A 56,585-nucleotide genomic window follows, 5' to 3' on the forward strand; every position below is an offset into this window, starting at 1 on the left:
TTCGCCAATCACTCGGGCGCGCATAGAGAGGCGTGGACGGCACGTCTGTGAACGCCGCAAAGCGTTTTTGCCGTAACAATGTGGCCTGGCCAATCAGTCGGGCGCGCATAGAGAAGCGTAGACGGCACGTCTGTGAACGCCGCAAAGCGTTTTTGCCGTAACAATGTGGCCTGGCCAATCAGTCGGGCGCGCATAGAAAAACGTGGACGGCACGTCTGTGGACGCAACACAGCGTTTTTGCTATAGCAATGTGGCCTGGCCAATCACTCGGGCGCGCATAGAGAGGCGTGGACGGCACGTCTGTGAACGCAACACAGCGTTTCTGCCGTAACAGTGTGGCCCGGTTAATCGGTTGGGCGCGCATAGAAAAGCGTGGACGGCACGTCCCTCGGAAAAAGGAATGACAAAGAAGCCCATTTGGGGTATAATGAGATTATGAAAACATCCCGTTTACTGATTCCCGCACTTGTTTCGTTTTGTTTTTTCGCCTGCACGCCGCCGGAAGAGGACGTGCACCCCAAGCGCCGTTCTTCCCGCGCGGATAATTTACAGCGTTATATGACAAAAGCGCAGGAGGTCCGCGCGCTCGCGCAGGCGCGTTCCAAGCCGCTGGTCAGCGGGCCGCTTATCCCGTCAGACAGCCTGAAAGAATACCTGCCCAAAACGCCGGATCACCGTGTTTCGCAGCAAATTGTCACCCAGAAAAATACGCTTCAGGCCGCCGTGCGCGAAGCCGCCTCCCGCCGCGCCGGGGAGAAGGCTTCCGTCCTGTTGACCCAATTTAGGGACGACGCCGTCCAGGCCGCTCTTGCCTCCCAGTCGCCGCAGGAATTATCGGCCAAACTGCAGGATTTAACCGCGCAGTATTCCCAAAAACTTTCCGACTTTACGCAGGAAGAGGAAGCGCAAACCTGGTCCCGCCCCGATGCGGAGCAAAGCCGTTTTTCGCGTCAGGTGCTGCGGGACGGCTCCCGCCGCCTGCGTGAAGGTATCGCGCGCGATTACGGTTCTTTATGCGCCCAAAAGGCCGAGCCTGTTTTGCAAAAAGCGGCGGACGATTACTGGCTGGCCCTTTCCTCCGTGCCCACCCCCGAAGACGCCGAGCGGGAACTGACCCGCGTGGGGGACGAGGCCGACGCGGCCTTTGCCGCCGTGGTGGAAGAATACGGCGACCCGCTGACCTCTTTTTCGGAAGCGGACGCGGCCGCCCTGCGCGCGCGTTTGATTGCGGCGCATCAGGAAATTGAAGCGCAGTTTGAAAAATTATACGGTAAAGAAGCCGTCCTGCAAACGCGTGATATTTTTGAGAAATACAAAAACGGGGCGGACGCGCTGGTGCGCCAGCCGGGCCGCCTGAGCCACAAACTGGAACAGTTGGATGCGCTGGGCGCGGCCTACCGCGAACAGATGACCGCTCTTCAGGTGCGCTTAAACGGCGAGCTGGAACGCAAAGCCGCCGCTGCGCGCGGGATGCCGCTGGCCGCCGCCAAATAAAATTTTATGGAAAAAAACAGACAGCTTTTTCAATTGGGATTGTTAATCGTGGTGCTGCTGGCCCTGGGGCTGGCTTTGCTGCGCACCACTTCCTATTCGCCCGCTGCGGATGCTTCCGGCCGGTCGGCCCGGGAACGTGCCGCGGAGGCGGAACGCCTCTCTATGGAAGCGCTTAAAAACGAAGAAATTTTAGGCGTACCGGCCGGCCGGGACGGCACGCTTACCAAGGAGCAAAAGCGCGCGCTGGCCGTCCAGCGTTACGTGCGCCGCCCGGATTTGTCTTTAAACGCCAATGATTATACGCTGGATACGCAGGCCGTCGGCCGCAATCCGTACGCTTCTCTGCCGGGCACCTCGGTGGGGGATTCTTCTTCCGGTTCGTACCGCGTCAAAGGGCTTTCCGCCGCCGACTACGGCAAATACCGTGGCGCAGCCGGTTCATCCGCAGGCGCGGCGACGGGGGCTTCTTCGCAGGCGCCCGGCGTTTACCGCCCGGGCGTGCAGGAGCAGATGCTGGCCGAGCGGGAACGCGCTTTTTCGCCGTTTATGGCGGCTATGAATAAAGAACAGCACAAGAAGCTGGAAAGCCAGTTAAAGGGCCTTTCTTCCGGGATTGACCGCGCCGTGGCCAGGGCGCTGCTGCCGAAAAGCAAGAAGGACGCGAATATTGAAAAATATCTCCAGCGCAACGCCTCGCCCGAAGCGGCCGCCGCCGGGCCGTTTGCGCCCGTGCTGGAACAGGTGGCCGCCCAAAAAGCCGGCGTGGTAAACAGCATGGGGCAGGCGTTTGGCCCGCAGGCCGCCAAAGAGGCCGGCCAGGTGATGAATTCGTTTCAACAAGAAATGAGCGCCGCCGTTACCGCGCCGGGGCAGACGCCCCAGCAGATTGCGGACAAAGTGAAAGCCGTTACCCAAAAATATGAGCAGAAACTTCAAAAAATGACGGAAGACAACGGCTTTAGACAGTTTGAACAGGAACGTCTGGCCAAAGACAATCTGTTAAAACAGGCATTGGCCAAACAATATGGCGCGGATTTTGCGGCCCTGGCGGGCGAAAAGATTGACGCCGCCCGCGAAAAAGATATGCTGCTTGCGCGCCAGGGGCTTCCGGCCGAGGAGTATTACAAACAGCAGCTGGCTAACCAGCGCGAACGCAGAAAAGCGATTGAAGATTTGCTGGCGCAAAGCGGCAAGTCCACCAAAGGGCTGTTTGCGGCGGAAGACGAAGTGGAACGCCGTGATGTGGAGCAGAAACTCAAAGACGAAGAAGAGGGCAAAACGCTGGGCAGAAGCTACAGAGCCGGTGAAAAAGAACTGGCGGCGATTGACCAGTCCCTTACCCAGGAACGCGATGAAAAGCTCCGTACCGCCGGGGAAGTGTACGGCGAAGAGGGGGCGCGCCGCGTGGACGGAATTTATCAAAAGTATTACGACGAATATATGAAAATCTGGACGGACCCGGATTCTTCCAAAACGGCTAAACAGCAGGCTTCCATGAAGCTGCGCCAGGACGTAAACCGCCAGCTGGAACAAGTGCAGAACGAACCGCAGATGCGTCAGGCGCGCTTGGAGCGGCAGGTGGAAAGCTCGCTCTCCCAGCTGATGCAGGACCCGGGTGTCTCACGCGCGTCGGCCGCGCAGAAAGCCGCGCTGGAAGAAAAAGCGCGCCCCATACTGCGCGAAATGTACGAGCGCGTAAACGATATTTTGGCCTCGGACCTGCCGGACGCCGAAAAGCAAAGACGCATTGAAACCGTCCAGGCGCAGGCCCAGCGTAAGCTTTCGGGCCAGTAAATGATAATTTGTTTTTAGATATAAGAATCCCCGGGTTAAAAACGGCCCGGGGTTTTTTATAAACGGGTTTTAAAAGCGCCCGGCGAATCGGCAGGTGTAGTTTGCGAGGGCCGCAGACGGCTTATTTTACAGCGGCCTTGGGTGCGGCGGGAGACTTAAAATCCGCCAGCGGGAAGTAATGGTTCAAAATCGTTTTATAATCCTGCCCCGCGTCGGCGCGTCCGGCGGCGCCCGTCTGGCAGAAACCCACGCCGTGGCCCCAGCCGCCGCCGTAGAACACAAAGTATTTCAGTTCCCGGTTTTCGTAATTGGGCTCCACGATAAAATAACTGCTGCGCAGCATGCCCAGGCTTAAATTGTTGCGGATGACGTTTTCTTTATTAAGCGTAACACTGCCTTTGGTCCCTTTCACCAGCAGGCGGCTGACATAGCCGGAGCGTCCGCGCCTGAGAGGAATGAGGGCGGTGATTTTGCCGATGTCTTTTTTCTGGCGTTTGATGACCTGCCTTAAATCTTCTTCATCCACCACGCGCGTCCAGCGGTAGGCCGCCAGGCTGACGTGCTTGTCGTAGCGGCTGTAGGCGTCGTGCGGATATTGCAAAAGTTCTTTAAAGTGGTAGGGCTGTAAGCCGTTAAAATCAAAATCTTTGTAATCGGATACCGGGTTTAAATACGGCGTTTCCGTCCAGCCCGCTTCTTTCGCGCTTTGCGTTACGCCGCCGCAATTGGCCGAAAAAACGCTTTCAATGGGTTTATTTTTGTATTCCAGGGTTTCGCCCATGGTGGATTCCACCGCCGCGTTCCCGCGTTCGCTTTCCGAATTTACGCCGCCGTACACCTGGCAGTTTTGCGTATCGCACACGTCGTAGCCGTAGGCTTTGTGCTTGCCTAGGTGTTTCAGTGCGTATGTGCGCGCCAGCACCGCCTGCGCACGCAGGGCGTTCATCGGGAATTTGGTGGGCATTTCGGAGGCGATCACGCCTTGCAGGTATTCTTCTATATTAACGATATTGACGGGGATGAGCGTATTGCGCTTGGCGTCGTGCGTGATTTGCAGTTTGCCGCGGTATTCTTTATCATCCACGCTGGCCCAGGTCATCCCCGCGCCGCTCATAACGTTTTTAACAATAATGGTATGTCCTTCTCCTTCGGTTTGCGAGGAGGGGGTAACGATAACGGATTTGGTAAAAGCGATTTTTTTGCCCGCCGGGCTGAGTAAATGCGCCCTGCCGTTTTGCAGGACGGCCACCCAGCTTTCTTTGGCTTTGCCCCGGGCCAGCACCGCGCCGGACTGCCCGTCGGTAATTTTAAAAGCGTGAGACGGAATAAAATGCACGGTGGAGCGCGCGGACGGGCGGCCGTTTTGGCGCATGCCGATGCCCACTTTTATTTCGCGCGTTTTAACGTCCGCCGGCGGAACCAGCGGTTTTACAAACGTATGTTTGATAATTTCTTTGCCGCCCGTGATTTCTTTTTCCGGGCGCGAAAGGCGCGGGCGCAGGCGTTCCAGCGCCTGGTTGACTTCTTTACTGCTCTTGTCGGAGGAATAAATCATACGGTACTGGCGGTAGGCTTCGTTGTAATTGCCCAATTTTTCCAGTGCATGGGCGTAGTGCTTCTTGGCTTCAATAAACTGGTGGTCGTAAACGGTGGCTTTTTGAAATACGTCCGCGGCGTTTTTATAGTCTTTCTCTTCTTCGTACAAAAGCCCCAGCAGGTAGTTGGCCAGCGCCGGATGCGTGCCCGCGCGGGCGGCCATTTTTAAATTGTATTTAGCCAGCTTTTTTTCTTTCAGGCCCATCTGCGCGCGCGCCAGGTTGATGTGGAAAAATCCCGCGCGGTCCGGGTCTTCCGGCAGCAGGGAGAGGAACTTTTCCGCGCTTCTGTACTGTCCGTCGGCCAGGTAGGCTTCGGCGGTCATTTCAATAATTTCGCGGTCCTGCGGGTAAATGCGGTAGGCCGCGGCGGCGATGTCCACCGCCTGCTTGGGGTTGTTCCGCTCCATCGCGATAAACGCCGCGTTTAAAAAAGCCTGGCGGTTTTTCGTATCTTTGGAGAGTTCAATATACGCTTCCAGCGCTTCTTCGGGTTTATAGGAAAAATACAGCTCGCCCGCTTCTTCCAGCCGCTGCTGTTCGGTTTTGGCGGGTGCGTCTTTGGCGTGCGCGCGGCATACGGGCGCGGCCAGCACAAGGCAACATAAAAAAGCGGATAGCAAACGTTTCACGCGGTCTCCCCGGACGGATTTAACTTTATTATATTATATCGTTTTCGGCGGCCCGGGCGGCGGTTTTTGTATAATATGCATAATGAATACCGTACCCATGCCCCAGTGGCTTAAAGATTTGGTGGGCCGCAACAAAGCGGCCCTGCGTTCGTCCGCCGCTTTGCGCGCGCAGGATTCTATTGACCGGCACGCGCTTCACACCGTCTGCCACGCCGCCCGCTGCCCCAACCGGGGGGAATGTTTTAACTGCGGGGACGCCACTTTTATGGTGCTGGGGGATATCTGCACGCGCGGCTGCCGCTTTTGCGCGGTAAGCAAAGCCCGCCCGCTTCCGCCCGATGACAACGAACCCGCCCGGGTGGCGCAGGCCGTAAAGGAATGGTCCATCCGCTACGCGGTGCTGACCATGCCCACGCGCGACGATTTGCCGGACGGCGGCGCGGCGCATTTTGCGCGCGTCATCACCGCCGTTAAAACCTTAACGCCCGAGGTAAAGGTGGAGCCGCTGATTTCCGATTTGCGCGGGGACGAAACCGCTTTAAAAACCGTTTTGGAGGCCGTCCCGGACGTGCTGGCCCATAATGTGGAAACGGTGCCCGAATTATATTCCGCCGTGCGCGTGGGGGCCGATTACCGCCGCACGCTGGGACTGCTTGAGAACTCCAAAAAACTTGCGCCGCATATTTTAACCAAAACGGGCTTTATGGTGGGGCTGGGAGAGACGGACGAACAGGTCAAACGCCTGATGAACGATTTGCGTTCGTGCGGAGTGGATTTGCTGACGATTGGGCAGTATCTCGCCCCGTCCGCCGCGCATTATCCCGTGGCGCGCTACCCGGAGCCGCAGGAATACCGCGCGTGGGAAGAATATGCGCTTTCCGTCGGTTTTAAAGGCGTGGCCAGCGGCCCGCTGGTGCGCAGCAGCTACCGCGCAGGCGCGCTCTACCGCCGCGCCGCGCAAACGGATTTAGCCAAATAAATGTGATATTGGTATAATAAAATTATGAAGAAAAACATCCTTTTCCTGGCCGCTTCGTGTTTGTTTGCGGGAGCCTGCGCGGGCAATCCGCCCGCCTGGTGGAACCCCGGCAACGCCTATTCTTCCGAGGCTCCGGCCCGGCCTTCTTCCGGCGCCGTCTCGTCCGTCCGTCCGTCCGCGCCCGCCGCACAGGAAGAAGAGTTTGTCCCGCGCGAAGAAGCCATCACCCCTTTGCCGGACGAAAGCTACGAAGAAATGATTTTAACGCCTTTGCAGGATGAAGAAACGGAAAACGTTTCCGGCGAATCTTCCGCGCAGAGCGTGCCGTCTTCTTCCTCTGTGTTACCGCCTCCGAGCGTGCTGGAATAAAGCCGTGCGCGTGCATCACATCAGATTTCCGGGCTCTTTTAGGGCCCGGTTTTTTATGGGGGAAAAGCTTACCGCCGGCGGGGAAAAACAATTTGGCGGGACAAAAAAGAGCCCCCCGGTTATCTAAACCGAGGGGTTCATCTGGACGTCTGCATTATTACTCCTCACTGCATTATTTACTGCTCAGGACAGGCCCACTGCAACAACTGCCGGGACTTATGCCGCTTACCGTTTCCACCCGGCCGAAGCAGTTACATCAACCGGAAAGAAACACACCGTTACTCACGACTCATACGACTCCGTTTCACCTTTGCCGCACTTCACCGCTTTACGACGTTGCGTCAGCGCCCTAACTTCCAGACGAAACAGCACTTAACGCCCTGCCTCATCCGCGGCCGGATACGTCCTGCAATACGCCTTTACCGGCTCCCGGACAGTTACGTTACCCAACCGTCCTGGCCTTGACGAGCGCGTACGCCAACTTCTCCCGGCACGACGCCTTTACAACAACAGCAACTTTACCTCGTGTTACCGCTTTGTCCGCTTACAGCAGCCCCCGGCGGGCCTGCGGGACGAACTTCCTGTATGAATAGTATAGGCGGGTTTGGAAATTTGTCAAGGGGTGAAATATTTTGTGGAACCCGGCGCAGGCCGTGCAGACTTTGCGGTGCTTGGCAACATTGTTTAAACGGTGTGGCTCAATTAGTCGGATGGCACCGTCAGGGAAAGGGAGGAGCGGACCCTGCGGGCAGCGGTATACCAGACGGGCGCATACCCCCTTTGTTGTTCCCATCTAACTAATAGCACCGTTTATTGCTTGAGCCCTGGCCAGGCCAGAGAAGGGAGCCCAGCCTCTGGGCCCTGCCCCCGGCAAGGGGGTTGATTTGTTTTTTTTTTTTGATAAATTGGGGATATCAACTTATATAAATAGGGGGGGATATATCCCATGCAGAAAAGCCTCGGATTCACGTTAATAGAGCTGTTGGTGGTCGTTTTAATCATCGGTATTTTGTCGGCGGTTGCGCTGCCGCAGTATGAAAAAGCGGTGGAAAAAAGCCGCGCGGCGGAAGCGCTCAGCCTGCTCAAAAGCATTCAAAATGCTGCTGCCGTGTGCGAATTGGAAAAAGGAGAAAGCGATACCTGCACATTGGAAGACTTATCTATTGGATTGAATAATTTGGAATGTGAGGATTTAGAATGCAACGGAAAATATTACACTTATAATTTTGACGAAGGAATCCGTAATCCGTATGTATGTCCTATCCGGGAAGGATGCAGTTCGTATGTTATTCAGCTGGTCGGCCCCAGTTATGGCGGGCCGCAAGCCCATTTAAATAAGCGTATTTGTTCAGGGCGGGATAAAAAGGGGCTGGCGTTGTGTGCTTCGTTGGGAGGAACAAAGCTTAGTTCCGGTTCTTCAGAAACAGTATGGGAATTTTAATAAACAAACCCGGCTGCTGATAAGCCGGGTTTGTTTTTGCGTACGGTTAAACTTACAGGTTGGTAATGTCGGCCACCGTTTGGGTCAGGTAGCGGCGTACGCGGGCCAGGAGCGCCAGGCGGTTTTGCCGCACGGCGGGGTCGTCCGCGTTTACCATTACGTCTTTAAAGAAGTTTTCAAGCGGTTCCTTAAACGCGCCGTACGTTTTTAATACGCGCAGGTATTCTTCTTTGGTTTTGGCGGTATTTACCGCACAGCCTAAAGAGGAGTCCACTTCGTGGATTTTATCGTACAACGCTTTTTCGGCCGGGAGTTCAAACAGTTTTTCATCTACGTTTTCGCTTACGTCCCCGGCTTTTTTAAGGATGTTGCTCACGCGTTTGGCGGCTTCTAAAACGGAGGCGAATTCTTCGCCCGTTTTAACGGCTTCCAGCGCGCTTACCAGCGCTTCTACTTGCCCAAGCGGCAGTTCATACCAGTTGGATACGGCGTTTAGCGTGGCGGCGTTATGCCTGCGCTGTTCCAGCACGAGCGCAAGCCGCTGGAATAAAAAGCCCGGCAGTTCTTTCAGCCCTTTGTCCGCCGTTTGCGCGGGATACAGAGAAGCCGATTTTTCCGCCAGTTCTTTAAGCGACGCGTTCATCCCTTTTTCCAGCAGAATGCGCACCACGGCAAAAGCCTGGCGGCGCAGGGCGAAGGGGTCTTCGCTCCCGGTCGGGATTTGGCCGATTAGAAAATTGCCGACGAGCGTGTCCATCTTGCCGGCCAGCGAAACGATGCACCCTTCTTCGGTGGACGGCAGGGCGGAAGCGGACGTGAGGGGGAAGTAAAATTCTTCCATCGCTTTGGCGGCGTCCTTACGGCCTTCCAGCGCGGCGTATTGGCCGCCCATATAGCCCTGGAGTTCCGGGAACTCGTACACGACGTGGCTCGCCAAGTCGGCATACGCGTGCGAAGCCGCGTAATCCACCGCGGGCTTTAAAGCGGTTTGGCCCAGTTTGTCGCACAGCCAGCCGGCCAGCTTTTGCGTCCGTTCGGACTTGTCAAACATAGAGCCCAGTCCTTCCAAAAACAAAATGTTTTTGAGTTTTTCTTTGAATTTTTCCAGGCCTTCTTTTTTGTCGTTTTCAAAGAAGAACACGGCGTCTGAAAGGCGGGCGGACATTACTTTTTTAAATCCGTCGCGCACTTCGTTCTGGTTGACGGAAATCCCGTCGCGCACCGCGATAAAATACGGCTGCAGCCGGCCCTGTTCGTCGGTAACCGGGAACATTTTGATTTGTTTTTTAAGCACCGTGGTGATGAGGTCTTTGGGGAGCGTTAAAAACTTCAGTTCAAAATCGCCGCCCACGGCCACGGGGTGTTCGGTGAACCAGACGGTTTCTTCCACCAGTTCCGGGTCCAGATCCGCGCGGTAGCCGCGTATTTTCGCTTCGTTGGAGACGGTTTTTACCAGCGCTTCTTTGCGCTCTTCCGGGCTGGCCAGCACGGGCTGCGGCTGGGAGCGCAGGAGTTCGGTGTAATAGGCTTTGTCGGCCTTTTCCACTTTAATCGGCTTGCGGCCGAAGGAAGAGAGCGGATAGGTATTGCGGCCCGATTCCACGCCCGCCACGGAGAATTTGATAATTTTCCCGCCGTACAGGCCGATTAAGGAGCGTATCGGGCGGCCGTAGCGCAGGCCGGATTCTTCCCACACCATATTTTTGGCAAATTCCAGGCCGGTTACGATGCGGGTGAAAATTTCGGGCAGCAGTTTGGCGGTTTTTTCGCCTTTGATTTTAACGACGGCGTAAATGAAAGGCCCTTTGTCCGTTTCCACCACGGTCAGCTTTTCGGGCGCGATGCCGTTTTTCTGCGCGAAACCCGCGCTTTGGGGGGTAAAGTTGCCGGCGGCGTCTTTTAACAGCTTGGCGGGCGGCCCTTTCACTTCTTTTTGCACGTCGGCCGATTTGTCGGCGATGTCTTCCACCACCACCACCAGGCGGCGGTAGGTGCCGAAAGCGTGTACGGCCTGATAGGTGATTCTTTTTTCGTCCAACAGCCGGGCGGTTAAGGTTTCAAGCTGCTTTAAGGCGGGCGCCATAAAGCGCGCGGGCAAATGCTCCACGCCGATTTCTAATAAAGCGTTCATTGGGCGGCCTCCTCGGTTGCGGCTTCTTGTTTTTCCACGCTTTGCACATAGGCTTTGGCGCAGGCTTTGGCCAGATTGCGGATTTTGGTGATGTTGTTGGTGCGGTCCGACACCGAAATCGCGCCGCGCGCTTCCAGCATATTAAAATAGTGCGAAAGTTTCATCGCGTCGTCGTACGCCGGCAGGTACAGGCCTTTTTTGCACAGGGCCAGGCATTCTTCTTCGCATTCCTGGATGTAGCGGCGCAGATGGTCCACGTTGGATTCTTCAAAATAATAATGCGAAAACTGGCGTTCGCCTTCGTGATGTACGTCGCGGTAGGTTACCGTGTCGTTCCAGCGCAGGTCAAACACGTTGTCCACTTTCTGGCAGTACATGGCAATGCGTTCCAGCCCGTAGGTGATTTCCACCGTAATCGGGTTTAACGCGTAGCCCGCCATATTCTGGAAGTAGGTGAACTGGGTGATTTCCATCCCGTCCAGCCAAATTTCCCAGCCGACGCCGGACGCGCCCAAAGTCGGGGACTGCCAGTCGTCCTCAATCCAGCGCACGTCGTGCTGTTTGGGGTCAAGGCCGATGGCTTTTAAAGAATTTAAGTAAATTTCCTGAATGTTGGCCGGGGCGGGCTTCATAATAACCTGATACTGGTAGTATTTGCCCAGGCGGTTGGGGTTTTCGCCGTAGCGGCCGTCCGCCGGGCGGCGGCAGGGTTCCACGTAGGCGCGGTTGACGGGCTTTTTGGTTAAGGAGCCGAAAAAGGTTTCGGGATTATAGGTGCCGGCGCCTTTTTCAACGTCGTAGGGCTGAACGAGGATGCAGCCTTGTTTAGTCCAATAGGTGTTTAGAGCGGATATCATATCCTGAAAATTCATACCGTATTTCATAGGTAATAACATTATATAAAATACGGAGGGCGCGCGCAGGGAAACGCCGGCGCAAAAACTGCTATAATGAGGCTATATGATTACGACCGTTATTTTTGATATGGACGGCCTGTTGTTTAACACCGAACCCATTTACTTTGAATGTTACAAGAAGGCCGCGGCCGAGGACGGATTGGATTTTACGTTTGAGCTGTTTGAATCCTGCGTAGGCATGAGCCGGGAAGACGCCTCCCATTTTATCACCCACCATTTCGGGCGCGACACGGACGTGCAGAAAATGCACGACCGCACCTATACGCTTTTTGAAGAATACCTGGCCGCCGACGGGGAGGTTCACTTCCGCCCCGGCGCGAAAAAGGCGGTGGAGTTTTTCTATAACCGGGGGCTAAAAGTGGCGCTGGCCTCTTCTAACATTACGCGCTGGGTGATGTTTTTGCTGGAGAAAAAGGGTATTAAAAAGTATTTTTCTTCCGTTACCACTTCCGACGATGTTTCCACCCCCAAGCCGGACCCGGAGGTCTATTTAAAAACGGCGCAAAAATTGGGGGCGGACGTATCCCAATGCCTGGTGTTTGAAGATTCCGTGGCCGGGGCGACGGCGGCTATTGCCGCGCAAATGCGCACCTGCGTGGTGCCGCAAATCAAAAAGCCCACCCAGTTCATCCGCGAAAATGCGTTTAAAATCTATCACTCGCTGGAAGACATTTACCCGGATATGGACGAACTGCTGTCGTAAACCTTTGTCGGTATGAAAAAGAACCCCGGCTTGTTATAGGCCGGGGTTCTTTTTGGTATAGAACGGCAGGTCAGCGGACGGATAAAGGCGTCCACGCGGTTTGTAAAATATCCAGGGTGTCAATATCTATCGGGTCGTTGTAGTTAAACGTCAGCATTTTATCCTGCGGATTAACGACAAACCACAAGACGGAAGAGCGATTTTCCAGCCGCAGCAGAACGGCTTTTTTGTACTGGCGCGCTTCGGCCGCGGCCGCTTGTCCGGCAAAAAAGCGTTTGGCATAGGCCAGGTCTTCGGGCGCGAGGTTGCAGAAATCAACGGGTACTAAGGCCGTCAGGGCGTAATGGGAAAACAAGGGGTTTTTGGCGGCGGCTTGTTGCAGGGCCTGGTAATTGGCCCGGCATTGACGGATAAAACGTTCCGTCACGCGTTTGTCTTTACGCAGGCGGGCGTAAAAATTTTCCAGTTTTTTGGCTTCCTGGGCGTGTAAGGCGATGCGGCGCACGCTGGCGCCTACGTCGTCGCCCAATACGGATGCGGCGCCCCGGTTGTTTACGCGGGTATTTTCTTTTTTAACGGCGGCCTGCCAGGAAACGGGTTCTTTTTTCGGGGCCGGTTTTGCTTGTACGGCGCAAAGGGGCGCGGCCAGAAGCGCCAGCGTCAAAAATGCGCCCATATATTTCGTATAATTCATATTTCCTCCAAAAAGTTGATAGTTTAATTATGGCAGAATACGGGCCGGGGAACAAGGGCCGTTGGACCTATTTTAAGCGGGCCAAAGGGCCCATAAAAGATTTTTATCGGGGTAATTTAGTGTGCGGGCGCCGGTTCCAGCGCCGCGTCTTCCAGCGGGGCTTCTTCGTCCGCCGTCCAGGCGGAGGCGGGGTCGGTTTCGTCCAGCCCGAAACTTTTTAGCGTGTTGAGCGGATAGGTTAAATACTGGTTTAAAAAGCGGCGGCAGACGCTGTTGCATTTGGAGAGGGAAAGCAGGTCCTCCGGGGCCGAAAAGTCCAGCGAGGAAAGTTCGTCCTCGTGCATACGCCGCCAGAACTCCGGCGAAATTTTAAGCACCGGGCGGTCCAGCCCAAAGCCGGCCAGCATCATCAGCCTAAGCGTAAACGCCGCCGAAAAAGCGGGGTTGGGCTCGCCGAATTCCAGTTCGGTCAGCGCGGAAAGGAGCAGTTCAAATTTCTCTTCGCTCGGCTGGTGGAGGGGGGTCAGCCTCTGCACCAGTTCGCAGAAGTGCAGGGCCAGCGCGGTGTGTTTTAAATTCCGCCGGACCGCCGGAAAAATGGAATTTAATTTGCCGCCCGTAATGGTGCCCACCGTTCCGCCGCGGCGCACGTAAATGCGGTAGTCCGCATAGGCGAAGGGCTCGCTTAACGCTTTTAATTTGCCCGCCGGGCGCGCTACGCCGGGCAGACGCACGTTGATGCGGCCGTGTTCCCGGGTGTACAGGGACACGATGCGGTCTGCCTCGCGGAATTCCTGGCGCAGTAAAATAATGCCCGAATCGGAAAATATCATAATACCCAAAAAGGATAGCAAATTTAGGCGCCGATGGGCAGACCCAGACGGAAGACCCATTCCTCCGTGGGTCTTTCGGCCCTTGCGGCGCGGGCGTGTATTTGAAATAATATCATAAAGTCGTTATTAACAGGAGAGGTATATGGAGCGGTTGGGCATTCGTTTTTTTCTTATTTCACTGGCGTGCGTTATCTGCGCGCCGGCTGTTTTTGCACAGAACGGCAAGCTTATAAAAGGAGTGGCGAAAGGCCTGGGGCGTACTTCCGCGGCGGAAGGAATCGTTAAAACCGGAGCGCGCAATTTGCCCGGCGCGGCGGCGTATTCCGCCGCACGGGGCGTGCAAACGCAATTACAGTTTCCCGGGGAGCCCGTACAGCTGACCATTCCGTTTCCCGAGGAAATCCCCGCGGCCGGATCCGCCCTTCTGCCGATGGTGCCGCCCGCGCCGCTGGACCTGGTGCACGGCGCCAAACTGACCCAACTTTTGGAAAAACAGGCGCAAGAACCCGCCGTTCTTACGCTTCCTTCCGGCGAAAGAGCCCGTATCGTGAAGCTGGAAGCGCGTCATTTTAAAAAGACCCACAAATTAAACAGCACCATCGGGCATTATGCCGGGGTGGAAAAAAATCCCGTCGTGCTTATCGGCCGCCGCAGCGGAGAGAAAATAACTGTTTTTAAAAACGACCGCCTGCGTTATTTTTCCGACGTAAAGCGGGTCTGCCCCAAAGGCAGCTATCTCCTGCGTTACGAAAGCGGCAAAACGGCGTTTGTCACGCCGGAGCAGGCCCCCGAATCCTTGGTTAAAGCCTATGACGCCGCCTACAAAAAATTGCATCCAAACGATGATTTGCTGCCGTTTATTGTGGAATTTTCCGGCGGGCCGCAGGAGCCCCCGCAGGCCGGTTCCCTTGCGGAGCTGTTTACAAAAAAATCGTTTGGAACGCGCGTCTATACCCTGGAGAGACACCCGCTGAACGGGGAGACGGTTCAGGTAGCCGTGCTGGAACGCTGGATAAACGTGCCCGGTCTGCCCCAGCTTTTCAGCGGCAGTATGATTGTGCTCTACCGCGACGGTACCTTTGATATTCACCCGGAGGACCGGGTTCCGCCCGTATTAAAGGATAAGGTGGACGCCGTACGCAGTAAAACGGACTCCCCGGCTGTATGCGTGAATATGAGCGCCCTGGGCCGCACGGGTTCCGATCCCGTCGTTACGACCGTAAAAACGTACGACAGCCAGGCCAGGCTGGCGCAGGATCTGCACGCTTCCGGCGCGCAGGGCCGCCGTTACAAAAGCAAAATTTTCGGGGACGTTATTATATACGAAATTCCCGCGGGCACCTATTATCATCCTGCGGGCCGCCCCGCTAAACTGTTAGACCCGTCCGAGCAGGTGATGGCGTATTATCCGGCCAAGCACGACGGCCAGCTGATGGGCCGCGGCGTATTAACCGAGGGAGACTTCATCCCCGTTAAATAAATTTAGGTCCGTTTTCCCGCGTTCCCCGGGGGCGCGGGATTATTATGCCCGGGCCGCTTCGTAAACTTGTTGGCAAAGTTCTGCAAGAAAAGATATAATATCAGTACGTTTCATACAGAAACCATTTTAAATTAATCACAGGAGATACGTTCTTTCCAGTTCGCTCTTGCGGGCCAGAATTAACGTATAAGAAGAAAATGTTACCGACCTACAGACCTAACAAAAGAAGACGTGCCAAACACATCGGATTCAGAGCCAGAATGGCTACCGCCGGCGGCAGAAGAGTGCTCAGCGCCAGAAGAGCCAAAGGCCGCCACGAACTGATCAGAGCCGCTTAAACATTATGCCGCCCTACGGTCTGCCGCGACTTAGCCGCCTGCACCTTAAAAGAGATTTTAAGGCTGTTATCCAAGGCGGCGCTAAGTTGCAGTATAACGGGATTATACTGTGGTGGCGGTCCGGCCGGGATAAAACCGGTCCGGCCCGTTTTGCGGTGGTGGTGTCCAGGAAGCTGGGCCCGGCGGTTGTGCGCAACCGCGCCAAAAGGCTGTTAAGGGAAGCTTTCAGACTCAACAGAGAAAATATCAAACCGGGGACGGACCTTGTGTTCAGCCCCAGAGACAGCGAAAAATTAAGTAACGTGCACGCAGCGCAGGATGCGCTCAAGACACTGTGCGGCCAGGCCGCTTTATTACAAGGCTCTTCAGATAAAAGGCAGTAACCGTATACTATTGAAGGGACATATGCAGAAAATTTCGCTTCTGTTTAAGGATTTGTTGCTTTTGCTGCTCAACATTTTTATGTTGTTGCTGCGCCCTTTTTTGGGGCCCAGAGGGGTATGCCGTTTTGCACCCACGTGCAGCCAGTATGCAAAGCAAGCGATTATCAAACACGGCGCATTTAAAGGGAGCTGGCTCGCACTTGTGCGGGTGCTGAAATGTCATCCCTTGCATCCGGGCGGATACGACCCGGTGCCCTGACGCTATTTTTTCTTACGAAGTCGGAAGTTTCCTCTTCAGTGCCGCCCGGCCCGCCGGCCGCGCGCGGCGAAAAACAAGAGGAGTTTTATGAACAGACAGTTTCTGATTACGGCAATGTTGTTTTTGCTGGTAATTACGGGCTACAACCAGTTTGTCGCCCTGCCCAGAGCCCGCGCGGCGCAGCAAGCCGCCGAGGCCCAGTTAAAGAAGTCCGAACAAGAAGCGCAGCGCCAAACCGGCGCCCAAGCCGTGCTGGATGCTTCTTCCCCCGTAACCAAAGAAAAAACCTCCGCCCCCAAGCCCGAAGAACTAATCACGCTTGCCCTCCCGCAGGCCGACGTTACGTTTTCTTCCAAAGGCGCGGGCATCAAAACCTATTTGTTTAAAGACATTATTGGCGACGTGGACCTGACCCCGTACGAAGGGGAAGGGTATTTTTCCACGCTGCCGCAGGTGGATTTTTCGGAATTTGCCCGTACGAAAGATTCCATCACCTTCGCCGGCGACATTGTGCCAGGTTTTACCGTTTACAAAACCTTCCGTTTTAACGAAAACGGCATTAATAACGTAAACGTAACGTTTGAGAATAAAACGTCGCAGAATCTGACGGTCGCGCCGTGGAGCTGGAATTTCGGCCCCGGTTTGGCCACGGTAAAAAGCGAAATGGGCGACAACGAACGCGAATCCAAAGCCGTCTACCTCGTACAGGAAGAAGGCAAGAAGAAACCGACGCTGGAAACCTTCGCCAAAGGCGACAAACAACCCACCCTGCCCTGGACCTGGGCCGGGGTGGAAAACCGCTACTTCCTTTCCGTTCTTATTCCGCAGGGCTGGAAACCCGGCGATTTGACCGCTTCCAAAGAAAAAATCGGTATGCAAAAACGCCTGTGGGGGCTGGCCGGAGAAGGCGCGCTGGAAGGCCCGCGGCTTTCCATTGCCGTGCCCGGCGTAACGGTGGAAGCGAAATCCAAAGCGGAATATAAATCCGATTTTTATTTCGGGCCGAAAGACTACAAGCAGTTTTTGAAGCTTCCTTATCATCTGGATCGTTCCATCGCGTTCGGTTTCTTCGGCGCGCTGGGCAAAATCGCCCGCAACGTGCTGGAAACTTTCTACGGCTGGACGGGCAACTACGGCGTGGCCATTATTATGATGACCGTCCTTTTGCAGGCGATTTTGTTCAAATTCACGCTGATGCAGTTAAAATCCGCCGCCCAGATGAAGAAGATTCAGCCCGAAATGAAACGCATCCAGGAAAAATACAAAGGAAACCCCGAGGCGCTCAACCGCGAAACGATGGCCTTATATAAGAAGTATAAGGTTAATCCGCTGGCCGGCTGTCTGCCGATGCTAATCCAGCTGCCTATTTTCCTGGCGCTGTTTAACGCCTTGCGCACGTCGTGGGCGCTGCACGGGGCCAAGTTCGTGTTCTGGATTACGGACCTTTCTTCCAAAGATCCGTACTACCTCCTGCCCATCCTGATGGGCGCGGTGATGTTCTTCCAGCAAAAAGGGAACATTCCCGCCGGGACGGATCCGTCCCAAGCCGCGATGTTTAAGTATATGCCGCTTATTTTCACGCTGCTGTTTATGAACTTTCCGTCGGGTCTTGTATTGTACTGGCTGACCAACAGCCTGCTTACGTTCGGGATTCAGAGCGTCATCAACAAAAAAATGGCCAAGGCCAATTAAGTAAGGAGCATTTTTGATATGCCTAGCAAAATTAGAGTACAAGCCAAAGAAGTATCCGAAGCGATTGCCAAGGGTCTTAAAGAACTGGGCCTCAGAAGAGACCAGGTAGAAGTAACCGTGCTGGAAACCCCCAAAAAAGGTTTTTTGGGCATCGGCTCGCGCCCGGCCGTGGTGGAACTGCGCCAAAAACGCTGGACGTCCGCCAACCTGGATTCGCAAATTTATATGGACGTGCCGAAAAAACGTTCCTCTTCTAAATCCGAACGCGGTTCCCGCGGCGGGCGCGGCGGCCGCAAAGAACGCGGCGAATCCGCCCGCGGCGCCAAAAGAGGGGGACGCAGAAGCGAACGCGTAACTTCCGAAGCGCGCGAAATAAGAGAAAAACTGCCCAAAGCCAACGAGCCGCAGATGCTGCCGTGCGAAGCGATTCGCAGCGCGGTCATTCCGGAAAATTTAAAAGCTCCCATGCAGGAAGCCAAAGAATACCTGGAGAAAGTGCTTACCCATATGGGCGTGAAGGTGGAAAACCTCAACGTCTGGTGGGATGAAAAACAGCAGCGCATTCTGTTGACCTTTGACTGCGACCATCCGGCCATCGTCATCGGCAAGGAAGGCAAAACGCTGGAAGCCATCCAGTATCTCTCCACGCTGGCGTTAAGCCGCCATTTTGACAAGCCGATTTCCGTCATCACCGACACGCAGAACTACTGGAGAAAGGCCGAAGATAAAATTGACGCCGAAATTGAAAAAGGCATTGATATGATTAAACGCGGCCACAGCGTGTTCCGCTTCCGCCCGATGAGCGCGCAGCTGCGCCGCTACATCCACCGCGCCGTGGAAAACAACGAATTTGTGGCCACCGCGTCCGAAGGCGAAGGGAAATGGCGCAAAGTAACCCTGCGTCCGACCGCCAAAGCGCTGGAAGCGGCCCGCGCCAACACCGCGCCCGCCGACTTTGTGCCCGGCGTAATCGGCGAAGACGTGCCCGAAGAAACCCCGGCCCAGCAGGCCGTAGCCGAAGCGGAAGCCGAGAAAGAGTTGTCCGCTTACCACGAATCCTGCTCCTGCTGTGCGGGAGAAGCGCACGAAGACGCCTGTTCCTGCGGCTGCGGCGCGGATGAAAAACCCGCCGAAGCGAAGCCCGAAATGGCGAAAGAAGCGCTTTCCCAAACTGTGCCCGATGACGCCCAGGGCGCCACTTGCTACGTCGGCAACGCCCGCAACTGCGGCGAAGGCGAAGTGCAGGCAGGCTGTGCGTGTGCGGCGGAAGCTGAAACGCCGAAAGAAGCCGAAGAAAACAACGTTCCGGCTTCGGAAGCCCGGACGGAAGAACCCGCCCCGGCCGCGCTGGAAAAAACGGCTCAGGACGATGCGGAAGGCGGCACCTGCTCGGCGGAAATCGCCCGCAACTGCCAGGAAGGGGAAACCCAGTCCGGCTGCGCCTGCGGCCCGCTGTTTGAAACGCCGGCCGAAACCGACAGCCAAGAAAACAAATAAGTTTTCCAAAACCCAAAAATCCTCCCGTTTCAAACGGGAGGATTTTTTGTATCTGTTGAAACCCCCCAGCTAGGCTGGGGGTTCGGTTTAAGTTACACCGTTGAGTAAGGTTGTTTTAGTACGAGAATATAAGAGCAAGAAGAAAGAGAATTTTGTCAGACAGGTATAAATGAAAAAAAGAGTCATTCCCGAAGGTAGTAGTCGGGAATCTGCTCCATTTTAATAACGACAGATCCCCGACAAAAACACTCGGGGATGACAAAATAAGAGAGAGAATAAACGCAAATGACAGGTTGTTGAAACTACTTCAAGTAGTAGCTAGTAGAGAGAGGGCTGCGCCCGTATTGAGAAAAACCCCCGGCTACGCCGGGGGATGTTTATTGATACCCTCACAGAAAACCCCGGGTGTAAACCCGGGGATGAATGAAAATCCCGCCACAAGAAAACGGAGTTTTCTTCTTGTTTGTTAGTGGCGGGCAAAATCAAGCGAAGCTGAGATTTTGAAACAGAATAAATATCCCCCGGCGTAGCCGGGGGTTTTTCACATTGGGGCCCTGCCCCTCCTTACTAGCCAGGCGTGGAACGCCTCTCAACAGCCTGTCGCCCGCGTCTCCCAGGGACTCTTGTCAAACGGCAGCTGCGCTCCCAGCTTATCTTCCCTCAACTGGTTTCTTATATATTCCGCTATCTTTATCTTATTCTTTCCCACTCTATCCACATAATACCCCCTACACCAAAACTCCCGGTTCTTATACTTGTACTCCATATTCTTCCACCGTTCGTATATCAACAAACTGCTTTTCCCCTTTATATACCCCATTACGCTCCCTACGCTATATTTCGGGGGGATTGATAACAACATGTGTATATGCTCTGGACATACTTCCGCTTCTATTATCTCTACTCCCTTCCATTCGCATAACTTGCGCAGTATTCTTCCTATTTCAACCCTTTTTTGCTTATAGAACACCTGTCGCCTGTATTTCGGAGCAAACACAATGTGATATTTGCAATTCCAGCTTGTATGTGATAATTTATTTATGTCCTTATCCATGTTAAGGACCTCCTTTTGTTAAATTGCCTGCTAGCACAGGCAATTTATTATACAAAAGGAGTTTTTTTGTCTCGGGGTCCGGTAGAACCTACTCTGAACCACCGGCCTAGCCGGTGGTTTTCTTTAGACAAGAAACCCCGGGCGTAAGCCCGGGGAGTTTCATGTGCTTTTAATGATTTTTCGGATATTCGGCGCGTGTTTAACCGGCTATTTTACGGCCAGCGTATAGCTTTGGTCTATATGCCGGAAGATTTCCCGGGAGGGGACTTTCCCGTCCAGGAGTATCGTCAGCCAATGTTTTTTATTCATATGATAGCCCGGAAAATACCGCCTGCCGTCCGCCAGCGTTTCCGCTTCGCCCGGCGGGGTGCGTACGTCCAGAATGTTCACCAAATCGCCGGCGGGAAGCCCCAGCTTTTCCGGCGCAAGCACCAGGAGGGCCGCATACCATTTGCCGGTGTCTTTGCGGCGCAGGACGGCATTGCCCGGAAACTGCTTCCACAAAAATTCCAGTTCGTCGTTGTATTTTTCCCGCGCGTATACAATCAGTTCTTTTGCCTGCCGGCTTTTAAATACGTCTTTTTCAAAGCAAGAAGCGGCTATGCGGGCGAGGATATCCTCGTATTCCCGGCGCACCTGCCCTACAAATTTTCCGCTGGCGCCCGCAACGCGGTGCAAAATATATGTTCCGCCGGACTGCGGGTCCCTCAATTCGGCGGACACCTGCCCGTTTTTGTCCACGCGCACGGTGATTTCAAGCCGCGTTTTGGGTAAAATCCCGCGCCATTCATATCCTTGGGCCGCTTGAATAAAGCCAAAAGCTTTTAATTGATCTTCGCGCGGGCGCAGTCGGTCAAAATTCGTCGGAGAATCCGGCATAATTAAATGCTCGTGCCCAGCTCCTGGGCTTCTTTTAATTTGCCGGTTTTGATGATGTCTCCCGCGTCCCAGGTGCCTGCGGCCAACACTCTGCCGCGGTCCGTCCATTTTAAGTAATCCGCAATACTTTTATAGGTGGCTTTTAAGCCGTCGTAATCGCCGTCCGGCTCGCTGCCTTCGGCGGCGGCCAGCAGTACGCATTCTTTAATGTGTAATTTTCTAAGCGCGCCCGGTTTCATATACGCATATAATTTATCCACGGCCGATTTTAACTGCGCGCTCATCGTAAACCAGTACAGGGGCGTGCAAAACACCAGCACGTCGGCTTCTTCCAACAGCGGGGCCAGCTGGTCCAGCCCGTCGTTAAACACGCAGGGTTTTCCGGCAGTCCAGCATTTATCGCAGGCTTTGCAGGGCAGTATCGGGTGAAACGCCGTTTCAAACACTTTGGCCGTATGTCCGGCGGCTTTCGCGCCCTGGATGAACGCGTCCGCCAGGAGCGCGCTGTTGCCCAGCTGGCGGGGACTGCCTGTGAGCACTAGAATTTTTTTACTCATCACGAATTACCCTCCACGGAAATGACGTTCACTTCTTTCTCCAAATCTCCGGCGGCGTTTTTAAGTTCTTTTACGCGGCTGTCCGAATAGCCGTTAAACGTTTTAAGCAGTTGATGTTTGGCGTCGTAGAGAAAAAGCATCGGCACGCCGTTCACATTCAGCTGGTCGGCCAGCGCGCCGCCGCCGTACACCGCATCGGTGCGGATATTATACTGGCGCAGAAGTTCCAGCGGTTTTAAAGGAGCTTCGTCGGTAAATACGGCCACGAACTGTACGTCTCTTAAAGCTTTGCGGGCTTCTTCCAGCTGTACCAGCGTTTTTTGGCAGTAAATACAGCCGGAGCTGACCACGGCAATTAAAAGAGGTGTGCCCGTATAGTCCAGCGTGGTCCACTGTGCGCCGCTTCGCACCTGCGGCAGGGAAAACACGGGTGCGGCAGAAACGGCCGCTTTTTTGGCGGGCGATTTTTTAACTGTTTTTTTCGCTTTGGCGGGCGCGGCGGACAGGGCCGCCGAAACACATAAAATGCTGAGGAGCAAAAGTAGTTTTTTCATACCCAGAGTATAGCTTATTTTACGGTTTTTTGCGCGGAGCGGACAAACGGGCTTCTTCCGAAGAGAAAAAACACCCCAAAAACGCTTTAAAAAATTGATAAAATATACCTATGCAACATACCATCTGCGCGTTGGCTACGGGAACGGGCGGGGCGGTCGCTTTGGTGCGGCTGTCCGGGCCGTCGGCTTTGGCAATTTTGGGGGAGCTTACCCGCCAAAAAGCCGCGCCGCCGCCGCGCCGGCAGACGCTTTGCACCCTTTACGACGGGGCGGACGTGTTGGATAAAGCCCTGGTGACCTATTTTAAAGCCCCGCATTCCTTTACCGGGGAAGATGTGGTGGAATTTGCCGTCCATGCTTCGCCCTATATCAAAGGGCGGCTGTTGGAGCTTTTATGCGCTTTGGGCGCAACGCCCGCCAGGAGGGGGGAATTTTCCCAGCGCGCGTTTTTAAACGGCAAGATGGATTTAGTGGAAGCGCAGGGGCTGTGCGATTTAATTTCTTCCGGCAACAAGGCCGCGCACAAGCTGGCGATGGATTCGCTGGACGGGAAACTGTCCGGGCGGCTGGAGGAACTCAAGAAACGCCTGTCCGAGCTCTTGGCGCAAATTGAAGTGCGCTTAGACGATGTGGACGAAGAAATGGCGCCCCTTTCGGATGATTTTGTGCAGACGGAAATCAACGCCGCGCTTAAAAGCATTAAGGCCCTGGCGGATACTTTTTCCGTCGGCAAATACATTAAAGACGGCCTCAAAACCGCCATCGTGGGCGCGCCCAACAGCGGCAAATCCAGCTTATTAAATGCGCTGGTGGGGTTTGACCGCGCAATTGTGTCCGACGTCAGCGGCACCACGCGCGACACGGTGGAAGAAACTCTGGAAATAAACGGCCAGAAAATCGTGCTGACCGACACCGCGGGCATCCGCGAACACGCGCTGGACCCGGCCGAAAAAGAAGGTATGCGCCGCAGTATGCGCGCGATGGAAAGCGCGGATTTAATTTTGCTGGTGCTGGACGCCTCGCGCGCGCTGACCCCCGAAGAGCGGGAACTGTGGGCGGACATCCGCCGGCAAAACAAGAGGACGCTTATCGTGCTCAACAAGACGGACCTGGGGCGCAGGGACTGCCTGCCCCAAGACGCGGCCGAATACGAAGTGATTGCCGTATCGTGCAAAACGGGGGAAGGGTTAGAAAAACTGAAAGCGTCCGTTACCGCGGACGTAACCGAGGCGCAGACGGCGGACGGACTGATGATTTCCAACCTGCGCCATTACGAAGCGCTCCTGCGCGCGCAGACGGAGCTGGAAAGCGCGCTGATCCGCTTGCATGCACAGGCCGGGGGCGAAATTTACGCCGAGCATCTGCGCGGCGCACTTACTTATTTGCAAGATTTAATCGGAGAAGTAACGCCTGACGACGTACTCGGGATTATTTTTTCCAAGTTCTGCATGGGGAAATAAATGTTTGTTTGCGAAGAAAAATACGATGTCATCGTTATCGGCGGCGGCCACGCGGGCTGTGAAGCCGCGCTGGCGTCCGCCAAGCTGGGCGCCAAAACGCTGCTAATCACCCAAAGCCTGGATACGGTGGCGCAAATGTCCTGTAATCCCTCCATCGGCGGAATCGCCAAAGGGCAGATTGTGCGCGAAATTGACGCGCTGGGCGGAGCCATGGGCCGCGTAACGGACCACGCCGCCGTGCATTACCATATGCTCAACACCGGCAAAGGCCCCGCCGTGCATTCCCCGCGCGTGCAGTGCGACAAAAAAATCTACCAGTTTACCTTTAAACATTTTCTTGAATTACAGCTCAACTTGGACGTGATGCAGGATGAAGCCGTCAAAATATCGGTGTCGGACAGCGCCGCCGACGGCGTGCTTACGCTTCGCGGCACCTTCTACCACGCCAAAACCGTCGTGCTGACGACGGGCACTTTCCTGGCGGGCACCATTCACATCGGCACGGATATGTTCCGCGGCGGCCGGTATAACGATATGCCGTCTGACGCGCTGGCAAAAAACCTGCGGGACGATTTAAAGCTTCATATTCTGCGTTTTAAAACGGGCACGCCCATGCGCATTAACGCGCGGGGGCTGGATTATTCCAAATTCCGCCTCCAGCCGTCCGACAATCCGCTTCAGCCCATGTCGCACTTTACGGACGTAAAGGAACAGTCCAAACGGCGTTTTTTAAGCTGTTACATCACCCGCACCACGCTGGAAACGGATAAAATCCTGCGCGAAAATTTCCGGCGTTCGGCCATGTACAGCGGCAATATCCACAGCCTGGGGCCGCGTTATTGCCCGTCGGTGGAAGACAAAATCAAAAAATTTCCGGACGTTACCAGCCACCCGCTTTTTCTGGAGCCGGAAGGCTTTCATACCGAGGAATACTATATCCAAGGTTTCTCCACCAGCATGCCCGAAGAAGTACAGCGCGCGCTTATTAAATCCGTGCCGGGAATGGAAAACGCTTCCATCACGCGCCCGGGCTACGCCATTGAATACGATTTTTCCGACCCGCGCGATTTGTATCCGTCTTTGGAAAGCAAATTAATTCCCGGCCTGTTTATGGCGGGACAGATTAACGGCACGACAGGCTACGAAGAAGCCGGCGGCCAGGGGTTGATTGCGGGCGTAAACGCCGCGCTCAAAACGCAGGGCAAAGAGCCTTTTGTCCTCCGCCGCGACGAAGCGTACATCGGCGTGCTGATTGATGATTTGATTAACAAAGGCGTCAATGAACCGTACCGGATGTTCACTTCCCGCGCCGAATACCGCATTTTACTGCGTAACGACAATGCGGACCTGCGCCTTGCCCCGCACGGCTTTAAACTGGGCCTGCTGGACGAAAAATACAAAGCTCCTTTTGAAAAATACCGCGCCCTCTGCGAGCGGCTGATTGCGAGTCCGTCCGCCGCCGCGGACGAAAACGAAGCGGACCTGTTCCCGTGGACGCCGGAAAAAGCGCGTGCGCACGCGGACATTCACCACAAATACGCCGGGTATTACGAGCGCAACAAAAAAGACGCCGAAAAACTGGCGGAGCTGGACGCCGTCAAAATACCCGAAGGGTTTGACCCTTCTTCCGTGCGCGGGCTGTTGTTTGAAAGCGCGCAGAAACTGGCGGAAGTCAAGCCGCAGACGCTGGGGCAGGCGGGGCGGATTCCGGGCGTAACGCCCGCCGACCTGCAGCTCCTGGCCGTACACATTGAACGCTTCCGGAGGCTTAAAAATGCCAAAGCGGCTCACTGATTATGCGGCGTCTTTAAACCTGCCGCTAAGCGAACGGCAGGCGGAAACCCTGGTTGCCTACGCTAAACTGGTGTGGGCGAAAAAAGATTTTTTAAATTTAACCAGCGCGGCCGATTTGGACGAAGTCCTCTCCCGCCATATTTGCGACGGGCTTGCGGCCGCGGCCAAACTAAACGCCCTGGCGCATGCGGCGCAGCTTGAAAAACCGCTGATTGCAGACGCCGGCGCCGGCGCGGGGTACATCGGCCTGACCGTTGCCGCCGCCCTGCCCCAGGCGCAGGTGACGCTGATTGAAAGTATTGAAAAACGCTGTTCGTTTATGAACTGGGCTATTTTGAATGTAGGTTTAAAAAACGCCAAAGTAAAAAACGCCCGCCTCGGCCAGGGAACGGCGTTTGCGTTTGATTTTTTGACCGAACGCGCCATGGGCCAGCTGCCGGATATTTTACAGGCGTGCCTGGGGGCGGTTAAGCCGGGGGGCGTGTTTATCGCGTTCCAGGGGGAGCACCCGCAGGCGCAGGTATGCGAGCCGGAAAGATACGGCGCGGTGCTGGCGGGGGTGGAGCGGTATACCCTGCCCGCCGGAGATAATAAAAAACGTCATTTTGCGTTATTTAGGAAAAACGGGTAATGGATATTGTGAAAAAAATCACCTGTCTGCTGTGGCTGCTGGCGGCGCTTTTAATCGCTCCGCCGCTCTTGCGTTCGTTTGGTTTAAAACCCAAAGACATGGTAAAAGCGCTGTTTTCGGAAGAGGCGCGCCCTTCCGCCGTGCTCAACCAGCCAGAAGCGCCGGCGGGGGAAAGCGAACGCGGCAAAGCGCGGGAGCTGCGGCCCGATATTTCCGTCCCGCCGCCGCCCGCTTCGGAGAGTGCGGTGGAGTATTCGCCCGAAGAAGAAAAAAGTTTTAATGAAATGATTTCCGGCCTGGAGCATGTGGCGCTTGTCGCCCCGAAGGATGATTTGGAATCCCTGCCCTCGCAGGTATACCGCCCGGCGGATTCGGCCCAAAAAGTGCGCTGGCTGCCCCCGCCGCCCGGCTTTTTAACGGCGGATACGTTTAATTACCTGATTTACCGCGAAAAAAACCCCGTTACGGAAAACATTAAAACGGTGCTGGACACTATCCACGGCAACCTGATGCTGGATTTAACGCCGTTTACCATTGTAATTAAACCCAATAAAATCCTGGTTATGCTCTTTGGCGAGAAAGACAGTTATATGAAATTTACCAAACGCCCCGCGTGGTCGGGCGCGTCGTCCGATTTGCGGGCCGATACCATGTACGTTATTGAGGGCCAGAGTTTTTATCCGCTTTCCGTGCACGAGCTGACGCATTTGTATTTTGACGGCTACTTCCTGCCCACCATTTCGCCTTTGTGGCTTTCGGAGGGGATGGCGGTGTATATGCAAATCCACGCCACCAAACAAAAGCCCAGCTGGGTGGACCGCAGCCTGCGCCGGATTTTAAAGGGGGATTATATTTCGTTTGACGAAATGACCGTTACCGAAGATTTAAGCAATTACGATACGTCCCAGGCCGAGCTGTGGTACACTCAGGCTTACAGCGTGGTGGATTATCTGCTCAACACCCGCCCGCGCGACGAGTTTTACAAACTCTGCAACGAAATCAAAGCCAAAACGCCGCTTTACCAGGCGCTTTACCGCGCGTACGGTATGCCGTTTAACAAAGTAAGCGTATTGGAAAACGTCTGGCTGCACGATTTGCAAAAAGCGTACCGGGACGGTAAAATTCTCCAAACGCCTCCGGCGGCCAAGCCCGCCCCGCGGCCCGCTTCGGCCGCGCCGGCAATGGTGCCCGCCCCGCGCCCGACTAAAAAACCCGCGCCGCAGCAAACGAAAATCAATAAACTCAAACTGGTTCCCACCAACAGTTACAGGGGAGGTTTTTAATAATGTCCCAAGAGTGGACCCATATCCCGATTATGGCCCGGGAAATAGCCGATATCCTGTTAACCAACCCCGAAGGCGTGTATGTGGACGGCACGCTGGGGCTGGGCGGACACGCCAAATACTTTTTAAGCCGCCTGGGCCCTCAGGCGCGCATACTGGGGTTTGATAAAGACGAAGAAGCCCTGAAAATGGCCCGGGAGCGCGTGAACGACCCGCGGCTGAGCGTTTTTCACGCGAGCTATACCGAAGCCCCGGCGCGGCTGGCCGAACTTAACTTGCCCGGCGCGGACGGAGCGTTATTTGACCTGGGGCTCAGCTCCTACCAGCTGGATAACCCGCAGCGCGGGTTTAGTATAATGAATAACGGCCCGCTGGATATGCGTTTTGACCGCCAAAACCCGCTCAGCGCGGCGGTGATTGTAAACACCTGGCCGATGGCGGAGCTGGAACGGATTTTAAAAGAGTACGGCGAGGAACGCAATTTCACCAAAATTGCGCTGGCCATTATGCAGGCCCGCCGCCAGGGGCCGATAGAAACCACCGGCAAATTAAAAGAAATTATTGAAAGCGTTTACGGCAAAAGAGGGGGGAAAACGCACCCCGCCACGCAAACGTTCCAGGCGCTTCGCATCGCGTGCAACCGGGAACTGGAAACGGTGGAAAACGTTCTTTCCGCACTGGGAGACATTGTAAAACCGGGCGGCCGTGCCGCGGTGCTGACGTTTCATTCGCTGGAAGACCGGCTGGTAAAAAACCGCTTTAAAGAACTGGCCAAAACCGGCGGGTGGCTGCTGGTCAACAAGCACGCACTGGCGCCGCAGTACGAAGAAGTGCGCGAAAACCGCCGGGCGCGCAGCGCGAAACTACGCGTAATTGAACGGGTGAAATTATGAGAGTATTCATCGTTTTATTTCTCTTGTGTCTTTTCGGGTTCGGCGTAGCGGTGATGCGCATTGAAATCAACCGCTCGGGCCGCACCATCAGCCAGCTGCAAAACGAAGTGGAAATCAAAGAAGCGCGCAACCAGTATTTACAGCTGGAAATTTCCCGCCTTTCCAGCCCGGAAAACATCACCCGGCTGGCGCGGGAGAAACTGGGCCTCGTGCCCGCCAAGCCGCACGAAATTATTGTTTTGGACGATAAATAACTATGCTCAGAAAACCCGCCGCCTCCCCTGTTGTGTTCAACGTCAAAAGCCGTATGCGCACGGCGGGGATGGTTATTTTGCTGGCGCCGCTGTGTATTTTTCTGCGTCTGTTTTATATGCAGACCTTTCTGTACGAAGAATTTTCCTCCAAGGCCGAACGCGCCATCTACAACTACCTGGCCGAAGACCGTTTAAGGGGCAAAATTTTGGACGTCAACGGGCGCGAACTGGCGGAATCGGTCCGCACGCATTCCTGCGGCGTAAACAAGCGTTACGTAAAAGACAAAAACAAAACCGTGGCGTTTTTGTCCGAAACGCTGGGCCTGCCCAAAAAACGCATTTTGGAAAAATGGAACCGCTCTTCCAACTTTTTCTTCGTGGCTAAAAAAATCAAGCCGGACAACTATATTAAAATCTCCGAAGTCCTCCGCACGCAGCTGGGCCAGGGCCTGGAACTGACGCCCGAGTACGAGCGCATCCACCCCTACGGGCAGAGCGCGCTGGATTTAATCGGCGCAGCCAATTCCAAAAACCTGGGGCTTTCGGGCATTGAACAGATGTTTAACCGCGAGCTCAGCCAGGACATCAGCAAAAAACGCGCCAAACGCGCGCGCCGCGGGGAAATTATTTACGACCGTAAACTCAAAGAAGAACTGTCGGTGGCTAACGTCTATCTGACGATAGACTCCGTGGCCCAGTTCTACGCCGAAGCGGCGTTAAAAAAAGCGGTGGAAGACGTGGGCGCGGAACACGGCGTGGCCCTGGTACAGGAGCCTGCCACGGGCAAAATTCTGGCGGCGGCTTCCTACCCGGTAAAAGACGGGCAGTCGCTCGCGTTTCAGTTCACGTACGAGCCGGGCTCCACTTTTAAAACGGTAGCCATTTCGTCGGCTCTGGACGCGGGCGTGGTGAGCGTAACGGACAGCATTGATATGGACGGGCGCAACTGGGAAATCGCGCGCGGTGTGGTGGTGCGGGACCGCCAGCATAATAAAGATTTTCTTTCCATTCCCGAAATTATGCAGCTTTCCTCCAACATCGGCGCGGGTAAAATCGCGCTTGAACTGGGGGCCAAAAACCTGTTTTACTATATCAAAGCGTTTGGGTTCGGCACCAAGACGGACATCAATTTTAACGGCGAATCCAGGGGAAACGTGCCCCCGTACAACAAATGGACCAAAGTGGATACCGCCACCAAAGGCTACGGCTACGGCGTGGCCGTTACGCCGGTGCAGCTGATTAACGCCTATTCGGCCATCGCCAACGGCGGCACGCTGATGCAGCCGCATATTATTGACCGCATTGAATACGCCGGCGGCCGGGTGGAGAAAAAATCCAAACCCGTCAAAATCCGCCGGGTGCTGCGCCAGGAAACTACGGAAACGATGAAAAAGGTCCTGCAAAGCGTGGTGGAAGCCGGTTCCGGCCGGCGCGCGCAGATAAAAGGCTACAACGTGGCCGGAAAAACGGGTACTGCCGAAAAACTCAGCAAAGAAGGCGGCTACGCCAAGCGCAGCCACATCGTGTCCTTCTGCGGGTTTGTCCCCGCGTCCGACCCGCAGTTTACGGTGCTGGTTATTTTGGATAATCCGACGAAATATACTTTCGGCGGTACGGCGGCGGCCCCAGTATTTAAAGAAATTGCCGAGCGTTTGCTTTCCATGAAAGGCATCCGGCCCGACCAGCTGGATTTTGAATAACGCCGCCGGACTTATGCCGGACGGCCCAATTTTGATTTATCTAAGGAGCAATTATGAAGCTTAACCTAACCCTCAGCAAAATAGCGGAAATTACCGGCGCGGAGCTGGTTTCTTCCGCGCCCGACACCAAAGTAACCGCTTTTGTAACGGATTCGCGCGTCATCCGCCCCGGCGACGCGTTCATCGCGCTTAAAGGCAAAAACCACGACGCCAGACGCTTTATCCCCGAAGTGCTTGAAAAAGGAGCCGCCGTGGTGCTGGCCGAAAAAGGATTTGAGCTTCCCGCCTGCTCCCGGGCTTCGTTTCTGTTGGTGGAAGATTCCTTAAAAGCCCTTCAGGAACTGGCGAAATACCACCGCGTAAACAGCACCTTAAAGGTGGCCGCCGTTACCGGTTCCAACGGCAAAAGCACCACCAAACAAATGCTGCGCGCCATTTGCGAAACCGCCGGCGAAACCGCCGCCAATATGGGCAATTTCAACAACCAGTTCGGCGTGCCGTTTTCGCTCCTGGAAATTCAGCCCAAGCATAAATTCGGCGTGTTTGAGCTCGGCGCTTCCCACCCCGGCGATATTGAAGAAACCGCCCGCCTGGCGGTGCCGGACGTGGCGGTGATTACCAATGTTTCCGCCGCGCATCTGGAATTTTTCCACGATTTGGAAACTGTTTATAAAACGAAAACCGAAATTGCCAAATGCCTCAATTTCGGCGGTACGCTGGTGTATAACGCCGATGATGCGATGCTCGCGCGCTTAAAAACCGAATTTAAAGGCAAAAGCATTTCCTTCGGGTTTAACCCGGGCGCGGACCTGCGGATTTTGGAAACGGAAAAGTTTTCTTTCACCTATAAAGGCGAAGCGTATGTGCTGGATTTAAAGCTGGAACGCCACGACAAACTAAACGCCGCCGCCGCTTCCGCCGCCGCGATTGCGCTGGGGCTGTATATGGATAACGTAAAAAAGGGTCTTTTGGCCTTTACGCCCATGCCCATGCGTATGGAACGGCTGCATAAAAACGGCGTGGAATTTATTTTGGATTGTTACAACGCCAACCCGGCCAGTATGCAAAACGCGCTGGAAATTCTGGGGCGCGCAATATCCCGCCCGCGCGTGGCGGTGCTGGGGGATATGAAAGAACTGGGGGAAACCTCCAAAGAATATCACCGCCTTGCCGCGCGCCACGTGCTGGACAACGGGGTGGAATACGCGTTTTTGGCGGGGCCGGAAATGAAGTACGCCTATGAGAAACTAAAAGACGCGCCCGGCGTGAAAGCGTTTTACGCTCCCACGCCGCAGGGCTGGACGCGGGATCTTGCCGCCGTGCTTAAAAAGGGCGGCGCGTGCCTGGTGAAAGCCTCGCGCTCCATGAATTTTGAAAATATCCTGAAGGAGATTTAAACCGCATGTTATATTACCTCTCGCTGTTTACGGATGATCTGAGTTTCTTAAACATTTTCAGCTATATCACGTTCCGCACCGGCGCGGCGATTTTTACGTCCTTTCTGCTGACGGTTCTCATCGGCCCCAAAGTGGTGGCCAAGCTGCGTTCGTTTAAAATCCAGCAGATTGAACGCGAATACGGCCCCGCGTCCCACCTGTCCAAAAGCGGCACGCCGACTATGGGCGGCCTGCTGATTTTCGTCAGCCTCGTCGTCAGCGTGCTTTTATGGGCGCGGCTGGACAGCAGTTATATTTGGCTGCTCATTTTCACCACCGTTACGCTGGGCGTTGCGGGCGTGATGGACGATTACACCAAGCTCGTTAAAAAGAACCCGGAGGGGATGAAGTCCTCCATCAAGCTGGCCATCCAGCTGTTTACCGCGCTTATCGTGGTGGGTTATTTGGCGTTAAACCCGCCCAACGGCGAGTACGCCACCTCGCTCATTATTCCCTATATGAGCAAAATGTTTATTGACCTGTCCGTTTTCTACTTTGCTTTTGGCATGCTGGTGATTGTGGGCGCGTCCAACGCCACGAACCTGACGGACGGCCTGGACGGCCTGGCAAGCGGGTGCATGGTGTTTACGGCGGCCACATATGCGATTTTTGCGTACCTGGCGGGGAACGTCAATTTCGCCGATTATTTAAAGATTATTTACGTGCCGGGCGCGGGAGAAATTACGGTGTTTATGGGCGCGCTGATTGGCGCGTGTTTGGGCTTTTTGTGGTTTAACGCCTATCCCGCCCAGGTGTTTATGGGCGACACGAGCTCTCTCTTTTTGGGCGGCGTAATCGGTACGGCGGCGCTGTGCGTCAAGCAGGAACTGTTACTGCCGATTGCCGGCGGTATTTTTGTGCTGGAAACCCTTTCCGTGATGCTTCAAATGGGATACTTTAAACTGACGCACGGCAAGCGATTATTTAAAATGGCCCCGATACACCACCATTTTGAACTGATGGGCGTGCCGGAGCCGAAAGTGATTGTGCGGTTTTGGATTATGGGCGCGATGCTGATGCTCCTTGCGCTGGCGTCCTTAAAAATCAGATAAACTATGGTGCGTTTGTTTAACAAAGCGCCCAAGCGGCGCAATAATTTCATTAAGAAGTCTCCGGCCCTGTATAAGGACCGCGGGGCCTCTTTTTCCGCCGCCAAAAAAGGCGAATGGCAGCCTTACAGGCTGGACAAACGCCTGGCGTTTATTGCGTTTGCGTTTGTGCTGTTCGGGCTGATTTTTACGTATTCTTCCAGCGCGTTTGATTCCATGATGTATTTTAAGCGCCAGCTGGTGTTTGACGCGATGGGCGTGCTGGCGGCGCTGTTTCTGTCGCAGACGTACGACAAACTGCAAAAACTTAAAATCTTCCGCCCGATGAACCTGATGTACGTAACCTGGACGCTTCTGGTAATAGTGCTGTTTACCCGCACGCAGGCCAACGTACACCGCTGGATTGACTTCGGCTTTTTTAAATTACAGCCTTCCGAAATCGCCAAAGTTACGCTGGTGATTTACGTGGCCGATTATCTGGACAATGTTTCCGGGCGGCTGGCTAAAAATTGGAAGCTTTTGCTTAAACCCATGGCCGTGGCCGGGGTGACGCTGGCGCTTATTCTGGCGGAAAAGGACATCGGCACCCCCACCTTAATGGGCGCGGTGTTTGTATTTATGCTGTTGGTGGCCGGGGCGCGGATAAAGCATTTGGCTCTGCCGGCTTTGGCGGTTTCCCCGCTGATTATCCACCAGCTGTTTTTCGTCGGCTACCGGCGCGAGCGTATTTTCTCGTTTCTGGACCCTTTCGCCACGGCGGGCGGCACCGGGTATCAGCTGGTGCAGTCGTTTTTGGCCGTGGGGTCCGGGGGGTGGTTCGGCAAGGGACTGGGAAACAGCGAGTTAAAGCTGGAATACCTTCCCGCCGCACACACGGATTTTATTTTCTCCATTATGTGCGAAGAAGTGGGCCTCCTGGGCGGCGTGGTGATTCTGGGCTTTTTCTGCTGGCTGCTCGTCCGCGGCGTAAGCCTGGCGCGCGTGGCCAAAACCCACTTTCACAGCCTGGTGATTTTCGGGCTTACGATTACCATTTGTATGCAGGCGTTTTTTAATATGGCGATGGCCATCGGCCTCCTGCCCACCAAAGGAATCGCGCTGCCGTTCTTTTCGTACGGCGGCTCGTCGGTCATTATGACGCTGGTCATGATGGGCATTATTTTAAATATGGCGGCGGTGGACAACACCCAAAACAACCTGCGCGAAGACATTACCAATTACAAAAACAGGAATAAATAACCGTATGAATAAACGTTTCTTAATTGCATCCGGCGGCACGGGGGGGCATTTCTACCCGGGCCTGGCTCTTGGCAAAGAGCTCAGAAGACAGGGTTTTGCCGTTCTGTTTGTGGTGCGCAAAAACGATCCCGCCGCCCAAATACTGGACACGCATAAACTCCGTTACAAAGAAATAGACTTCACCGGCCTTCCCCGTTCGGTAAACCCGCTGCGGCATTTGAAATTTTGGGCCAAATTTTTTAAATCTCTCAACCAAACCCGCCGCATTATTAAAGATTTCCGGCCGGACGCGGCCGTCGGCACCGGCGGATACATTTCCTTCCCGCTTATTTTTACGGCGCATTTTATGGGCGTTAAAACCGCCGTACACGATTCCAACGCCCGCCTGGGGCTGGCCAACCGGGTGTGCGGCAAATTTGCCGATTTGTTTATGCTGGGTCTGCCGGTGGATAAAAAAATCAGAAATTCGGTGCTTACCAGCACGCCCATACGCAGTGAATTTGCCGACGCCGCCGACCGCACGGCGGTACTGGAGGGCCTGGGGCTGGACCCGGCCAAACGCACCGCCCTTATTTTTGGCGGAAGCCAGGGCGCCAAGGGTTTAAACGCCGCCAGCGCGCAGGCGGTAAAAGAGCTGGCAAAAACGGCGCGCGGCTGGCAGTTTATCCATATTACCGGCGAGCGGTGGTTCGGCGTGATTCGCGAAGAATATGCCGGGCTTGGGAATATCGCCGTTCTGCCCTACAGCCACGAGATTTATGCGCTTATGCGCACGGCGGATTTAGCCGTCTGCCGAAGCGGGGCGAGCACCCTGGCCGAGCTTATCTACTGCCGTCTGCCGGCCATTCTGGTGCCTTTCCCGCACGCGGCGGCGGACCATCAGTATTATAACGCCAAAATCTTGCAGGAAGCCGGCTGCGCCCTGTTGGTGCGCGAGGACAAAAACCTGGAAGAGAACCTGCTGGAGGCTTTCAAACGCGTAACGGGCAAAGGGCGGCAGCTTGCTTCTATGCGCGGGAGCTACGGCCGCCTGCACATCCCTAACCCGATGACGGCTTCCAAAGAAATCGTCAAACTCCTGCGCCATTTATAAGGCCGCACAGACATACAAAAACCCCGGAACATTGGTTCCGGGGTTTTGATATTGTTAGAGGAATTACATCCCCTGAATAAATTTGCACATCTGTTCGCCGGTATCGTCAGTATAATCACAGCTTTTGCTATTTGGATTATTAGGGTTATACCAAAAGTTGTAGATATAGTTATCAACCGTTCCGTCGTCCGTGCGCCAGACGTCCACATAACCGCCCGTACTTAAACCAAGCTCATAAATAAACAGTTTGGTTTTATAAGCGTCGCAGGTGCCTACGCCAGTTTTGCTGTATCCGCTCGGACTCGTTATCCAACTGCCGCCTTTTAAATCTACGTCGGCTATATCCGTGCGTTTGCAGGCGGTGGTTTCGTTCGGGTTTGCCTGCAAATAACGCTGTTGGGCGTCCACCATCGCTTTGGCGATAATCAACCCTTCACTCAGGCGGGATTTTTCCACCGCCGTTTCGTACTGCGGCAGGGCGATGGCCGATAAAATACCGATAATCAGCACCACCACCAACAGTTCAATAAGCGTAAAACCTTTATTCATGTCGTCTCCTTAAAATTTGGATTTCTACTACAATAGTATACAAATTTTGCGCCGTTTCTCAAGTACAAAAAACGCTTTTTAAAGGCTTGACGGAAAAGGGGGAAAGTGTTATACTAATATATGAACATATGTTCATATGTTTTATTAACGAGGTCCCTTTATGAAAAAAACATCCCTGCCCGGCGGACGCAAACCCTTTCCCGAAACGAAGGGCAAACACGCTAAACGGCACACGCTCCTTTCGCCCGTCCAAATGGCGGACGAAACCCTGTACGATTTGGCCGACTTGTTTAAAGTATTTGGCGACAGCACCCGCCTGCGTATTTTGTGCGCGCTGTTCGGCTGCGAACGCTGCGTACAGCATATAGCCGAAGAGCTGGGCATGACCCATTCGGCCATTTCCCACCAGCTGCGTTTTTTAAAACAAAACAAACTGGTTAAAAACCGCCGGGAAGGAAAAACCGTGTTTTATTCGCTGGCGGACGAACACGTAAAAACCATTTTCAACCAGGGGCTGGAACACGTCCGGGAGGGGTTATGAGCGCGCATACGCATCATGCACACCAAGAAACCGCGGCCTGCGATTCCTGCCGCGCCTGCGCCTGTGCGCACGGGGCAAAAGCCGGGCATTCGTCTTTCGGGGGCTGGAAAAAACTGGCGCTGGCGGCGGTTTTGTTTGCGGCCGGCCTTTTGGCGCCCGGCGGGCTGTGGGTAAAGCTTCCGCTGTATCTGGCGGCCTATGTGTTATGCGGCGGGGAGATTTTGCTTACTTCCCTTCGCAACCTGCGGGCCGGGGAAGTGTTTGACGAAAACTTTTTGATGACGGCAGCCACCCTGGGCGCATTTTTAATCGGCGAATACCCGGAAGGCGTAGCCGTTATGCTGTTTTACCAGACGGGGGAAATGCTCCAGGAGTATGCGGCGGGCAAATCGCGCCGGAGCATTGTGAAACTGATGGACCTGCGGCCGGACTTTGCGCGGGTACTGCGCGGCGGAAAGGAAGAAAAAGTAAACCCGCAGGAGGTAAAAGTGGGCGAAATCACGCGGGTGCGCCCCGGCGAGCGGATTGCGCTGGACGGCGTAATAACGGGGGGAGAGGGGCGTATTGACGCTTCGGCCCTGACGGGCGAGTCCCGCCCGGTGCGCGCGGAAATCGGCAGAGAAGTGCTGGCCGGATGCATCAGCGTGGACGGGGTGTTGGAAATCCGCACGCAGAAAACCTACGAAAATTCCGCCGTGGCCAAAATTTTGGAACTGGCGGAGAACGCGGCCGGCAAAAAATCTTCGGCTGAAAAATTTATCACCCGTTTTGCGCGCGTTTATACGCCGGCCGTCGTGTTTGCCGCGGCGGCGGTGGCCGTGCTTCCGCCCTTACTAATAGCGGACGCGTCCTTTAAAACGTGGTTTTACCGCGCGCTTATTTTCCTGGTGATTTCGTGCCCGTGCGCGCTGGTGCTTTCCGTGCCGCTGGGGTTTTTCGGCGGGATTGGCGGAGCCGCGAAAAACGGTATTTTGATTAAAGGCGGTTCGTATTTGGAGCTGTTGTCCCGCCTGCATACGCTGGCTTTTGACAAGACGGGCACCCTTACCCGGGGCGTGTTTGAAGTAACGGACGTATTCCCCGCGCCGGACGTAAGCAAGGAAGAATTATTACGGCTGGCCGCGCTGGCAGAACGCCATTCCAATCATCCGATTGCCAAGGCCGTTTTAAAAGCCGCCGGAGCGGACAATGCCGCAAACGCGCGCGTATCGGTCCGCGAAGCGGCGGGCGAAGGCGTAGAGGCGGAGACGGAAAACACGCGGATTTTGGCCGGAAACGAGCGTTTGATGCGGCGTTTTAACGTGCGCGGCGCGGAACCGGGCCGCGGAACCTGCGTATATATCGCCGCAAACGGCGTATTTAAGGGCCGCCTTGAATTGGGGGACAAACTGAAACCGGGCGCCAAAGCCGCAATAAAAGAACTGGGCGGCCTGGTAAAGCGGCTGGTTATTCTGAGCGGGGACAGCGTTTCCGCCGTAGAAAAAACCGCGCACGAGCTGGGCGTAACACAAGCCTACGGCGGTTTATTGCCCGCCGGCAAAGTGGAAACGCTTGAAAAGTTAATGAGTGAAACCCCGCAAGGCTCCGCCACCGCTTTCGTGGGGGACGGCATTAACGACGCGCCGGTGCTGGCCCGGGCCGACCTGGGGATTGCCATGGGCGCGCTGGGGTCGGACGCGGCCATTGAAGCCGCCGACGTCGTGCTGATGACGGACGAGCCGAAAAAGATTGCCGCGGCGGTGCGTCTCTCCCAAAAGACCCTGCGCGTAATTAAGCAAAACATCGCGCTGGCGCTTGTAATTAAGGCCGCCGTGCTGACGCTGGGCGTGCTGGGGCTTGCCAATATGTGGGGGGCGGTGTTTGCGGATGTGGGCGTGTCGCTCCTGGCGGTGGCCAATTCTTTAAGGCCTTTGTATTTTAAGGAAATATGATATAATGAGGTTACCGCGGCGGCAGTAAAGCGGCGGTAACTACAATTTATTCTGTTTTTGGAATCCTATTGCAGAATAGGAATGAGCCTTGTTGAGATACAAGGTGCAGATAGAGTCCAAGAGCAGCTGGTTTAGGCAGAAGATAAAGGGAAGTCATGAGCCCTTTGTCTTCTGCCGAGTGTTCCGTATATTTTTATATGGAACCACGGCTGTGTTTTCTTGCGTCACTCTATCTGCCGCAAAGATGATATAGCCGTTTTTTTATTTCTTTCCGCACTTTCTTCTTCTTTCCTGTTCCAATAGAATTCTGCAGTTAAAGGAATCTCTATGCTGGAAACTGAAAAAACATTGTTAAAACAAAAATACGGCCACAATAAATGGCTGTTGGCCATACATATGCTGGGAAAGTATATCAAAGATATATATCATGCACCCCGATTCCGCAGAAAAATTATTTTGCGAGGGAAAAACAACCGTTGCCCCTATGTGCCATGGAAATGTACGGTAAAAATCATTGGCGACAATAACACCGTAGAAATAGACCCTTCCGTTAAAAACTTTAAAGGATATATTAAAATAGGGGATTTCTGTGAGCCAGCAAACAACTGTATAATTCGTATCGGCAAAAACTGTACATCCAATGAAACTAAAATAATTATAATGGAAGACAATACTAATCTTAGTATTGGGAATGATTGCATGTTTTCGTGCGGAATTACCTTTTGCCTAAGCGATTTGCATCCCCTTTATTGTAAAGTAAGTAACAAGCTCCTTAATAAGAGCAAAGAACTGATTGTAGGGGAGCATGTATGGATTGGTATGCACGCCACTATTCTAAAAAATTCCTATATCGCTAAAAATTCCATTGTGGGCGCATATGCGGTGGTGGCGGGAAAATTTACGGAAGAAAACTGCGTGCTGGCCGGTAACCCGGCGCGGGTGGTTAAGCGTCAGGTCTGTTGGCACCGGGAGTGGCCCAACCGGTACCGGGCGGATTCCGCCGGTGAATATACGGAAAACTAACGGCCCCGGATGCGTTTAATGTGGCGGCGGTGCTCGTCAAACGTTTTGGAAAATACGTGCCGGCCGCCGCTGTCGGCCACAAAGTAAAGCGCGTCAAAATTGGGTTCGGGGTTCAGTACGCCCAATACCGATTCCCGGCTTGGGTTACAAATCGGCCCCGGCGGCAGGCCTGCGTTGCGGTAGGTGTTATAAGGAGAGCTCATTTTTAAATCTTTATAGGTCAGGCCCTTTTTCCAGTAGCGGTTTTCTTTCAGGTTAAAACCCAGCGCGTATTGCACCGTAGGGTCCGCCTCCAGGCGTTTGCCGATGCGGTAGCGGTTTAGGTATACCGCGGCAATTTTGGGCCGCTCGTCGTGCACAATGGCTTCGCGCTCCACGATGGAGGCCACCGTAAGCACCTGTTTTTCGGTCAGGTTCGTTTTGTACTTTTTAAACAGCGGCGCGATGTTTTTCTTGTACTGCGCAAGCATTTCGTCCACCACTTTTTGGGCGGGCGTATTTTCGGCAAATAAATAAGTGGAGGGGAACAGGTAGCCTTCCAGGTCGTTTTTGCGCACGATATCCAGGAACGCGCGCGCGTCCGTGATGCCTTTTTCGGCCAGCACTTCGGCGATTTCTTCGCTCCGCCAGCCTTCCAGAAACGTTACTTTTTCGTAGTGGGTGCATTTGCCGCTTTTAATGCAGTTGATGACCTCAAAGGCGGAAGTGTTTTCCCGCAGGTCAAAGCGGCCCGCTTTTAAATCGCGCGCGGAAGAAGTCAAACGCAGCAGGATTTTGAAAAACAGCTCACTGCGGATAATGCCTTTTTCCTTCAGCATTTGCGCCACGGAAGATCCGCTCTGCCCCGGTTCAATCTTTACCACCACCAGCGGCCCTTTGCTGAAAAAATACGCCCGCACCGCCCACATTCCGGCGGCCGTCAAGCATACAAAAAGGCAAAGCAAAAGGATAAATTTTTTCATTTAACGGTGCGTTATTTTACGAGTTTAAAGAAATGGCGTTTGCCCACCTGAAGCACGTCGCCCGGTTCAAACGAAAGGGGCCCGTCGGCGGTTACTTTTTCGCCTTTTAAACGCACGGCTCCCTGGTCAATCAGCCCGCGGGCTTTGTTTTTGCTCTGCGCCGCGCCGGCCGCAAAAATAACGGCGGACAGCAGCGCGCCTTCTTCGGGCTTAAACTCCGGCATATCGGTGGGGAGTTCTTTTTTGGAGAATACTTTTTCAAAATTTTCAAGCGCGGCCGCCGCGGCTTGCTCGCCGTGGAAGCGCGTAACCAGCAGGCCGGCCAGTTTTTTCTTGGCGGCCATCGGGTGCATGGCTTTGATTTCGTCCATATTTTCCGAAGTTAAAAGCTCGTAATACATGGGCATCAGTTCGTCCGGGATGGACATTAATTTGCCGAACATATCGCCCGGCTCGTCGTTAAGCCCCACATAGTTGCCGTAGGATTTGGACATTTTTTTAACCCCGTCCAGCCCCACCAACAGCGGCACCGTAATCGCCACCTGGGGTTCCTGCGCGTGGTTCTTTTGCAGCTGGCGGCCGACGAGCAGATTGAAAATTTGGTCCGTGCCGCCCAGCTCCACGTCCGCTTCCAGCGCCACGGAATCCTGGCCCTGGAACAGGCTATAGAGCACTTCCAGCATGCTGATGGGGGAACCGGCGGCCATGCGTTTTTTGAAATCGTCGCGCTCCAGCACCTGCGCCACGGTGATTTTTTGCAGGGTTTGCAGTAAATCTTTGCCCGACACGAAAGGTTCCAGCCACTCGCTGTTAAAGCGGATTTCGGTTTTGGACGGGTCCAATACTTTAAAGGCCTGGTCGGTATAGGTTTTGGCGTTTTCCAAAATTTTCTCGCGCGGGAGGACGGGGCGGGTGGAATCGCGGCCGGAAGGGTCGCCGATGGCGGCGGTAAAATCGCCGATGACGAGCACGGCCTTATGCCCCAGGTCCTGAAACCGGCGCATTAAAGACAGCGCCACGCTGTGCCCCAGGTGCAGGTCCGCGCTGGTCGGGTCGCAGCCGAGTTTGATTTTAAGGGTTTTGCCGCTTTCCAGCTTTTTGGCCAAATCGGCTTTGGACACTACGTCCACGCAGCCGCGCGTTAAAAAATTGATTTGTTCTTCCAGGGTCATCTTTTATATTCTCCATCCAAACGGGTTCTTTCTCATATTTTACCATATACAAACCAAAACCGCCCGCCGTGTTTTCGGCGGACGGTTCCGTACAAATCTTTCGGCGCGGTTTACCGCAAAAGCGGGCCGCCGAAGCGGTTGTATCCGCGCGAGCCCGGCCACAGGCAAAGCACCAGCACCGCGACGGGGAACACGCACACCAGCAAAAACCACCAGCCGGAAAAGTCCATATCGTGCAGGCGGCGCACCGTGGAAAACCACCACGACAAAAACGCCAGCAGCAAAAGCCCGCTGCCCATAAACAGGCAGATGAGCTTGAGCAGATTGAGCGACTGTTCCGGGCTGCCCGCGCTTACCAGCAGGCCGCCCAGGCCGTACATCACGGCAATCATACACAGCCGGATAAAATAACCCAGCCGGCTTAAACGTCCGTAAAAACCTATCATAATACACCCCCTGTATAGTTACAGTCTAGCACAGAACGCGCGGCTCCGCGCACGTCAAAAAAGATTAGAAACGCCGTTTCCTAGTAAAAATCGTACGGATCGGCCGACACTTTTACGGTTGCTTTTTTAGCGGGCGCAAACGCGTCCAGCGAGGCCAGCAAATCCAGCCAGCGCGCTTCGTCCGTCTTAAACAACAGATACTGCTTTTTCAACACATCCGTTTTTTTGGCGCACCACACCGGCCCCAGCACTTCCAGCGCTTTGCCGGCCCCCAGGCGTTTTATACGGGCGGTTTCGGCATTTAGCAAATCGGTCTCTTTGGCTTTTATCAGCACTTTAATCAGCCGGACGAAAGGCGGATATAAAAAGCTTTCGCGCAGGAGCATTTCCGTTTCCGCGGCGGCGGCGTAATCGCCGGCCAGGAGGGGGGAATAGTCATACGCTTCTTTGTCGGCGGCCTGGATGATTAAACGCCCGTCCGCCACGCCGGAAAGATGCCCGCGCAGACTAAAAAGCATTTGGCCGTATTTTTCGGACGCGCGGAAATCCGGGCTGTCCAGCTCCAGTTCCGCGTCCAGCACCGCGGCCAGCGTCACTTTGGCTCCCCTAAGCGCGCCCGAAGCCAGCCGCGTGCCCACGATAATGTCCGCACTGCCGCTTTTCAGGGCGTTTAACGCTTCAAACCCCTGCCCGGCTTTGGTTTTTAGGGTATCCGAATCCAGGCGCAGTAAATGCGCTTTGGGAAAGAGTTTGGAAAGCTCGGTAACGATTTTCTGCGTGCCGCCGCCGCGCGATTTAAAAATCAGGTTCTGGCACTGCGGGCATTTTTGGTCCAGACTTTCGGTGTGGCCGCATTTTTTGCACACCAGGCGGTCGCCTTTTTCCGGCGTGTTTTCGCGCGCGAGGATGGCGCCGCACTTTTTGCACTTGGCGTATGCGCCGCAGTTTAAACAGTAGTAAGCGTTGGAATAGCCCCGGCGGTTTAAAATAAGCAGGGCGGTTTCTTTGCGTTTTAGATTTTCGGTTAACTGTTCCAGCAGGAAGTCGGATAAAAAGCGGCTCTTTTCGCCTTTCTTGTCGGTCAGTTTGATTTGCGGCGCAAACGCGCGGCCCGGCACGGGTTCTTTAAAAGCAAGCTCCTGCACGCTTCCGTCTTGGACGAGTTTTAACATCTCCAGGCTGGGCGCGGCGGACGCAAAAATGAGCGCGCACCCGTGCGTTTTGGCGCGGAAAAGCAGTAAATCGCGCAGGTGGTAATAGGGTTTGTTTTCTTCCTGCTTATAGTTGTCGTCCCCTTCGTCCAGCACGGCGGCGAGGCGCAGGTTTTTAAACGGCAGAAGCGCGCCGGAGCGCGTGGAAATCACCACGCAGGGCAGGCCGTTGGAAACGGCGGAAAAGTATTTTTTCTTTTTGGAAAGGAGCATCCGGCTGTGCCAGCAGAACACGTTGGCCGCGCCAAAACGTTCTTCGGCCTCGGCGATAAACTGCCGCGCGGCCGCAATATCCGGCACCGTGATTAAGGCCTGCCCGTATCCGGCCAGCACGTCGCCCGCCAGGCGCAGCACCGTTTCGGTTTTGCCCGTATACGAAGGACCGTTAAACAGCACCGGGTGAAATTCATACGCCGGAAACGAGCGGACGGTTTTTAAAGCGTTTTCCTGCGAAGGCGTAAGCGCGAAAGAGGGGGTTTTTACGTCAATAACGACGGAAGAGGGCGCGCTGTCCGGCTTAAAATAGGGCTGCGGAGGAACGAGGGAAAAAAGGATTTGCCCAATCGGCCCGCCCCAGCGGCTTTTCATAAAGCGCATTAAGGGAAACAGGTCCGAACCAAACAGCGGGCGCGGGTCTACAACGGAAGCGATTTCTTTTAATTTGATACCTTCCGGCGCGGTGTTTATTTCGCTTACCGACACCACCATCCCGCCCGTCAGCACGCGGCCAAATGGCGCCGTTACGCGCACGCCGGGAGCGATTTTAGCTTCCAGCTCGGCGGGAACGGCGTAGTCAAAATCGCGGTCCAGCGGGACGTCATACACCACTTTGCAGTACATATCAAAATCCGGGGATAAATTTATTTCGCGCCTTTAAGGCCCAGTTCGGCCATAACCATCTGCAGGTCAATCCAGGCGTCTTTTTTCCAGCCCGGGTTGCGCAGCAGTGCGGCGGGGTGGAAGGTGGCCAGAATTTTAACGGGGCGGGGGAGCGAAACCGAATCCAGGCGCAAATCGTAGAATTTGCCGCGCAGCGCGCCCAGGGACTTGGCGTCCGATATGAGCGCCTTGGCCGACACGCCGCCCAGCGCCACGACGTATTTCGGGCAGATAATGGAGATTTGTTTTTCAATATATTTGCGGCAGCAGGCGATTTCGCCCGCGTTCGGCGCGCGGTCGTTGCCGTGTTTCTCGGGATGGAGCGGGTCCGTCATCGGGTGGCATTTTGCGATGTTGGCGATAAACACCTCTTCGCGTTTCAGCCCCATGGCGGCAATCATTTTGTCTAACAGCTGCCCGGCGCGGCCCACAAAGGGGCGGCCCTGGCGGTCTTCTTCAAATCCGGGGCCTTCGCCCACAAACATCACATCGGCGTCCACATTGCCTTCGCCCGGCACCGCCTTGATGCGCGTGGCGCCCAGGGGGCAGCGGGAACAGTTTTGAATGGTTTGGGCCAGTTCGGCCAAAGCGGCGGTTTTTTCGGCGGCAGTCATAACGGCCTCCAACGGTTCGGGGGCCGCCGCGCCGTCAAAAACGGGAACGTCCTGCACGGGAACGGAGGGGCGGCCGGCTGACGCGCGGGCGGCCTCGCGCGCTTTGGCGCGGGGGAATTCCACCGTCAGCGTTTCGCCCTCGGGCATTTGCGGGGGGCGGGCGCAATCCTGCGCGGGCTCGGACGAAACAACGGCGGCCGCGCGCGAAGGCGCAGCCGCCGAAATAAATTCATCTTCGTCCTGGGCGGCCAGAAAAGTTTTAAAATCCGAAGCCAGCCGGCGCAGAGAATCGCTTTTCATACTTACAGTTTCATCGGTTCTTTGGCTTTGCGTTCCGCTTCTTTGCGGGCTTCTTCCTGGGCTTTTAATTCGGCTTCCAGGTTTTCTTTGCTGATGCGCAGCACTTCTTCTTTGGAAACGCGGTTGGACAGAATGTCGTCCAACGCCACTTTGATAACGACGGCGTGGGGTTCGTTTTTGTATTCGTCTTTTTTCTTCAGCTCTTTGGCCCAGATGGACGCGAGCACGACCACGTCGTAGCGGTCTCCGTCGTAGTTCATCAGTTTGGCGTCAAATTCTTTGTCATTTTTTACGGACATATTCGCTCCTTCGCTACCTACTTCAGATTTTTGATTTTTAAATCCTGCCGTATTACCCGGCACTGTTCGGCCGCGATGATGCCGGCCATTTTTTCCACGGCTTCCTTCAAATCGTCATTGAGCAGGGCGTAATCGTAACGGTCCAGCTCCTGCATTTCTTTTTTGGCGGTTTCCAGACGGATTTCAATGTCCTGCGTATTGTCGTTGCGGCCCAGGATGCGCTTTTTAAGCTCTTTTAAACTGGGGGGAACGATGAACACGGTGGCCGCGTCCGGGTATTGCGCCTTGACGGTGCGCGCGCCCTGTACGTCAATCACCAAAATGGGGCAGATGCCTTTTTTCATCAGGCTGTCCACCGATTTTTTGGGAATGCCGTAATAATGCGTATGCACTTGCGCCCACTCAAGCATCTGGCCTTTTTTGATGGCCTGTTCAAACTGTTTGATGCTCCAGAACAGATAGTCCGCGCCGTCTTTTTCTCCCTTGCGCGGCGCACGGGTGGTGGCGGTAATCACGCGCGAGACGGTTTTGTCACGCTTGAGTACGGCGTCCACGATGGTCGTCTTGCCTGCGCCGGAGGGCGATGAAACGATGATGGGGAAAGCTTTCATTTTTATATTTTAGTAAATAATCCCCCGGGCGTAAAGGGGAAAAAGCGGAAAAACGCCTGCCGGCGGGCAACAAGAAGAAGCCGAAACAAAAGCCGCCTGCCGGACGGCGGGCGGCGTAAAAAACGGCGGCCTGTTAAACGGCTGAAAACGTGTTCTGTCTGCCCTGGGTGGAGACGGCAATAAACTCCATACTCATAATCAAAAAATTATCGGCGGATAGTTGCATAAGTAAGCCTCCTGTTATATTTACAGTATGGCTTTTTGCGCTTATTAAAACCAGGGTCTTTGGACCTATTTGCACCGGGAAAAAGGGCCCAGAACGGCGGGACCGTACGGCCTATTGCCCGGCGCCCAGAGATTTTAAATAGGCCGCTATCCGGGCGTGTTTGTATTTTTTGGCCAGCGCAAGCGGCGTCATCCCCGCGGCGTCTTTTAAGTGAATGTCCGCGCCTTTTTCCACCAGTATCCGAATAACCGCCACGCCGCTCTGGCAGGCCGCGGCCGCATGCAGGGGGGAACCGCCGAAGTTGTCCAGCGCGTCCACTTCCGCGCTGTTTTTAAGCAGAAATTTGCACATAGCAGCCAGTCCGCATTCCGCCGCAATATGCAGCGGGGTCTGGCCGTCGTCCGTTTCGTGGGCCACGGTATAGCCCTGATCCAGCAGTTGGTCCGCCAGCGTAAAATCGTTGCGAAAGACGGCTTGATGGAGGGGAAAGCGGTTCAGCTCTGTAGAAAGAAACGCCACAATCGGCTGGTTTACGCCTTTATATAACCCTTGTTTGCGCCACCAGTTTAAAAAGGGCCGGCGCAGGATAAGAACCGCAATCAAAAAAACCAACAGCGAGAGTTTCCATATCATAAGCAATTCCCCCGGGAAAGTATATCGCTTTTTACTCTACCTAAAATAACGGGGAATTGTCAACGAAATTGACTGTGTCGGCCGGATTGGAGCGGACTGGAAAAGCATACGGAGTGAAATGCAAAATTGAGGTTAATTTTAAAAGTAATTATATTTTAAGTATTTTTTTACATTAATTGCATTCTTTTATCCTGTTGAACGGATAATACGCCGGGTACTTTTTCAAAGAGCCTGATTGTTTTTTGGATATTTTGGCCGGGCGGCACCGAGAGGGCCATACCGTTAAAATTTTTATAGTCGTACAGCACTTTGGCCTGTTGGCGGCGCACGGCCTCCAGCAAAGGCTGTTTGCCTGTTTGCGGGTCGTAAAAGATAATCAGCGTGCGGTTTTCGGCCGCCGGCTGCGGCGGCGGAGCGGAAGCACGGCAGGCCGAAACAAACACCAGTCCGGCCAACAGAAGTAGATAAGCGGCGTATCTCATAGGTATTCCCCTAATGCTTCCCAGGCTTGTGCCCCGGGGACCGGGATAAAAAGCCCCGGCATAAAATCCGGGGCTTTTGAGTCGGTTCAAAACAACTTATTTGCGTTTGCGGGCCAGCACGTCTTTGGCGGCAGCCTGGGCGGCGGCCAAGCGGGCTATCGGCACGCGGAACGCGGAGCAGGACACGTAGGTGAACCCTTCGCGGTGGCAGAATTCCACGCTTTCGGGGTCTCCGCCGTGTTCGCCGCAGATACCCACTTTGAGGTTGGGTTTGGCTTCGCGGCCTTCGGCCACGGCGTGCTCAATCAGCATACCCACGCCGCGCTGGTCCAGCGTTTGGAACGGATCGGCTTCCAAGATGCCCTGTTTTAAGTATTCGGGCAGGAAGGAGCCGATATCGTCGCGCGAGAAGCCAAAGGTCATCTGCGTAAGGTCGTTGGTGCCGAAAGAGAAGAAGTCGGCCTCGCCGGCCACTTCATAGGCCAGCACCGCCGCGCGCGGGATTTCAATCATCGTACCCACGGAGAACTGGAGGTTTTTAACCTTGGCGGCTTTTACCACGTCTTCGTAGGCCTGGCGGATGATTTTCTTCTGGGCGATGATTTCGTTCACGTCGCAGGTGAGCGGAATCATCACTTCCGGGGCGGCTTTTACTTTTTCTTTAAGAAGCTCGGCGGCAGATTCAAAAATCGCCTTGGACTGCATATAGGTGATTTCCGGATACGTTACGCCCAAGCGGATACCGCGGTGGCCCATCATCGGGTTGACTTCGTGCAGGCCGGCGGCTCTTTCCTTAAATACGTCCATGGAAATCCCCAGCGCTTTGGCCAGTTCTTCCTGTTTCTGCGGCAGGGTGGGCACGAATTCGTGCAGGGGCGGGTCCATCAGGCGTACGGTAACGCCGAAGCCGGCCATTGCTTTCATCGTGGCTTTGATTTCTTTCTTCATGAACGGGAACAGTTCGTTCACCGCCGCTTTGCGTTCGTCTTCGTTTCCGGCCAGAATCATTTTGCGCAGGATGAAGAGCGGTTTTTCGGAATTTTTGCCGTAGAACATATGTTCAATGCGGAACAGTCCGATGCCTTCCGCGCCGAACTTGCGGGCGTTTTTGGCGTCGTCTTCCGTATCGGCGTTGGCGCGCACTTTCATGGTGCGTACGCTGTCGCAAAGCGAAAGGAATTTGGCCAGATTTTTGTTGCCTTCGCCGGCGGCCAGCATTTTCAAAGCGCCGTCGTATACCCAGCCTTTGGTGCCGTTTAAGGTAATGCTGTCGCCTTCTTTATAGGTTTTGCCGCCCATTTTGACGGTCTTTTTCGCGTTGTCCAGTTCCAGCTCGCTGCAGCCGACGATGCAGCATTTGCCCCATCCGCGCGCCACCAGGGCCGCGTGGGAGGTCATGCCGCCGCGCTGGGTCAAAATACCGGCCGCGGCGCGCATCCCTTCAATATCTTCGGGGTTGGTTTCTTCGCGGATTAAAATGGCGTTCTGTCCGGCGGCCTGGAGTTTGATGGCGTCGTCGGAATTGAACACGACAAGGCCGCTCGCGCCGCCGGGGCCCGCGGGCAGACCTTTGGCGATGGGTTTTGCCTGCGCTTCGGCCTTCGGGTCAATGGCGGGCAGCAGGAGCTCGCCCAGCTGGGCGGGCGTTACGCGCAGGACGGCTTCTTCTTTGGAAATCAGTCTTTCTTTGACCATATCCAAAGCCATCTGCACGGCCGCGGTGCCGTTTCTCTTGCCGACGCGGCACTGAAGCATCCACAGGGTGCCGTGTTCAATGGTAAATTCAATATCCAGCATGTCGTGAAAGTGTTTTTCCAGCTTTTTCTGGATGGCGTCCAGCTCTTTGTACACTTTCGGCATTACTTTTTCCAGGGTCGGCAAATGCGCGGAGTGCGCGTTGGCGGACCATCTGTTCATCGGAGAGGGGGTGCGGATACCGGCCACCACGTCTTCGCCCTGGGCGTTGATTAAGTATTCGCCGTAGAAGTGGCTGTCGCCGTTGCCGGGGTTGCGCGTAAAGGCCACGCCGGTGGCGCTGGTGTCGCCCATATTGCCGAAAACCATCGTCTGCACGTTGACGGCGGTGCCCCAGTCGTGCGGGATGTTTTCAATGTTGCGGTAGGCGATGGCGCGTTTGCCGTTCCAGGAGGCAAACACCGCGCCGATAGCGCCCCAAAGCTGTTCCATCGGGTTGTCCGGGAATTCTTTTTTAAGCACTTTCTTGACGGTGGCTTTAAATTCGGCGCAGAGCTTTTTGAGTTCTTCGGCCGGGATGTGCGTATCGTCGGTTACGCCGAGTTTCTTTTTCAGGTCGCCCAGCATACTGTCCAATACTTTGCGGATGCCTTCGCCGTCTTTGGGTTCAATGCCGGCGGCTTTTTCCATCACCACGTCGGAATACATCATAATCAGGCGGCGGTACGCGTCGTACACAAAGCGGGCGTCGCCGGTTTTTTCAATCATGCCGGGGATGGTTTTTTCGGTCAGGCCGATGTTTAAAATGGTTTCCATCATACCGGGCATGGAAGCGCGCGCGCCGGAGCGTACGGAGACGAGCAGCGGATTTTTGACGGAGCCGAATTCTTTTTTGGTGATTTTCTCAATTTTCTTGAGGCTGGTTTCCACGTCGGCTTTTAAGGTTTTGGGATAGGTGCGTTTGTTGTTCCAGTAATAGGTGCAGACTTCGGTGGTAATGGTAAATCCGGGAGGAACGGGGAGTTTTAACTGGCCGGCCATTTCCGCCAGGTTGGCGCCTTTGCCGCCCAACAACTCTTTCATTTTGCCGTTTCCTTCGGCTTTGCCCGCGCCGAACGAGTAAACGTATTTGGCGGGTTTCTTGAGAACGGTTTTCTTTACGGCTGCTTTCTTTACAGTCTTTTTAGCGGCGGGTTTTTTCGCGGCCGCTTTTTTGACGGTCTTTTTTACCATAGGTGGTCGTCTCTCCAATTAAATATCAGTTGACGGGCTCGGCCCGTTGTAATTCATTATTATTGTATTACATTTCCTATGGAAAAGGAAGTTTATTTTTACCCGGAAGCGTTATTTGGTTACCCGCCGCAAAACCCGCGCCGGATGAAAGCCGTACAAAAAAATCCGGGCGTAAGCCCGGGAGAGGATCTATGGCGGAAAGGTTATTTTTTGCCTTTTAAATAGTCGCCGTGAAAACCATAGACTGGTGATACCGTACGTCCGATGGACTCAATTTTGGCCTGTATGCAGCCGCGGCACCTGTCCGGCGTGTCCCCGGTGCAGATTTTGCCCGGATAGAGTTCGTAAAATTTGCGGTAATCGCCCTCCGTAACATTGGGCATAACCACATTGGCCCCGCTTTCAAGCGCCAGTAAACGGCCGCGCGGATGCAGGGTTTCCATGGCCGTCGTGGCCGGGATGTTAATGTCCGGCAGTAACAGGCGCATGAGCGCCATCATTTTTAACGCCAATTCAAAATGTCCCTGCACGGTTTCGCCCGCAAGCGGCGTCTGCGGGTGGGGGATAAACGGCCCGATGCCCGCCATATCCACCGGCAGTTCCTTAAAAAACAATAAATCGTCCGCCAGGCTTTCTGTGGTCTGCCCCGGCAGTCCGACCAGGGAACCCGACCCCACTTCATACCCCAGTTCCTTTAAGTCGCAGAGGCAGCGCACGCGGTTGTCCCAGCTCATGCCCGGGTCCATTTTTTCGTAGAGGGCTTTGTCCGTCGTTTCAATCCGCAGCAGGTAGCGGTCCGCTCCCGCCCGGCGGTAAGCGGCGTATTCTTCACGCGTTTTTTCGCCCAGGCTTAGCGTAACGGCCACGTCCAGCGTTTTGATTTGCCGGATGATATCCGCCATCGTGTCCGCGTCAAACCACGGGTCTTCGCCCGATTGGAGCACAACCGTTTTATAACCGTATCCGGCGGCTTTTTTGGCCGTGTGTACGATTTCTTCCGGCGTCAGACGGTAACGCCGGGCCGACGCGTTGGAACGCCGGATGCCGCAGTAGAGGCAGTCGTTTTTACAGTAGTTGGAAAATTCAATCAGCCCGCGCAGGTATACTCCGTCCCCCACAAATGCTTTACGCACGCGGTCGGCGGCCTCAAAAAGCGGCCGGGGATTTTTTACGCTCAGCAAAGCGGCCGTTTCCGCGCGGGTGAGCGGCGCGCGGGCGAGGGCTTTGGCAAGCAGGGCGTTTTCGTCGGTCATATATAGAAGTATATCAAATTAAAAGTTGGGTCCAAAGGCCCAAAACGGCCTGGGCCCCCGACGGCAAAAAGAATGGGCCCCGGGAGGGGAAAAGGATGGGCACAAATTTTCCGGGGCGCTGGGCCCAAGGACCCTGTTATTTTTTCTTCGTAAACGCTATCTTATTAATATCAAGCAGGTGAATTTAAACGCGGAGGAGGCCACTATGAAAACGGCAATGAAAGAAACCATCGCCACGCAGCTTGTAAAAAAACAGCGCCTGGACCGCGAATTTGCGTGGATCGCCAAAGAATTTAAAGACTTCCGCACCCTGGAAGACATTGAATTTGACAATGTGGAACGCTACGCCAAACTGCACCTGGGGTATATTTTTTAAAGTGTGTTTCTAAACCTCCTACAAGAACACCTGCGCCCGCCCAATCTCCGGCGGGCGTTCTTTTTTATATAATAAAAATATGATAAAAGATTGCCTTAAATATACGTTTAAATGTCTCCTTTACTTCTGGTGTCCGTTCGGGCGTGCCAGCCGCAAGGAATATGCCTACTTTAGCAACACCACGCTTGTGTTGGCGTGTCTTTTCGTTTGGGCGATAAAGCATTTGTCTTCCCATAACCCGGCCTTGTTAGATACGCTGGCAAGCGAGTACAAACTTGGGCTGTGCTGCGCCTGCGTGCTGGTGGTTTTGGCTGAGTATAGCGTATTGGTGCGCCGCGGGCATGATTTGGGATATAACTGGTTGTCTACCCTGTTTTATTCTTCCGAGTTTACCATGCTCAAGGGATGGAAATTTAACCGCCGGCTGTTTAAGGAGGAGGGCTCTGCCTTCCCCAACGAATACGGCCCCGCGCCTGAAGAAAACAAGTAGCCCTTTCCCAAATACAAATCAATTTGCTATAATTAATCTGTACTTTAGTAAGTATAAAAATTAAAAACAGGAGAAGGCCTGTACTCCGGCTCGGTACTCCTTCGGATAAAGAGTGCTTGGTCGCGCAGCAAAAGGCCTAAGTGTACAAAACAATGGTACTTTCCATTCAAGACAGAAAAGACATCATCAGCAAATTCCAAACCGGCGCCAACGATACCGGCTCCGCCGCCGTGCAGATTGCGCTCATCACCGAACGCATCCAGTATATCTCCAACCACCTTAAAGCCAACCCGAAAGATTTTGCGGGCGAAAGAGGCCTTAATAAACTGGTCGGCCAGCGCAGACGTTTGCTCGCTTACCTCAAAAAATCCGACTTTGAAAAATATCAGAAAGTCACCCAAGAACTTAAATTAAGGAAATAAACCGTAATGCAAAATTTCAATCACAAATTCGACATTCACAACGTGGAACTTACCGTCGGAAACCAAACGATTAAACTGGAAACCGGTTTGGTCGCCAAACAGGCCGACGGCGCGGTAGTCGCCACGATGGGTGAAACGATGGTGCTCGCCACCGCCGTCTCCACCAAGGAGCAAAAACCGGGTATTTCCGATTTTACTCCGCTTACCGTCAACTATAAAGAAAGAACCTACGCCGCGGGCAAAATCCCCGGCGGTTTTTTCAAACGCGAAGGCCGCCCGAGCAAAAAAGAAACGCTGTCTTCCCGCATTATTGACCGCACCATCCGCCCGATTTTCCCGGAAGGCTTCGCCTGCGAAACCAACGTAACCGCGATGGTCATCTCCAGCGACGACAAGCACGATGCCGACGTTTTGTCCGTTTTGGCCTCTTCTGCCGCGCTCGTCATTTCGTCCATTCCGTTTAACGAACCCGTCGCCGCCGTACGCATCGGCCGCAAAGACGGGCAGTACATCGTCAACCCCACCAAAGAAGAACAGGAATCCTGCGATATGGACCTGGTTATCGCCGGTTCCGCCCAGGGCTTGTTAATGGTGGAAGGCGGCGCCAAAGAAGTGGAAGAAGACGCCATCATCAAAGCGATGGAAACCGCCAAACCGGAAATTGACAAAATGTGCGCCGTGCAGCTTCAGCTGCGCGAAATGGCCGGCAAACCGAAATTTGAATACGTCGTGGAAAAACTGCCGCAGGAAGTGGCGGACCTCGCCAACGGCAAATTCCGCGAAGAAGCCAAAAAAATTCTGCACGCGTTTTCCGACAAACAAACCCGCGACCTGCAGGTTGCCCAGCTCAAAGCCTCGTTTACCGAAGAACTCGCCGCCGCTTACGGCGACAACGCTTCCACGTACGCGGGCATCGCGCTGGAAAACATTATGTTTGAAGAATCCCGCAACCTGGTGCTGCACGAAAACGTGCGCGTGGACGGCCGCAAGCCCGACGAAATCAGACCGTTAAGCTCCATGGTCGGCCTGCTGCCGCGCGCCCACGGTTCCGCTTTGTTCACCCGCGGGCAGACCCAGTCCCTGGCCGTAGCCACCCTGGGCACACCGGAAGACCAGCAGATGGTGGAAGGGTTGGACGAAACCACCTACGAACGTTTTATGCTGCACTATAACTTCCCGGGTTTTGCCACCGGCGAATGCAAACCGGACCGCTCTCCGGGCCGCAGAGAAATCGGCCACGGGGAACTCGCCCGCCGCGCTTTAATGCCGCTTCTGCCCAGCGAAGAAGAATTCCCGTACACGATCCGCGTCGTTTCCGACATTACCGAATCCAACGGTTCTTCCTCCATGGCCAGCGTCTGCGGCGGCTCGCTTGCCCTGTTTGATGCGGGCGTGCCGATGAAATCGGCCTGCTCCGGCATCGCCATGGGCGCCATCAGCGGCGACGGCAAATTTGTCGTTCTGTCCGACATTATGGGCCTGGAAGACCACCTGGGCGATATGGATTTCAAACTTACGGGTTCCCGCAAGGGCATCACGGCTTTCCAGATGGACGTTAAACTCAAAACCGGCATTCCGCTGGACGTTTTGAGCAAAGCCATCGCGCAAGCCACCCAGGGCCGCATGTTCATTATGGACCATATGGAGAAAACCATCGCCGAACCGAGAGCCAACGTCTCCCGCTTTGCGCCGGTCATCTTCAAAATGAGAATCCCGGTGGACAAAATCGGCGCCTTAATCGGCCCCGGCGGCAAGAACATCAAACGCATCACCGAAGCGACCGAAGCCAAGATTGACATCGCCGAAGACGGTACGGTAACCATCGCCGCCGCCAACGGGGACCGCTTGGACCAGGCCAAAGCTGAAATTGAAATGATGACTGCGGAAGCGGAAGTCAATAAAATTTACAAAGGCAAAGTGGTTTCCATCCAGCCTTTCGGCGCGTTTGTGGAAATTCTGCCCGGCAAGGACGGACTCCTGCATATTTCCGAAATTGAAAAACACCGCATCAACAAGGTGGAAGACGTATTGAAACTCGGCGACATCGTTGAAGTGAAATGCGTTGAAATTGACAATAACGGAAAAGTGAGACTTTCCAGAAAAGCCTTGCTCAAATAGTTTCAAACGCCGTATATAAAATCCCCGGGGCTCCGCTTAGGCGGCCCCGGGGATTTCTCTCTTTATCCGCGCCGGAGCGGACTTTTTATCTTACGTAACCGGGAGGGAAAACTATGTCTTTTGACGTAAACAACTGGATGCGGGAACTGATTAACCGCCTGCGGGACGCATTTGGCGCGCGCCTGCTGGCCGTCGGCCTGCAGGGAAGCTTCGGGCGGGGGGAAGCGCGCGAAAACAGCGATATTGACGCGGTGGTCATTCTGGACGTTGTCTCCGCCGCAGATGTGGACGCTTACAAAAAAATTCTGGCCCGTATGCCGGCCGGTACACATCCGGCGTGCGGATTTTTCGGCGGGAAAGAGGAGCTTAAAAACTGGTCCCGCGCGGAGCTTTTCCAATTTACGCACGACACCAAAACGCTTTACGGTTCGTTTGACGGAATCCTCCCGACTCCCACGCGCCGGGACGCGCTGGACGCCGCCAGAACGGGCGCAGGCACGCTTTACCACGCCCTTATACACACGTGGCTGCACGGAGATTTAACGCCCGCATTTCTAAAGGAACTTTATAAAGCGGCGTTCTTTATGCTCCAGGCGGCGCACTTTGTAAAAACGGGCCGCTACCTCCCCGGAAAAAAGGCGCTCGGCCAAGAACTGACGGACCCGGCGGAACGGGAAATTCTCCGCGTCTTGGCGGGGCAAAAGCCTTTGGACGACACACTCGCCGCGGCCGAAAAACTGCTGGCGTGCTGCCAAAAAGTCCTGTCTATTTCCTAATCGGGGCCCACCTAACGGTGGGACTTTCGGCCCTTGTTTTGCCCAATACAAAACTGATACTATGTATATATCTTTAGAGGAGGAAACTGAATGAAAATTTTTCGTCTGACCGTTCTCGCATTTTTGCTTGCGCCCGCGTGCGCATTTGCACAGGGCACAAAAGTAATTCCCCTGGGGGGCGGCTTTGGGCTGGATACCAAAGTGCCCATATCGTTTGACGACGCCGCTTTCAACCTCAAGTTTACCCAGCAAATGAACGCCGTGCGCGCCATGCAGGCCGCCAATCAGGCCGGCGTTAAAAACCTGCCCGCCGCACCGGGCGAAATGACACCCGCCGCCGAAAACGAGCAGGACTATACCCGCTGTATCGTCTGCCGGGAGAAAATCCTGAAAACCGACGGCTACCAGATTACGCCCAAACGCGATTGGTACGTTAAAAAGCATTCTTCCTGCGCGTGTGATTTTTACAAAGGCTGGGAAAAAGGCGAAGATTTGTCTTTCGTGCAAACCGCAGAAAAACGCCATTCCTGCGAAGCGGAAATGAATAAAAAGTATGAAACCCACACCTGCGCCGTCTGCGGTAAACCGATTAATTCGGCCTGCGGCAGCATTTCCGTATGGGAAGACGATGGGGGCAAACACTACGCTCACGCCGACTGTTTTGCCGCCCGCCGCCACCAGGCCGCCAAAGAAGCCTTACTTAAAAATTTAGACATTACCGAAGAAGACTGCGTGCGTTTTGACCGCCAGAAACAAGAGCGTGCCAACGCCCAGAAAAAGCTGGTGGAAGAAATGCAGCGTTCTTCCGAACAAATCCGCCTCCAGCAGGCGGCCCAGGCCGCCGAACCGGCTTTGGTAACGGTAACGCCCGGCACGCGCCCTTTAAAAAAGGTGCGCCGCGAACTGAACCGCTTTAACGCGGCCCACGGCAAAGCCCTGCAGGAAGCCGCCCGCGTGCAGCGCAGCGGCGGGGAGCTGAGCGCCAAACAGGCCGAACTGATGAAGCGTTTTGAAGCCCTGCGCGCAGAATACAACCGCGCTTCCGCCGCCGAAAACGCGGACAAGTAATCCGCCAAATAAGTTTACAGATACCCAATATAAAAGCCCCGCTTGTACAGCGGGGCTTTTTGGCGGATGTTATGTCAAACACACGCGGCGCGGCCCAATCAATTCAGCGCGTATTAAGTTTGCGGCCCGCCGTGCCGTTTCTTAACCGGCGCGTCTTTGCCCGGACAA

Annotated in this window: 53 protein-coding genes; 32 read left to right on the forward strand and 21 right to left on the reverse strand. The window is 54.6% G+C overall.

Features of this window, described 5'->3' with window-relative positions:
* The first annotated feature begins 435 nt into the window (after window positions 1–435).
* Both ACQY36_RS00005 and ACQY36_RS00010 read left to right on the forward strand, forming a co-directional pair.
* A complete protein-coding gene (locus ACQY36_RS00005) occupies window positions 436–1,494 on the forward strand; it encodes a hypothetical protein (RefSeq protein WP_428077113.1) in 1,059 nt (352 codons plus the stop codon).
* 6 nt (window positions 1,495–1,500) lie between these two features.
* A complete protein-coding gene (locus ACQY36_RS00010) occupies window positions 1,501–3,288 on the forward strand; it encodes a hypothetical protein (protein WP_428077115.1) in 1,788 nt (595 codons plus the stop codon).
* Between the two features lie 121 nt (window positions 3,289–3,409).
* Here the strand turns inward: ACQY36_RS00010 and ACQY36_RS00015 are convergent, their stop codons facing one another.
* The gene (locus ACQY36_RS00015) at window positions 3,410–5,515 is read right to left on the reverse strand and encodes a SpoIID/LytB domain-containing protein (protein ID WP_428077117.1); all 2,106 of its coding nucleotides are present in this window, start codon (window positions 5,513–5,515) and stop codon (window positions 3,410–3,412) included.
* Between the two features lie 82 nt (window positions 5,516–5,597).
* Here ACQY36_RS00015 and lipA point away from each other — a divergent pair, with 82 nt between their 5' ends.
* The 3 genes from lipA to ACQY36_RS00030 all read left to right on the forward strand — a co-directional run bounded on the left by lipA (window position 5,598) and on the right by ACQY36_RS00030 (window position 8,304).
* Complete coding sequence (gene lipA, locus ACQY36_RS00020; RefSeq protein ID WP_428077120.1) at window positions 5,598–6,494, forward strand: lipoyl synthase; 897 nt, start codon at window positions 5,598–5,600, stop codon at window positions 6,492–6,494.
* Window positions 6,495–6,518: 24 nt separating this feature from the next.
* A complete protein-coding gene (locus ACQY36_RS00025) occupies window positions 6,519–6,863 on the forward strand; it encodes a hypothetical protein (RefSeq protein ID WP_428077122.1) in 345 nt (114 codons plus the stop codon).
* A gap of 946 nt (window positions 6,864–7,809) precedes the next feature.
* The gene (locus tag ACQY36_RS00030) at window positions 7,810–8,304 is read left to right on the forward strand and encodes a pilin (RefSeq protein WP_428077124.1); all 495 of its coding nucleotides are present in this window, start codon (window positions 7,810–7,812) and stop codon (window positions 8,302–8,304) included.
* Window positions 8,305–8,356: 52 nt separating this feature from the next.
* Here ACQY36_RS00030 and glyS read toward each other — a convergent pair whose 3' ends face one another.
* Window positions 8,357–10,435, reverse strand: coding sequence for a glycine--tRNA ligase subunit beta (glyS, locus tag ACQY36_RS00035; RefSeq protein ID WP_428077126.1), 2,079 nt, complete (start codon window positions 10,433–10,435; stop codon window positions 8,357–8,359).
* On the reverse strand, window positions 10,432–11,307 hold the full coding sequence (locus tag ACQY36_RS00040; RefSeq protein WP_428077304.1) for a glycine--tRNA ligase subunit alpha: 876 nt from the start codon (window positions 11,305–11,307) through the stop codon (window positions 10,432–10,434). Before ACQY36_RS00040 ends, glyS begins: the two co-directional genes overlap by 4 nt.
* 88 nt (window positions 11,308–11,395) lie before the next feature.
* Between ACQY36_RS00040 and ACQY36_RS00045 the strand changes: the two genes are divergently transcribed.
* Complete coding sequence (locus tag ACQY36_RS00045) at window positions 11,396–12,055, forward strand: HAD family hydrolase (protein WP_428077128.1); 660 nt, start codon at window positions 11,396–11,398, stop codon at window positions 12,053–12,055.
* 70 nt (window positions 12,056–12,125) lie between these two features.
* Here ACQY36_RS00045 and ACQY36_RS00050 read toward each other — a convergent pair whose 3' ends face one another.
* Window positions 12,126–12,749, reverse strand: coding sequence for a hypothetical protein (locus ACQY36_RS00050; RefSeq protein WP_428077130.1), 624 nt, complete (start codon window positions 12,747–12,749; stop codon window positions 12,126–12,128).
* 116 nt (window positions 12,750–12,865) lie between these two features.
* Complete coding sequence (recO, locus tag ACQY36_RS00055; RefSeq protein WP_428077132.1) at window positions 12,866–13,582, reverse strand: DNA repair protein RecO; 717 nt, start codon at window positions 13,580–13,582, stop codon at window positions 12,866–12,868.
* A 142-nt stretch (window positions 13,583–13,724) separates the two neighbouring features.
* On the opposite strand from recO, the gene ACQY36_RS00060 reads away from it, so the two are divergent.
* The 6 genes from ACQY36_RS00060 to jag all read left to right on the forward strand — a co-directional run bounded on the left by ACQY36_RS00060 (window position 13,725) and on the right by jag (window position 19,231).
* Window positions 13,725–15,062, forward strand: coding sequence for a hypothetical protein (locus ACQY36_RS00060; protein ID WP_428077134.1), 1,338 nt, complete (start codon window positions 13,725–13,727; stop codon window positions 15,060–15,062).
* A gap of 197 nt (window positions 15,063–15,259) precedes the next feature.
* Window positions 15,260–15,400 (forward strand): 50S ribosomal protein L34, encoded by a 141-nt coding sequence (gene rpmH / locus ACQY36_RS00065; protein WP_428056546.1) that lies wholly within the window; start codon window positions 15,260–15,262, stop codon window positions 15,398–15,400.
* A 5-nt stretch (window positions 15,401–15,405) separates the two neighbouring features.
* Window positions 15,406–15,783, forward strand: coding sequence for a ribonuclease P protein component (gene rnpA / locus ACQY36_RS00070; RefSeq protein WP_428056547.1), 378 nt, complete (start codon window positions 15,406–15,408; stop codon window positions 15,781–15,783).
* 22 nt (window positions 15,784–15,805) lie between these two features.
* On the forward strand, window positions 15,806–16,042 hold the full coding sequence (gene yidD, locus ACQY36_RS00075) for a membrane protein insertion efficiency factor YidD (protein WP_428056548.1): 237 nt from the start codon (window positions 15,806–15,808) through the stop codon (window positions 16,040–16,042).
* Window positions 16,043–16,129: 87 nt separating this feature from the next.
* The gene (gene yidC, locus ACQY36_RS00080) at window positions 16,130–17,734 is read left to right on the forward strand and encodes a membrane protein insertase YidC (protein WP_428056549.1); all 1,605 of its coding nucleotides are present in this window, start codon (window positions 16,130–16,132) and stop codon (window positions 17,732–17,734) included.
* 18 nt (window positions 17,735–17,752) lie between these two features.
* Complete coding sequence (jag, locus tag ACQY36_RS00085; protein ID WP_428077136.1) at window positions 17,753–19,231, forward strand: RNA-binding cell elongation regulator Jag/EloR; 1,479 nt, start codon at window positions 17,753–17,755, stop codon at window positions 19,229–19,231.
* Window positions 19,232–19,820: 589 nt separating this feature from the next.
* Here the strand turns inward: jag and tnpA are convergent.
* The 4 genes from tnpA to ACQY36_RS00105 all read right to left on the reverse strand — a co-directional run bounded on the left by tnpA (window position 19,821) and on the right by ACQY36_RS00105 (window position 22,275).
* Window positions 19,821–20,285: an IS200/IS605 family transposase gene (gene tnpA, locus ACQY36_RS00090; RefSeq protein WP_428077138.1), complete on the reverse strand. Its 465-nt coding sequence runs from the start codon at window positions 20,283–20,285 to the stop codon at window positions 19,821–19,823.
* A 207-nt stretch (window positions 20,286–20,492) separates the two neighbouring features.
* Window positions 20,493–21,164 (reverse strand): MmcQ/YjbR family DNA-binding protein, encoded by a 672-nt coding sequence (locus tag ACQY36_RS00095; RefSeq protein WP_428077140.1) that lies wholly within the window; start codon window positions 21,162–21,164, stop codon window positions 20,493–20,495.
* Window positions 21,165–21,166: 2 nt separating this feature from the next.
* Window positions 21,167–21,721, reverse strand: a complete 555-nt coding sequence (locus ACQY36_RS00100; protein ID WP_428071996.1) for a flavodoxin family protein — start codon at window positions 21,719–21,721, stop codon at window positions 21,167–21,169.
* Window positions 21,721–22,275, reverse strand: a complete 555-nt coding sequence (locus tag ACQY36_RS00105) for a TlpA family protein disulfide reductase (RefSeq protein ID WP_428077142.1) — start codon at window positions 22,273–22,275, stop codon at window positions 21,721–21,723. The genes ACQY36_RS00100 and ACQY36_RS00105 overlap by 1 nt, the downstream gene beginning before the upstream one ends.
* 110 nt (window positions 22,276–22,385) lie before the next feature.
* Here ACQY36_RS00105 and mnmE point away from each other — a divergent pair, with 110 nt between their 5' ends.
* From mnmE to ACQY36_RS00160, 11 genes are read left to right on the forward strand one after another with little or no spacing between them, the layout of a single operon-like run.
* Window positions 22,386–23,735, forward strand: a complete 1,350-nt coding sequence (mnmE, locus tag ACQY36_RS00110; protein WP_428077144.1) for a tRNA uridine-5-carboxymethylaminomethyl(34) synthesis GTPase MnmE — start codon at window positions 22,386–22,388, stop codon at window positions 23,733–23,735.
* On the forward strand, window positions 23,736–25,529 hold the full coding sequence (gene mnmG, locus ACQY36_RS00115; RefSeq protein WP_428077146.1) for a tRNA uridine-5-carboxymethylaminomethyl(34) synthesis enzyme MnmG: 1,794 nt from the start codon (window positions 23,736–23,738) through the stop codon (window positions 25,527–25,529).
* Window positions 25,510–26,160 (forward strand): 16S rRNA (guanine(527)-N(7))-methyltransferase RsmG, encoded by a 651-nt coding sequence (locus ACQY36_RS00120; protein ID WP_428056556.1) that lies wholly within the window; start codon window positions 25,510–25,512, stop codon window positions 26,158–26,160. Before mnmG ends, ACQY36_RS00120 begins: the two co-directional genes overlap by 20 nt.
* Window positions 26,160–27,443, forward strand: coding sequence for a hypothetical protein (locus ACQY36_RS00125; protein WP_428077148.1), 1,284 nt, complete (start codon window positions 26,160–26,162; stop codon window positions 27,441–27,443). The genes ACQY36_RS00120 and ACQY36_RS00125 overlap by 1 nt, the downstream gene beginning before the upstream one ends.
* A gap of 2 nt (window positions 27,444–27,445) precedes the next feature.
* Window positions 27,446–28,336 carry a 16S rRNA (cytosine(1402)-N(4))-methyltransferase RsmH gene (rsmH, locus tag ACQY36_RS00130; RefSeq protein WP_428077150.1) on the forward strand — a complete coding sequence of 297 codons (891 nt, stop codon included), beginning with the start codon at window positions 27,446–27,448 and terminating at the stop codon, window positions 28,334–28,336.
* Entirely contained in the window at window positions 28,333–28,590 is a 258-nt protein-coding gene (locus ACQY36_RS00135; RefSeq protein WP_428077152.1) for a septum formation initiator family protein, read from the forward strand. The genes rsmH and ACQY36_RS00135 overlap by 4 nt, the downstream gene beginning before the upstream one ends.
* Window positions 28,591–28,592: 2 nt before the next feature.
* Window positions 28,593–30,290 carry a peptidoglycan D,D-transpeptidase FtsI family protein gene (locus tag ACQY36_RS00140; protein ID WP_428077154.1) on the forward strand — a complete coding sequence of 566 codons (1,698 nt, stop codon included), beginning with the start codon at window positions 28,593–28,595 and terminating at the stop codon, window positions 30,288–30,290.
* 53 nt (window positions 30,291–30,343) lie between these two features.
* Window positions 30,344–31,687 carry a UDP-N-acetylmuramoyl-tripeptide--D-alanyl-D-alanine ligase gene (locus tag ACQY36_RS00145; RefSeq protein WP_428077156.1) on the forward strand — a complete coding sequence of 448 codons (1,344 nt, stop codon included), beginning with the start codon at window positions 30,344–30,346 and terminating at the stop codon, window positions 31,685–31,687.
* A 5-nt stretch (window positions 31,688–31,692) separates the two neighbouring features.
* Window positions 31,693–32,778, forward strand: a complete 1,086-nt coding sequence (mraY, locus tag ACQY36_RS00150) for a phospho-N-acetylmuramoyl-pentapeptide-transferase (protein WP_428056562.1) — start codon at window positions 31,693–31,695, stop codon at window positions 32,776–32,778.
* A gap of 3 nt (window positions 32,779–32,781) precedes the next feature.
* Window positions 32,782–34,014, forward strand: a complete 1,233-nt coding sequence (locus tag ACQY36_RS00155; RefSeq protein ID WP_428077158.1) for an FtsW/RodA/SpoVE family cell cycle protein — start codon at window positions 32,782–32,784, stop codon at window positions 34,012–34,014.
* Window positions 34,015–34,018: 4 nt separating this feature from the next.
* On the forward strand, window positions 34,019–35,107 hold the full coding sequence (locus tag ACQY36_RS00160; protein WP_428077160.1) for a UDP-N-acetylglucosamine--N-acetylmuramyl-(pentapeptide) pyrophosphoryl-undecaprenol N-acetylglucosamine transferase: 1,089 nt from the start codon (window positions 34,019–34,021) through the stop codon (window positions 35,105–35,107).
* A gap of 63 nt (window positions 35,108–35,170) precedes the next feature.
* Here the strand turns inward: ACQY36_RS00160 and ACQY36_RS00165 are convergent, their stop codons facing one another.
* On the reverse strand, window positions 35,171–35,656 hold the full coding sequence (locus ACQY36_RS00165) for a type IV pilin protein (RefSeq protein ID WP_428071499.1): 486 nt from the start codon (window positions 35,654–35,656) through the stop codon (window positions 35,171–35,173).
* Between the two features lie 160 nt (window positions 35,657–35,816).
* Here ACQY36_RS00165 and ACQY36_RS00170 point away from each other — a divergent pair, with 160 nt between their 5' ends.
* From ACQY36_RS00170 to ACQY36_RS00180, 3 genes are all read left to right on the forward strand, one after another.
* Window positions 35,817–36,197, forward strand: coding sequence for an ArsR/SmtB family transcription factor (locus tag ACQY36_RS00170; protein ID WP_428071498.1), 381 nt, complete (start codon window positions 35,817–35,819; stop codon window positions 36,195–36,197).
* Entirely contained in the window at window positions 36,194–38,128 is a 1,935-nt protein-coding gene (locus ACQY36_RS00175) for a heavy metal translocating P-type ATPase (RefSeq protein WP_428077162.1), read from the forward strand. Before ACQY36_RS00170 ends, ACQY36_RS00175 begins: the two co-directional genes overlap by 4 nt.
* Before the next feature lie 327 nt (window positions 38,129–38,455).
* The gene (locus ACQY36_RS00180) at window positions 38,456–39,151 is read left to right on the forward strand and encodes an acyltransferase (protein WP_428077164.1); all 696 of its coding nucleotides are present in this window, start codon (window positions 38,456–38,458) and stop codon (window positions 39,149–39,151) included.
* On the opposite strand, the gene mltG is transcribed toward ACQY36_RS00180, so the two are convergent.
* The 11 genes from mltG to hydE form a co-directional block, all read right to left on the reverse strand.
* On the reverse strand, window positions 39,148–40,113 hold the full coding sequence (gene mltG / locus ACQY36_RS00185) for an endolytic transglycosylase MltG (protein ID WP_428077166.1): 966 nt from the start codon (window positions 40,111–40,113) through the stop codon (window positions 39,148–39,150). The genes ACQY36_RS00180 and mltG overlap by 4 nt on opposite strands.
* A gap of 11 nt (window positions 40,114–40,124) precedes the next feature.
* Complete coding sequence (gene tyrS / locus ACQY36_RS00190; protein ID WP_428077168.1) at window positions 40,125–41,285, reverse strand: tyrosine--tRNA ligase; 1,161 nt, start codon at window positions 41,283–41,285, stop codon at window positions 40,125–40,127.
* Window positions 41,286–41,395: 110 nt separating this feature from the next.
* A complete protein-coding gene (locus ACQY36_RS00195; RefSeq protein WP_428071488.1) occupies window positions 41,396–41,731 on the reverse strand; it encodes a DUF805 domain-containing protein in 336 nt (111 codons plus the stop codon).
* An 80-nt stretch (window positions 41,732–41,811) separates the two neighbouring features.
* Window positions 41,812–43,782 (reverse strand): replication restart helicase PriA, encoded by a 1,971-nt coding sequence (gene priA / locus ACQY36_RS00200; protein WP_428077170.1) that lies wholly within the window; start codon window positions 43,780–43,782, stop codon window positions 41,812–41,814.
* Window positions 43,783–43,802: 20 nt separating this feature from the next.
* Window positions 43,803–44,735 carry a uracil-DNA glycosylase gene (locus ACQY36_RS00205; RefSeq protein WP_428077172.1) on the reverse strand — a complete coding sequence of 311 codons (933 nt, stop codon included), beginning with the start codon at window positions 44,733–44,735 and terminating at the stop codon, window positions 43,803–43,805.
* Window positions 44,736–44,737: 2 nt separating this feature from the next.
* Window positions 44,738–45,034, reverse strand: coding sequence for a hypothetical protein (locus ACQY36_RS00210; RefSeq protein ID WP_428056574.1), 297 nt, complete (start codon window positions 45,032–45,034; stop codon window positions 44,738–44,740).
* Window positions 45,035–45,051: 17 nt separating this feature from the next.
* Window positions 45,052–45,645 carry a guanylate kinase gene (gmk, locus tag ACQY36_RS00215; protein ID WP_428056575.1) on the reverse strand — a complete coding sequence of 198 codons (594 nt, stop codon included), beginning with the start codon at window positions 45,643–45,645 and terminating at the stop codon, window positions 45,052–45,054.
* Window positions 45,646–45,982: 337 nt separating this feature from the next.
* Window positions 45,983–46,504: an ankyrin repeat domain-containing protein gene (locus tag ACQY36_RS00220; protein WP_428070733.1), complete on the reverse strand. Its 522-nt coding sequence runs from the start codon at window positions 46,502–46,504 to the stop codon at window positions 45,983–45,985.
* A gap of 167 nt (window positions 46,505–46,671) precedes the next feature.
* Window positions 46,672–46,986 carry a hypothetical protein gene (locus ACQY36_RS00225; protein ID WP_428077174.1) on the reverse strand — a complete coding sequence of 105 codons (315 nt, stop codon included), beginning with the start codon at window positions 46,984–46,986 and terminating at the stop codon, window positions 46,672–46,674.
* A 96-nt stretch (window positions 46,987–47,082) separates the two neighbouring features.
* Entirely contained in the window at window positions 47,083–49,914 is a 2,832-nt protein-coding gene (ppdK, locus tag ACQY36_RS00230) for a pyruvate, phosphate dikinase (protein WP_428077176.1), read from the reverse strand.
* A 203-nt stretch (window positions 49,915–50,117) separates the two neighbouring features.
* Window positions 50,118–51,167, reverse strand: a complete 1,050-nt coding sequence (gene hydE, locus ACQY36_RS00235) for a [FeFe] hydrogenase H-cluster radical SAM maturase HydE (protein WP_428077178.1) — start codon at window positions 51,165–51,167, stop codon at window positions 50,118–50,120.
* 205 nt (window positions 51,168–51,372) lie between these two features.
* On the opposite strand from hydE, the gene ACQY36_RS00240 reads away from it, so the two are divergent.
* The 6 genes from ACQY36_RS00240 to ACQY36_RS00265 all read left to right on the forward strand — a co-directional run bounded on the left by ACQY36_RS00240 (window position 51,373) and on the right by ACQY36_RS00265 (window position 56,417).
* A complete protein-coding gene (locus ACQY36_RS00240) occupies window positions 51,373–51,543 on the forward strand; it encodes a hypothetical protein (protein ID WP_428077180.1) in 171 nt (56 codons plus the stop codon).
* A 79-nt stretch (window positions 51,544–51,622) separates the two neighbouring features.
* On the forward strand, window positions 51,623–52,033 hold the full coding sequence (locus ACQY36_RS00245; RefSeq protein WP_428056581.1) for a DUF805 domain-containing protein: 411 nt from the start codon (window positions 51,623–51,625) through the stop codon (window positions 52,031–52,033).
* A gap of 152 nt (window positions 52,034–52,185) precedes the next feature.
* Window positions 52,186–52,455 (forward strand): 30S ribosomal protein S15, encoded by a 270-nt coding sequence (gene rpsO / locus ACQY36_RS00250; protein ID WP_428056679.1) that lies wholly within the window; start codon window positions 52,186–52,188, stop codon window positions 52,453–52,455.
* Between the two features lie 6 nt (window positions 52,456–52,461).
* On the forward strand, window positions 52,462–54,573 hold the full coding sequence (gene pnp / locus ACQY36_RS00255; RefSeq protein WP_428056582.1) for a polyribonucleotide nucleotidyltransferase: 2,112 nt from the start codon (window positions 52,462–52,464) through the stop codon (window positions 54,571–54,573).
* Window positions 54,574–54,686: 113 nt separating this feature from the next.
* The gene (locus ACQY36_RS00260) at window positions 54,687–55,349 is read left to right on the forward strand and encodes a nucleotidyltransferase domain-containing protein (protein WP_428077182.1); all 663 of its coding nucleotides are present in this window, start codon (window positions 54,687–54,689) and stop codon (window positions 55,347–55,349) included.
* A 90-nt stretch (window positions 55,350–55,439) separates the two neighbouring features.
* Window positions 55,440–56,417, forward strand: a complete 978-nt coding sequence (locus ACQY36_RS00265) for a hypothetical protein (protein ID WP_428077184.1) — start codon at window positions 55,440–55,442, stop codon at window positions 56,415–56,417.
* Window positions 56,418–56,585 lie beyond the last annotated feature (168 nt).

It is taken from the genome of Candidatus Avelusimicrobium alvi (assembly GCF_958451995.1).
Lineage (GTDB): Bacteria > Elusimicrobiota > Elusimicrobia > Elusimicrobiales > Elusimicrobiaceae > Avelusimicrobium > Avelusimicrobium alvi.

Coding starts and splice junctions, on each gene's coding strand:
- ACQY36_RS00005 (WP_428077113.1), top strand. CDS start 436: ATGAAAACATCCCGTTTACTGATTCCCGCACTTGTTTCGTTTTGTTTT.
- ACQY36_RS00010 (WP_428077115.1), top strand. CDS start 1,501: ATGGAAAAAAACAGACAGCTTTTTCAATTGGGATTGTTAATCGTGGTG.
- lipA (WP_428077120.1), top strand. CDS start 5,598: ATGAATACCGTACCCATGCCCCAGTGGCTTAAAGATTTGGTGGGCCGC.
- ACQY36_RS00025 (WP_428077122.1), top strand. CDS start 6,519: ATGAAGAAAAACATCCTTTTCCTGGCCGCTTCGTGTTTGTTTGCGGGA.
- ACQY36_RS00030 (WP_428077124.1), top strand. CDS start 7,810: ATGCAGAAAAGCCTCGGATTCACGTTAATAGAGCTGTTGGTGGTCGTT.
- glyS (WP_428077126.1), bottom strand. CDS start 10,435: ATGAACGCTTTATTAGAAATCGGCGTGGAGCATTTGCCCGCGCGCTTT.
- ACQY36_RS00040 (WP_428077304.1), bottom strand. CDS start 11,307: ATGAATTTTCAGGATATGATATCCGCTCTAAACACCTATTGGACTAAA.
- ACQY36_RS00045 (WP_428077128.1), top strand. CDS start 11,396: ATGATTACGACCGTTATTTTTGATATGGACGGCCTGTTGTTTAACACC.
- ACQY36_RS00050 (WP_428077130.1), bottom strand. CDS start 12,749: ATGAATTATACGAAATATATGGGCGCATTTTTGACGCTGGCGCTTCTG.
- recO (WP_428077132.1), bottom strand. CDS start 13,582: ATGATATTTTCCGATTCGGGCATTATTTTACTGCGCCAGGAATTCCGC.
- ACQY36_RS00060 (WP_428077134.1), top strand. CDS start 13,725: ATGGAGCGGTTGGGCATTCGTTTTTTTCTTATTTCACTGGCGTGCGTT.
- rpmH (WP_428056546.1), top strand. CDS start 15,260: ATGTTACCGACCTACAGACCTAACAAAAGAAGACGTGCCAAACACATC.
- rnpA (WP_428056547.1), top strand. CDS start 15,406: ATGCCGCCCTACGGTCTGCCGCGACTTAGCCGCCTGCACCTTAAAAGA.
- yidD (WP_428056548.1), top strand. CDS start 15,806: ATGCAGAAAATTTCGCTTCTGTTTAAGGATTTGTTGCTTTTGCTGCTC.
- yidC (WP_428056549.1), top strand. CDS start 16,130: ATGAACAGACAGTTTCTGATTACGGCAATGTTGTTTTTGCTGGTAATT.
- jag (WP_428077136.1), top strand. CDS start 17,753: ATGCCTAGCAAAATTAGAGTACAAGCCAAAGAAGTATCCGAAGCGATT.
- tnpA (WP_428077138.1), bottom strand. CDS start 20,285: ATGGATAAGGACATAAATAAATTATCACATACAAGCTGGAATTGCAAA.
- ACQY36_RS00095 (WP_428077140.1), bottom strand. CDS start 21,164: ATGCCGGATTCTCCGACGAATTTTGACCGACTGCGCCCGCGCGAAGAT.
- ACQY36_RS00100 (WP_428071996.1), bottom strand. CDS start 21,721: ATGAGTAAAAAAATTCTAGTGCTCACAGGCAGTCCCCGCCAGCTGGGC.
- ACQY36_RS00105 (WP_428077142.1), bottom strand. CDS start 22,275: ATGAAAAAACTACTTTTGCTCCTCAGCATTTTATGTGTTTCGGCGGCC.
- mnmE (WP_428077144.1), top strand. CDS start 22,386: ATGCAACATACCATCTGCGCGTTGGCTACGGGAACGGGCGGGGCGGTC.
- mnmG (WP_428077146.1), top strand. CDS start 23,736: ATGTTTGTTTGCGAAGAAAAATACGATGTCATCGTTATCGGCGGCGGC.
- ACQY36_RS00120 (WP_428056556.1), top strand. CDS start 25,510: ATGCCAAAGCGGCTCACTGATTATGCGGCGTCTTTAAACCTGCCGCTA.
- ACQY36_RS00125 (WP_428077148.1), top strand. CDS start 26,160: ATGGATATTGTGAAAAAAATCACCTGTCTGCTGTGGCTGCTGGCGGCG.
- rsmH (WP_428077150.1), top strand. CDS start 27,446: ATGTCCCAAGAGTGGACCCATATCCCGATTATGGCCCGGGAAATAGCC.
- ACQY36_RS00135 (WP_428077152.1), top strand. CDS start 28,333: ATGAGAGTATTCATCGTTTTATTTCTCTTGTGTCTTTTCGGGTTCGGC.
- ACQY36_RS00140 (WP_428077154.1), top strand. CDS start 28,593: ATGCTCAGAAAACCCGCCGCCTCCCCTGTTGTGTTCAACGTCAAAAGC.
- ACQY36_RS00145 (WP_428077156.1), top strand. CDS start 30,344: ATGAAGCTTAACCTAACCCTCAGCAAAATAGCGGAAATTACCGGCGCG.
- mraY (WP_428056562.1), top strand. CDS start 31,693: ATGTTATATTACCTCTCGCTGTTTACGGATGATCTGAGTTTCTTAAAC.
- ACQY36_RS00155 (WP_428077158.1), top strand. CDS start 32,782: ATGGTGCGTTTGTTTAACAAAGCGCCCAAGCGGCGCAATAATTTCATT.
- ACQY36_RS00160 (WP_428077160.1), top strand. CDS start 34,019: ATGAATAAACGTTTCTTAATTGCATCCGGCGGCACGGGGGGGCATTTC.
- ACQY36_RS00165 (WP_428071499.1), bottom strand. CDS start 35,656: ATGAATAAAGGTTTTACGCTTATTGAACTGTTGGTGGTGGTGCTGATT.
- ACQY36_RS00170 (WP_428071498.1), top strand. CDS start 35,817: ATGAAAAAAACATCCCTGCCCGGCGGACGCAAACCCTTTCCCGAAACG.
- ACQY36_RS00175 (WP_428077162.1), top strand. CDS start 36,194: ATGAGCGCGCATACGCATCATGCACACCAAGAAACCGCGGCCTGCGAT.
- ACQY36_RS00180 (WP_428077164.1), top strand. CDS start 38,456: ATGCTGGAAACTGAAAAAACATTGTTAAAACAAAAATACGGCCACAAT.
- mltG (WP_428077166.1), bottom strand. CDS start 40,113: ATGAAAAAATTTATCCTTTTGCTTTGCCTTTTTGTATGCTTGACGGCC.
- tyrS (WP_428077168.1), bottom strand. CDS start 41,285: ATGACCCTGGAAGAACAAATCAATTTTTTAACGCGCGGCTGCGTGGAC.
- ACQY36_RS00195 (WP_428071488.1), bottom strand. CDS start 41,731: ATGATAGGTTTTTACGGACGTTTAAGCCGGCTGGGTTATTTTATCCGG.
- priA (WP_428077170.1), bottom strand. CDS start 43,782: ATGTACTGCAAAGTGGTGTATGACGTCCCGCTGGACCGCGATTTTGAC.
- ACQY36_RS00205 (WP_428077172.1), bottom strand. CDS start 44,735: ATGAAAAGCGATTCTCTGCGCCGGCTGGCTTCGGATTTTAAAACTTTT.
- ACQY36_RS00210 (WP_428056574.1), bottom strand. CDS start 45,034: ATGTCCGTAAAAAATGACAAAGAATTTGACGCCAAACTGATGAACTAC.
- gmk (WP_428056575.1), bottom strand. CDS start 45,645: ATGAAAGCTTTCCCCATCATCGTTTCATCGCCCTCCGGCGCAGGCAAG.
- ACQY36_RS00220 (WP_428070733.1), bottom strand. CDS start 46,504: ATGATATGGAAACTCTCGCTGTTGGTTTTTTTGATTGCGGTTCTTATC.
- ACQY36_RS00225 (WP_428077174.1), bottom strand. CDS start 46,986: ATGAGATACGCCGCTTATCTACTTCTGTTGGCCGGACTGGTGTTTGTT.
- ppdK (WP_428077176.1), bottom strand. CDS start 49,914: ATGGTAAAAAAGACCGTCAAAAAAGCGGCCGCGAAAAAACCCGCCGCT.
- hydE (WP_428077178.1), bottom strand. CDS start 51,167: ATGACCGACGAAAACGCCCTGCTTGCCAAAGCCCTCGCCCGCGCGCCG.
- ACQY36_RS00240 (WP_428077180.1), top strand. CDS start 51,373: ATGAAAACGGCAATGAAAGAAACCATCGCCACGCAGCTTGTAAAAAAA.
- ACQY36_RS00245 (WP_428056581.1), top strand. CDS start 51,623: ATGATAAAAGATTGCCTTAAATATACGTTTAAATGTCTCCTTTACTTC.
- rpsO (WP_428056679.1), top strand. CDS start 52,186: ATGGTACTTTCCATTCAAGACAGAAAAGACATCATCAGCAAATTCCAA.
- pnp (WP_428056582.1), top strand. CDS start 52,462: ATGCAAAATTTCAATCACAAATTCGACATTCACAACGTGGAACTTACC.
- ACQY36_RS00260 (WP_428077182.1), top strand. CDS start 54,687: ATGTCTTTTGACGTAAACAACTGGATGCGGGAACTGATTAACCGCCTG.
- ACQY36_RS00265 (WP_428077184.1), top strand. CDS start 55,440: ATGAAAATTTTTCGTCTGACCGTTCTCGCATTTTTGCTTGCGCCCGCG.